This window comes from Delftia sp. NA_296.1 (genome assembly GCF_052692095.1).
Window position 1 is genome coordinate 447,963 of sequence record NZ_JBQZGF010000003.1, and the last position, 56,864, is coordinate 504,826.

General features: G+C 68.1%; 47 protein-coding genes and 1 pseudogene (2 of these 48 cut by a window edge). 23 read left to right on the plus strand and 25 right to left on the minus strand.

The features are described 5' to 3' along the window. Together ACUTR7_RS09940 and guaA are read left to right on the plus strand one after the other, a co-directional pair. Positions 1–350, plus strand: the 3' portion of a protein-coding gene (locus ACUTR7_RS09940; RefSeq protein ID WP_012204856.1) for a type II toxin-antitoxin system VapC family toxin. Its footprint begins 85 nt before the window's first position; the window shows 350 of its 435 coding nt (coding positions 86–435); its start codon lies beyond the left edge, outside the window; its stop codon occupies positions 348–350. Between the two features lie 31 nt (positions 351–381). Continuing rightward, positions 382–1,998 (plus strand): glutamine-hydrolyzing GMP synthase, encoded by a 1,617-nt coding sequence (gene guaA / locus ACUTR7_RS09945; RefSeq protein ID WP_034364424.1) that lies wholly within the window; start codon positions 382–384, stop codon positions 1,996–1,998. A gap of 165 nt (positions 1,999–2,163) precedes the next feature. Here the strand turns inward: guaA and ACUTR7_RS09950 are convergent, their stop codons facing one another. Then, positions 2,164–2,790 (minus strand): WapI family immunity protein, encoded by a 627-nt coding sequence (locus ACUTR7_RS09950; protein ID WP_445608725.1) that lies wholly within the window; start codon positions 2,788–2,790, stop codon positions 2,164–2,166. A gap of 26 nt (positions 2,791–2,816) precedes the next feature. On the opposite strand from ACUTR7_RS09950, the gene ACUTR7_RS09955 reads away from it, so the two are divergent. Beyond that, positions 2,817–4,151, plus strand: a complete 1,335-nt coding sequence (locus ACUTR7_RS09955; protein WP_313233591.1) for a M16 family metallopeptidase — start codon at positions 2,817–2,819, stop codon at positions 4,149–4,151. Positions 4,152–4,218: 67 nt separating this feature from the next. Here ACUTR7_RS09955 and ACUTR7_RS09960 read toward each other — a convergent pair whose 3' ends face one another. Together ACUTR7_RS09960 and ACUTR7_RS09965 are read right to left on the minus strand one after the other, a co-directional pair. Beyond that, positions 4,219–4,578 (minus strand): hypothetical protein, encoded by a 360-nt coding sequence (locus ACUTR7_RS09960; RefSeq protein ID WP_445608726.1) that lies wholly within the window; start codon positions 4,576–4,578, stop codon positions 4,219–4,221. A 45-nt stretch (positions 4,579–4,623) separates the two neighbouring features. Next, on the minus strand, positions 4,624–5,604 hold the full coding sequence (locus ACUTR7_RS09965) for a Bug family tripartite tricarboxylate transporter substrate binding protein (protein WP_445608727.1): 981 nt from the start codon (positions 5,602–5,604) through the stop codon (positions 4,624–4,626). A 105-nt stretch (positions 5,605–5,709) separates the two neighbouring features. On the opposite strand from ACUTR7_RS09965, the gene ACUTR7_RS09970 reads away from it, so the two are divergent. Beyond that, positions 5,710–6,654: a LysR family transcriptional regulator gene (locus ACUTR7_RS09970; protein ID WP_227468457.1), complete on the plus strand. Its 945-nt coding sequence runs from the start codon at positions 5,710–5,712 to the stop codon at positions 6,652–6,654. Positions 6,655–6,694: 40 nt separating this feature from the next. Here the strand turns inward: ACUTR7_RS09970 and ACUTR7_RS09975 are convergent, their stop codons facing one another. From ACUTR7_RS09975 to ACUTR7_RS09985, 3 genes are all read right to left on the minus strand, one after another. Continuing rightward, positions 6,695–6,994 (minus strand): putative quinol monooxygenase, encoded by a 300-nt coding sequence (locus ACUTR7_RS09975; RefSeq protein WP_043820762.1) that lies wholly within the window; start codon positions 6,992–6,994, stop codon positions 6,695–6,697. A 3-nt stretch (positions 6,995–6,997) separates the two neighbouring features. Then, positions 6,998–8,017: a zinc-binding alcohol dehydrogenase family protein gene (locus ACUTR7_RS09980; protein ID WP_047470751.1), complete on the minus strand. Its 1,020-nt coding sequence runs from the start codon at positions 8,015–8,017 to the stop codon at positions 6,998–7,000. Between the two features lie 72 nt (positions 8,018–8,089). Next, positions 8,090–9,196: an alkene reductase gene (locus ACUTR7_RS09985; protein ID WP_445608728.1), complete on the minus strand. Its 1,107-nt coding sequence runs from the start codon at positions 9,194–9,196 to the stop codon at positions 8,090–8,092. 220 nt (positions 9,197–9,416) lie between these two features. Here ACUTR7_RS09985 and ACUTR7_RS09990 point away from each other — a divergent pair. Further along, positions 9,417–9,975 (plus strand): annotated as a pseudogene (locus ACUTR7_RS09990) (dihydrofolate reductase family protein). A 29-nt stretch (positions 9,976–10,004) separates the two neighbouring features. Here ACUTR7_RS09990 and ACUTR7_RS09995 read toward each other — a convergent pair. The 3 genes from ACUTR7_RS09995 to ACUTR7_RS10005 all read right to left on the minus strand — a co-directional run bounded on the left by ACUTR7_RS09995 (position 10,005) and on the right by ACUTR7_RS10005 (position 13,751). Further along, positions 10,005–10,955 carry a LysR family transcriptional regulator gene (locus tag ACUTR7_RS09995; protein ID WP_016448205.1) on the minus strand — a complete coding sequence of 317 codons (951 nt, stop codon included), beginning with the start codon at positions 10,953–10,955 and terminating at the stop codon, positions 10,005–10,007. Between the two features lie 133 nt (positions 10,956–11,088). Then, positions 11,089–12,603, minus strand: coding sequence for a 4-hydroxyphenylacetate 3-hydroxylase family protein (locus ACUTR7_RS10000; RefSeq protein WP_319073078.1), 1,515 nt, complete (start codon positions 12,601–12,603; stop codon positions 11,089–11,091). Continuing rightward, positions 12,603–13,751 (minus strand): branched-chain amino acid ABC transporter substrate-binding protein, encoded by a 1,149-nt coding sequence (locus ACUTR7_RS10005; protein ID WP_445608729.1) that lies wholly within the window; start codon positions 13,749–13,751, stop codon positions 12,603–12,605. The genes ACUTR7_RS10000 and ACUTR7_RS10005 overlap by 1 nt, the downstream gene beginning before the upstream one ends. A 286-nt stretch (positions 13,752–14,037) precedes the next feature. On the opposite strand from ACUTR7_RS10005, the gene ACUTR7_RS10010 reads away from it, so the two are divergent. From ACUTR7_RS10010 to ACUTR7_RS10040, 7 genes are all read left to right on the plus strand, one after another. Beyond that, entirely contained in the window at positions 14,038–14,955 is a 918-nt protein-coding gene (locus ACUTR7_RS10010; protein ID WP_063326506.1) for a branched-chain amino acid ABC transporter permease, read from the plus strand. After that, positions 14,955–16,136 (plus strand): branched-chain amino acid ABC transporter permease, encoded by a 1,182-nt coding sequence (locus tag ACUTR7_RS10015; RefSeq protein ID WP_445608730.1) that lies wholly within the window; start codon positions 14,955–14,957, stop codon positions 16,134–16,136. Before ACUTR7_RS10010 ends, ACUTR7_RS10015 begins: the two co-directional genes overlap by 1 nt. Continuing rightward, positions 16,126–16,953 carry an ABC transporter ATP-binding protein gene (locus ACUTR7_RS10020; RefSeq protein ID WP_088165169.1) on the plus strand — a complete coding sequence of 276 codons (828 nt, stop codon included), beginning with the start codon at positions 16,126–16,128 and terminating at the stop codon, positions 16,951–16,953. The genes ACUTR7_RS10015 and ACUTR7_RS10020 overlap by 11 nt, the downstream gene beginning before the upstream one ends. Beyond that, a complete protein-coding gene (locus ACUTR7_RS10025; protein ID WP_016448200.1) occupies positions 16,946–17,644 on the plus strand; it encodes an ABC transporter ATP-binding protein in 699 nt (232 codons plus the stop codon). The genes ACUTR7_RS10020 and ACUTR7_RS10025 overlap by 8 nt, the downstream gene beginning before the upstream one ends. Positions 17,645–17,759: 115 nt before the next feature. Further along, entirely contained in the window at positions 17,760–19,064 is a 1,305-nt protein-coding gene (locus ACUTR7_RS10030) for a flavin-containing monooxygenase (protein ID WP_445608731.1), read from the plus strand. 46 nt (positions 19,065–19,110) lie between these two features. Further along, positions 19,111–19,545 (plus strand): RidA family protein, encoded by a 435-nt coding sequence (locus ACUTR7_RS10035; protein WP_013802988.1) that lies wholly within the window; start codon positions 19,111–19,113, stop codon positions 19,543–19,545. A gap of 54 nt (positions 19,546–19,599) precedes the next feature. Then, a complete protein-coding gene (locus tag ACUTR7_RS10040) occupies positions 19,600–20,277 on the plus strand; it encodes a DUF1028 domain-containing protein (RefSeq protein ID WP_445608732.1) in 678 nt (225 codons plus the stop codon). A 67-nt stretch (positions 20,278–20,344) separates the two neighbouring features. Here the strand turns inward: ACUTR7_RS10040 and ACUTR7_RS10045 are convergent, their stop codons facing one another. Continuing rightward, a complete protein-coding gene (locus tag ACUTR7_RS10045) occupies positions 20,345–23,314 on the minus strand; it encodes a diguanylate cyclase (protein ID WP_445608733.1) in 2,970 nt (989 codons plus the stop codon). A gap of 317 nt (positions 23,315–23,631) precedes the next feature. Continuing rightward, positions 23,632–24,603, minus strand: a complete 972-nt coding sequence (locus ACUTR7_RS10050; RefSeq protein WP_445608734.1) for a LysR family transcriptional regulator — start codon at positions 24,601–24,603, stop codon at positions 23,632–23,634. A 118-nt stretch (positions 24,604–24,721) separates the two neighbouring features. On the opposite strand from ACUTR7_RS10050, the gene ACUTR7_RS10055 reads away from it, so the two are divergent. Next, positions 24,722–25,981: a serine hydrolase domain-containing protein gene (locus tag ACUTR7_RS10055; protein WP_445608735.1), complete on the plus strand. Its 1,260-nt coding sequence runs from the start codon at positions 24,722–24,724 to the stop codon at positions 25,979–25,981. Beyond that, the gene (locus tag ACUTR7_RS10060; RefSeq protein WP_445608736.1) at positions 25,978–27,150 is read left to right on the plus strand and encodes an MFS transporter; all 1,173 of its coding nucleotides are present in this window, start codon (positions 25,978–25,980) and stop codon (positions 27,148–27,150) included. Before ACUTR7_RS10055 ends, ACUTR7_RS10060 begins: the two co-directional genes overlap by 4 nt. 10 nt (positions 27,151–27,160) lie before the next feature. On the opposite strand, the gene aspA is transcribed toward ACUTR7_RS10060, so the two are convergent. From aspA to ACUTR7_RS10100, 8 genes are all read right to left on the minus strand, one after another. Then, on the minus strand, positions 27,161–28,579 hold the full coding sequence (gene aspA, locus ACUTR7_RS10065) for an aspartate ammonia-lyase (protein WP_445608737.1): 1,419 nt from the start codon (positions 28,577–28,579) through the stop codon (positions 27,161–27,163). Between the two features lie 14 nt (positions 28,580–28,593). After that, a complete protein-coding gene (locus ACUTR7_RS10070; RefSeq protein ID WP_445608738.1) occupies positions 28,594–30,024 on the minus strand; it encodes an amino acid permease in 1,431 nt (476 codons plus the stop codon). Between the two features lie 126 nt (positions 30,025–30,150). Then, on the minus strand, positions 30,151–31,182 hold the full coding sequence (locus ACUTR7_RS10075) for an amino acid ABC transporter substrate-binding protein (protein ID WP_445608739.1): 1,032 nt from the start codon (positions 31,180–31,182) through the stop codon (positions 30,151–30,153). A 22-nt stretch (positions 31,183–31,204) separates the two neighbouring features. Then, positions 31,205–32,521 (minus strand): dicarboxylate/amino acid:cation symporter, encoded by a 1,317-nt coding sequence (locus ACUTR7_RS10080; protein WP_445608740.1) that lies wholly within the window; start codon positions 32,519–32,521, stop codon positions 31,205–31,207. Between the two features lie 114 nt (positions 32,522–32,635). Then, complete coding sequence (locus ACUTR7_RS10085) at positions 32,636–33,637, minus strand: C45 family autoproteolytic acyltransferase/hydolase (RefSeq protein WP_063326496.1); 1,002 nt, start codon at positions 33,635–33,637, stop codon at positions 32,636–32,638. Between the two features lie 9 nt (positions 33,638–33,646). Beyond that, the gene (locus tag ACUTR7_RS10090; RefSeq protein ID WP_013802977.1) at positions 33,647–35,104 is read right to left on the minus strand and encodes a biotin carboxylase; all 1,458 of its coding nucleotides are present in this window, start codon (positions 35,102–35,104) and stop codon (positions 33,647–33,649) included. After that, positions 35,101–38,004, minus strand: coding sequence for an aminotransferase class I/II-fold pyridoxal phosphate-dependent enzyme (locus tag ACUTR7_RS10095; protein ID WP_013802976.1), 2,904 nt, complete (start codon positions 38,002–38,004; stop codon positions 35,101–35,103). Before ACUTR7_RS10095 ends, ACUTR7_RS10090 begins: the two co-directional genes overlap by 4 nt. Before the next feature lie 91 nt (positions 38,005–38,095). Beyond that, on the minus strand, positions 38,096–38,968 hold the full coding sequence (locus ACUTR7_RS10100; protein ID WP_445608741.1) for a carbon-nitrogen hydrolase family protein: 873 nt from the start codon (positions 38,966–38,968) through the stop codon (positions 38,096–38,098). A gap of 232 nt (positions 38,969–39,200) precedes the next feature. Between ACUTR7_RS10100 and pdxR the strand changes: the two genes are divergently transcribed. Continuing rightward, on the plus strand, positions 39,201–40,688 hold the full coding sequence (gene pdxR, locus ACUTR7_RS10105) for a MocR-like pyridoxine biosynthesis transcription factor PdxR (protein ID WP_445608742.1): 1,488 nt from the start codon (positions 39,201–39,203) through the stop codon (positions 40,686–40,688). 25 nt (positions 40,689–40,713) lie between these two features. Here pdxR and ACUTR7_RS10110 read toward each other — a convergent pair whose 3' ends face one another. The 5 genes from ACUTR7_RS10110 to ACUTR7_RS10130 form a co-directional block, all read right to left on the minus strand. After that, positions 40,714–42,951 (minus strand): putative bifunctional diguanylate cyclase/phosphodiesterase, encoded by a 2,238-nt coding sequence (locus ACUTR7_RS10110; protein WP_445608743.1) that lies wholly within the window; start codon positions 42,949–42,951, stop codon positions 40,714–40,716. Positions 42,952–42,979: 28 nt separating this feature from the next. Then, positions 42,980–43,720 carry a GGDEF domain-containing protein gene (locus tag ACUTR7_RS10115; RefSeq protein WP_012204881.1) on the minus strand — a complete coding sequence of 247 codons (741 nt, stop codon included), beginning with the start codon at positions 43,718–43,720 and terminating at the stop codon, positions 42,980–42,982. Beyond that, positions 43,720–44,121 carry a DUF1987 domain-containing protein gene (locus ACUTR7_RS10120; protein WP_012204882.1) on the minus strand — a complete coding sequence of 134 codons (402 nt, stop codon included), beginning with the start codon at positions 44,119–44,121 and terminating at the stop codon, positions 43,720–43,722. The genes ACUTR7_RS10115 and ACUTR7_RS10120 overlap by 1 nt, the downstream gene beginning before the upstream one ends. A gap of 68 nt (positions 44,122–44,189) precedes the next feature. Beyond that, positions 44,190–44,762: a SiaB family protein kinase gene (locus ACUTR7_RS10125; RefSeq protein WP_445608744.1), complete on the minus strand. Its 573-nt coding sequence runs from the start codon at positions 44,760–44,762 to the stop codon at positions 44,190–44,192. 9 nt (positions 44,763–44,771) lie between these two features. Further along, on the minus strand, positions 44,772–46,004 hold the full coding sequence (locus tag ACUTR7_RS10130; RefSeq protein ID WP_445608745.1) for a SpoIIE family protein phosphatase: 1,233 nt from the start codon (positions 46,002–46,004) through the stop codon (positions 44,772–44,774). A 184-nt stretch (positions 46,005–46,188) separates the two neighbouring features. Here ACUTR7_RS10130 and ACUTR7_RS10135 point away from each other — a divergent pair, with 184 nt between their 5' ends. Beyond that, on the plus strand, positions 46,189–47,151 hold the full coding sequence (locus ACUTR7_RS10135) for a TauD/TfdA dioxygenase family protein (RefSeq protein WP_445608746.1): 963 nt from the start codon (positions 46,189–46,191) through the stop codon (positions 47,149–47,151). Between the two features lie 9 nt (positions 47,152–47,160). On the opposite strand, the gene ACUTR7_RS10140 is transcribed toward ACUTR7_RS10135, so the two are convergent. Then, positions 47,161–47,418 carry a DUF2789 domain-containing protein gene (locus ACUTR7_RS10140; protein ID WP_012204886.1) on the minus strand — a complete coding sequence of 86 codons (258 nt, stop codon included), beginning with the start codon at positions 47,416–47,418 and terminating at the stop codon, positions 47,161–47,163. A gap of 211 nt (positions 47,419–47,629) precedes the next feature. Between ACUTR7_RS10140 and ACUTR7_RS10145 the strand changes: the two genes are divergently transcribed. From ACUTR7_RS10145 to ACUTR7_RS10175, 7 genes are all read left to right on the plus strand, one after another. Continuing rightward, positions 47,630–48,670 (plus strand): ligase-associated DNA damage response exonuclease, encoded by a 1,041-nt coding sequence (locus ACUTR7_RS10145; protein WP_445608747.1) that lies wholly within the window; start codon positions 47,630–47,632, stop codon positions 48,668–48,670. After that, positions 48,667–50,358: an ATP-dependent DNA ligase gene (locus ACUTR7_RS10150; RefSeq protein ID WP_445608748.1), complete on the plus strand. Its 1,692-nt coding sequence runs from the start codon at positions 48,667–48,669 to the stop codon at positions 50,356–50,358. Before ACUTR7_RS10145 ends, ACUTR7_RS10150 begins: the two co-directional genes overlap by 4 nt. A 44-nt stretch (positions 50,359–50,402) precedes the next feature. After that, positions 50,403–53,279, plus strand: coding sequence for a ligase-associated DNA damage response DEXH box helicase (locus ACUTR7_RS10155; protein WP_445608749.1), 2,877 nt, complete (start codon positions 50,403–50,405; stop codon positions 53,277–53,279). 16 nt (positions 53,280–53,295) lie between these two features. Next, positions 53,296–54,015 carry a ligase-associated DNA damage response endonuclease PdeM gene (gene pdeM / locus ACUTR7_RS10160; protein WP_445608750.1) on the plus strand — a complete coding sequence of 240 codons (720 nt, stop codon included), beginning with the start codon at positions 53,296–53,298 and terminating at the stop codon, positions 54,013–54,015. A gap of 108 nt (positions 54,016–54,123) precedes the next feature. Then, the gene (locus ACUTR7_RS10165; RefSeq protein ID WP_445608751.1) at positions 54,124–54,741 is read left to right on the plus strand and encodes a hypothetical protein; all 618 of its coding nucleotides are present in this window, start codon (positions 54,124–54,126) and stop codon (positions 54,739–54,741) included. 144 nt (positions 54,742–54,885) lie between these two features. Next, a complete protein-coding gene (locus ACUTR7_RS10170; RefSeq protein ID WP_012204892.1) occupies positions 54,886–55,929 on the plus strand; it encodes a transporter in 1,044 nt (347 codons plus the stop codon). 94 nt (positions 55,930–56,023) lie between these two features. Further along, positions 56,024–56,864, plus strand: partial view of a Fic family protein gene (locus ACUTR7_RS10175; protein ID WP_445608752.1) — the 5' portion only. The gene runs 377 nt beyond the window's last position; the window shows 841 of its 1,218 coding nt (coding positions 1–841); its start codon is at positions 56,024–56,026; the stop codon falls past the right edge of the window.

The following is a 56,864-nucleotide window of genomic DNA, read 5'->3' on the forward strand; positions in this document are numbered from 1 at the left end:
CCCGCATCCGCCGCCATGAAGTGGACCCGCAGGCGCCCAACCTCTGGCAGTGGGAGTGTGGCAACCTGATCGCCTCGGGCGTGCACGGCGGCCGCATTCCGCACAGCTCGGTCGAAGGCCTGTGGGGCGTGCTCGAGGCCATCCGCCACCGCGTGGAGCTGCACGAGCTGGCGCCCGCCCAGCACAAGGCCGTGCTCGACGTGGCGCTGGACACCCGCCTGCCGGTCTATGACGCGGCCTACCTGTGGCTGGCGCAGTCGCTGCGCCTGCCGCTGGCCACCTTTGACGCGGCCCAGGCCGCCGCCGCCCGCAAGCGCGGCTTGGCGCTGCTGGCCCCTGAAGATTTCTGACCCCCTCCCATCACCTTTGCCTGAGATGACCATGCAACACGACAAGATCCTCATTCTTGACTTCGGCTCCCAAGTCACCCAGCTGATCGCCCGCCGCGTGCGCGAAGCCCATGTCTACTGCGAAGTCCACCCCTGCGACGTGAGCAGCGACTGGGTGCGCGAATTCGCCGCCGACGGCCGCCTCAAGGGCGTGATCCTGTCGGGCAGCCACGCCAGCGTCTACGAAGTGGACGACCGCGCCCCCGACGCCGTGTTCGAGCTGGGCATTCCCGTGCTGGGCATCTGCTACGGCATGCAGACCATGGCCACCCAACTGGGCGGCAAGGTCGAAGGCTCGCACACCCGCGAATTCGGCTACGCCGAAGTGCGCGCCCATGGCCACACCGAACTGCTCAAGGGCATCGAGGACTTCGCCACGGCCGAAGGCCACGGCATGCTCAAGGTCTGGATGAGCCACGGCGACAAGGTCACCGAGCTGCCTCCGGGCTTCAAGGTCATGGCCTCCACGCCGTCCTGCCCCATCGCCGGCATGGCCGACGAGGCGCGCCGCTTCTACGCCGTCCAGTTCCACCCCGAAGTCACGCACACCGTGCAGGGCGCGGCCCTGCTCAACCGCTTCGTGCGCGAGATCTGCGCGGCGAATGCCGACTGGATCATGGGCGACTACATCGAGGAAGCCGTCGCCAAGATCCGCGAGCAGGTGGGTGACGAGGAAGTCATCCTCGGCCTGTCGGGTGGCGTGGACTCCTCCGTGGCCGCAGCCCTGATCCACCGCGCCATCGGCGACCAGCTGACCTGCGTCTTCGTGGACCACGGCCTGCTGCGCCTGAACGAAGGCGACATGGTCATGGAAATGTTCGAAGGCAAGCTGCACGCCAAGGTCATCCGCGTGGACGCCAGCGACCTGTTCCTGGGCAAGCTGGCCGGCGTCAGCGAACCCGAGGCCAAGCGCAAGATCATCGGCGGCCTGTTCGTGGACGTGTTCAAGGCCGAGGCCGCCAAGCTCAAGGCGGGCGACGGTGGCCACAAGGGCGCCACCTTCCTGGCCCAGGGCACCATCTACCCCGACGTCATCGAGTCGGGCGGCGCCAAGAGCAAGAAGGCCGTCACCATCAAGAGCCACCACAACGTCGGCGGCCTGCCCGAGCAGCTCGGCCTGAAGCTGCTCGAACCCCTGCGCGACCTGTTCAAGGACGAAGTGCGCGAACTCGGCGTGGCCCTGGGCCTGCCGCGTGAAATGGTCTACCGCCACCCCTTCCCGGGCCCGGGCCTGGGCGTGCGCATCCTGGGTGAAGTCAAGAAGGAATACGCCGACCTGCTGCGCCGCGCCGACGCCATCTTCATCGAGGAACTGCGCAACTGGACCGACGAAGCCACCGGCAAGAACTGGTACGACCTCACCAGCCAGGCCTTTACCGTCTTCCTGCCCGTCAAGAGCGTGGGCGTCATGGGCGACGGCCGCACCTACGACTACGTCGTGGCCCTGCGCGCCGTGCAGACCAGCGACTTCATGACCGCCGACTGGGCCGAGCTGCCCTACGGCCTGCTCAAGAAGGTGTCTGGCCGGATCATCAATGAAGTGCGCGGCATCAACCGCGTGACCTACGACGTTTCGACGAAGCCGCCGGCGACGATTGAGTGGGAGTGATTGCGCAATAGGAAACTGCTGGAACTGTCTGGCAGTGTTTCCACCTCAAGCCCGCATCAATGCGGGCTTTTTTGTTTCTGACTTTGGCAAGGCTGGAATTATCTGGGCCCAATGCATTAAATTTTGTGATTGTGCTGAGCTCTGGGCAAATTGTGCTATCGACTATTAAAGGCTGCGGAATTCCAGCAATTCATCCAGATCACGAATCCATTCGGGAAGGAAGCTCTGATCCAATCCGAACGAGCCTTTGAGCTCGGGGCCGTCCGGGGAGTCCTTCATGGTGTATTGCACGAACAGGTGGCCCCATGCGTTCGCCACCCCGATGGCAAGCAGAAATTGAGGCTCGATCCCCGAGAGTTGGACAGGGTCAATATCAAAATTGCCCGCTATCAATGATTCATAGGCCTGTGAAAGGTCTTGCTGGAATTTTTTGATTTCGGCTGGCATTGTCAACCACTGAACACTGCCCGAAAAATTGCCGTCCGTGATTTTTACATTGAGAGTCAACCAGTCCCGATAAGGGACGCCATCTTCCTCGATGGAACGAGAAGTCGGCACGATATCGAATTTGAAGTCATCGAAATCAATGGTCAGCATGTTTGTTTGTATGGAAATGAGAAATGGTTCCATCGTGCCTGGCGACAGAGATCCAGCTAGTTTGAGGGGTAACGCGCAGGGTCCCAGACCTTGTCCGCCATGCTGTCTGCTGGTGGCGCATGGGCTGCGGCCGAGCTCCCCGCAGCTTTGATCACAGGCACATGAAAGAGGGCTGAAGAGGGCTGCCCTGCGCATCCTCTGGAGCGCGACGACAATAGCCCATGATTCAAGAAAAGCCCCTGGCGGCAACCGAACTGGAGCGGCCTGCTGTGGCCCTGCGCACTCTTGCGAACGGAGTGCGGCTGCTGGCGCTGCCCATGCCGCATTTGCAGAGCGTCAGCGTGGGTGTGTTCCTGCGCGTGGGCTCCCGCGACGAGACCTCCACCAGCAACGGCATCAGCCATGTGCTGGAACACATGGCGTTCAAGGGCACGCACACGCGTTCCGTGCAGGAGATCAACCTGGATGCGGAGCGGCTGGGCGCGGAGGTCAACGCCTTCACCGGGAAGGACATCACCGGCTATTTCATGACCGGCCTGGGCTGGCATGCGCAGGCCTTGCTGGGAATGATTGCGGACATCGTGCTGAACAGCGTGTTTCCCGAGCATGAGCTGCAAAGGGAGCTGCAGGTGATCCGGCAGGAGGCCATCGAGTACGAAGAGGACCCGGAGGACAGCGCCGGCGACCTGCTGGACCGCGCCATCTGGGGCGACGACCCCATGGGCATGCCTGTGATCGGCACGGTGGCCAATATCGAAGGCTTCACCCGGCAGGATCTGGTGCGCCATGTGCAAACCCATTACGTGGGAGAAAAGACCGTCGTCGTCGCGGCCGGAAACTTCGATGTGCCGGCCTGGCTGGAGCAGGCGGCGCAGCTGTTCGCCGGCATGCCTGCGTCGGCCGATCCCGCTGTGGCGTTGCCCCCTCAGCCCGCAAAGTATGTGGGGCAGGCCCTGGCGCAACGTTTCACGCAGGTGTCCCAGGTGTTCGTGAACCTGGCCTATCCCCTGGTGTTCGAGCAGTTGCAGGGCGAGCACCCGCAGCGTGCGCGTCTCGTGGCCTCGCTGGCGGCCCATCTGCTGGGCGAGGGGATGTCGTCGCCCCTGGTCGATACCGTGCGCGAACGGCTCGGACTGGCCTATACGGCCTATGCGGCGATGGAGGGCGGTGACGTCTGGGCCAACTTCATCGTGCATGCCGTCACGACGCCGGACAAGCTCGAAGCGCTGGTGGCCGCGACAGGCGGCCTGCTGCGCGCCCAGGCGGCCGGCATCGACCCCGTGCATCTGGAACGGGCCAAGAACCAGCTGGCGGTCTCGCGGGTGCGCGCCGGCGAGCGGACCTACGCCACCATGGAGCGGGCTGTCGAGGACCTCTTTGCCCATGGCAGCGTGACTTCCGTGGCCGAAACGCTGGCGATGATCGATGGCATCGGGGCCGAGGAAGTGCGCAAGGTCTTCGAGCGCATGCTGGCCCACCCTCCGGCGGTGGCCATCACCGGCAAGGGCGCCAGTGCCCGGACCGTGCGGCAGCTGGCCGCAGGCCTGGCGGCCTGAGCCGGCAGCGCGCGATCAGCGGCCAGCGGCCAGCGGCCAGTCGCAACACATGGCGCTTTTCCCGTTGTCATGGAGTTGAGGGAGGGGGCGGCGGCGCGTTCCATTGCCGCTTGAGGTAGTGCGACTTCGGGTGCTCCTGCAGGAACACGCAGCACTGCACCCACGCCGCTGACTCCAGGGGCGCACCGATCGCGCGCGAGAGATGCTCGAACACGACCTCGGCCATGGCCGAGCACATCTGCGGCGGGCGCGGGTTGGTCAGCGTCAGGGTGGCGATGAGTTGCTGCGCGTGGGTGTCCTCGCCGCACAGTCCGACGGCGATGGGGGCCACGCGCGACTTCAGGTCCGCGAGCCGTGCCCATCCGCGCTCGGCCAGTGCAAGGTGCATGGCGTGCAGGACCGGCTTCCACTGGATCGACGGGAGCAAGGATGGCGATACCTCGATGGCGATGTGCGGCATGGGGCTGCACCTTCAGTCGAGCTTGATGCCGACTTCGCGGATCAGCGTCTGCCAGCGTGCCCGCTCGCTGTCCAGCAGGCGTGCGAATGCCTGGGGCGAGTTGTCGATGGGCACCGAGCCGAGTTCGGCCAGCCTGTCCTGTGTGGCCTTGGCCGCCAGCGCCGCGCCCATGTGCTTGATCAGCCAGGCCTTGCGGTCGGCCGGGGTCGCCGCGGGCGCGAGGAAGCCGTACCAGCCGCTGATCTCGGCGTCCACGCCCGATTCCTTGAGCGTGGGCACGCCGGGCAGCGCGGGAATGCGCCTGGCGGACGTCACCGCCAGCGCCTTCAGGCGCCCGCTTTGCACATGCTGCAGGATGGCCGGCGTGGCTTCGAACACCATCTGCACCGTGCCGCCCAGCACGTCGTTGAGTGCAGGCGCGGAGCCCCGGTAGGGAATGTGCAGGATCGAGGTGCCGGTCTGGCGCTTGACGAGCTCTCCCGCCAGGTGCTGCGGCGTGCCGTTGCCGGCGGAAGCGTAGGAGAACTTGCCCGGGTTCTTGCGCAGCCATTCGAGCGCCTCCTTGGCCGTGGCCGCCGAGAAGGAGGGATGCACGGCCCAGATCAAGGGCACCGAGGCGGCCAATGCCAGCGGTGTGAAGTCCTTGGCTGGATCGAAGTTGAGCCTGGAGTACAGCGCCGGGTTCGCGGCCATGGGGCCGAGTGCGCCCAGCAGCAGCGTGTAGCCGTCGGCCTCGGCGCGTGCTGCCGCCTCCGTGCCGATGTTGCCGCCCGCACCGCTGCGGTTGTCGACGATCACCGTGCTGCCGCTGTCCGACTGCAAGGCGTTCGCCATCAGGCGGGAGACGGCATCGGTGGTCGCACCTGCCGGATAGGGGCAGATGATGCGGATGGGCTTGGAAGGGAATGCCTGCGCGCGTGCCAAGGGGCTTGCGCCCAAGGCTGGAATGGCCGTCGCCGTGCTGGCGTACTGAAGGAAGTTGCGTCGTTTCATCGGTGCTCTCGTGACCAGAGTTGTCTCGTGGCCGTAGTGTCGGCAGGCCCTTGTTTCTTCGCAATTCGCATTTTCTGGCCGCGCCTATCGGATAATCCGATGGCCATGTCCGCACGCAGCCGCGACCCCCTTGATCTCGTCTCATTGCGCCAGTTGCGCTACTTCGTGTCGGCGATGCGGGCGCACAGCTTCAGTGCGGCATCGCGCGATGCCTCGATCTCGCAGGCGGCGCTGTCGGAGCAGATCGCCTTGCTGGAATCGACCCTGGACGTGCAGCTGTTCGACCGTGCGAGCGGGCGCGCCGTTGCCACGGCCTCCGGCCATGAGCTCGACCGCCGGGTGTCGGCCTGCCTCAGTGAGCTGCAGGCGGCGCTGCGCGACGTGCAGGCGCGTGCGAGCACCGTGGCGGGCCTGGTGCGCATCGGCCTGGTGCAGTCTTACGCGGGATGCTGGGTACTGCCCGTCGTGCGCAGGGCCCAGGCGCAGTGGCCGCAGCTGGCGATCGCACTGCGCAGGCGCACCGCACAGGCCTTGGTGGAGGGCGTGTTGCGTGGCGATTTCGATCTCGCCGTCAGCTTCGATCCGGAGCCGCATGCCGATCTGGAGATCCTGGCCTGCTTCGACGAGCCCGTGGTGGCCGTGGGATTGAAGCCCCGCCGGCGGCGACGCCTGCTGGAGCTCAGCGAGGTCGCGAACCACCCCCTGGCCTTGCTGCCAAGCGAATACGCAATGCGGCGCCAGCTCGACAACGCCTTTGCGGCGCAGGGGCTGAAGCCGGGCGTGCATCTGGAGTCCGATACGCTGGAGGACCTGGTGCATGCCGCCCGTGAAAACGGCATGGTCGCGCTGCTCAACGGTGCCGCGGCAATGAGTCTGGACGTGCAGGACGCAGTCCCGTTGGCCGAAAGAAATCTGGGCCGGCAAGCCTGCCTGGTGCGCTCACGCAGCCGTCACCACGGCTTTGCCGCCCAGTACGTATGGGACGAGCTGTCGGCGGCAACCCCCACGCTGCCGCCAGCGTGGGGGCGGCGCGTTGCAGCCGCGCGCTAGTCGTCGACCGGGTCCGTACCGCCCGGATCCGTACCGCCAGTCAGGGCACTTCCTTCAGGCCCACCAGCTGCAAGGGGCGTGCCAGCAGTTCGTCGAAGCGTTTCTCGAACGCCTTGAAGTACGGCATGCGGAAGTGCGCATCCAGCGCTGCCTGGTCCCTGAATGACTCCCGCATGTAGAAGGTGCCGGGTTTGTCCGCCAGCTCGAACAGCGTGTAGTCCAGGCATCCGGCCTCTTGCCGGGTGAATGGCACCAGAGCGCGCAGGGCGTCGCGCAGCTGGTCTTGCTGGCCGGCCTTCGCTTCAAGGATGGCCAGGTTGAAAATGGTCTCTGTCTTCATGGCTCAGCCCCAGTTCTCCAGCACCACCTTGCCGCGCGCCTTGCCCGACTCGATCAGGGCATGGGCGCGCTTGAGGTTGTCGGCGTTGATGCTGCCGAAGCGCTCGGCCAGCGTGGTGCGGATCAGGCCGGCATCGACCAGTGCGGCAACCTCGTTGAGCAGGCGGTGCTGGCCGATCATGTCGTCGGTGCCGAACAGGGCGCGGGTGAACATCAATTCCCAGTGCACCGACACCGACTTGCGCTTGAGCTTGGTGATGTCCAGCGACGCGGGATCGTCGATCAGGCCGAATTTTCCCTGGGGCGCGATCGCCTCGACGATCTGTGCGAAGTGCAGGTCGGTCTGCGTGAGGCTCACGATGTGGTCCACCGTGGGAAAGCCGATGCGCTTGAGTTCGTCGGCAATCGGCTGGCTGTGATCGATCACGTGGTGGGCGCCGAGCTCCTTGACCCAGGCCTGCGTCTCGGGCCGCGATGCGGTGCCGATGACGGTAAGGCTGGTCAGCCGCGTGGCCAGCTGCGTGAGGATGGAGCCCACGCCGCCGGAGGCGCCGATGATGAGCAGCGTCTTGTGGCTGGGGTGCTTGCCCGGCGCGATGCCCAGGCGGTCGAACAGCATCTCCCACGCGGTGATGGCGGTCAGGGGCAGGGCCGCCGCCTGTGCGAAGTCCAGCGACCTGGGCGCGTGGCCCACGATGCGCTCGTCCACCAAGTGCAGTTCGCTGTTCGTGCCAGGGCGCGCAATGGAGCCGGCGTACCAGACGCGGTCGCCCGGCTTGAACAGCGTGACTTCGGGGCCCACGGCCTTGACGATGCCGCTGGCATCCCAGCCCAGCACCTTGTGCGTCTGCCCCTCGGCGGGCGCGCCGCTGGCGCGTACCTTGGTGTCCACCGGATTGACGGACACGGCCCTGACTTCGACCAGCAGGTCGCGGCCGGTGGCCACGGGATCGGGCAGGGTGATGTCGATCAGCGATTCGGGTTGGCTGATGGCCTGGGGTTTCTGGTATCCAACGGCTTTCATGGTCGTGCTTTCAAAGGTTGAGGAAGAGGGGAGAGCAAGGAGGGAGAGCAGGGAGGGCGAGCAAGGAGGGTTTCAGGCAGTGGCGAGCGCTGCGTAGTCCGAGTAGCCGCGCGCGTCGCCGCCAAACAGGGCCTTCGGATCGAATGCGGCCAGCGGCGCCTGGGCGGCGTAGCGCGCCGGCAGGTCCGGGTTGGCGATGAAGGGGCGGCCGAAGGCGACGAGGTCTGCCAGGCCCTCGTGCAGGATGGCTTGGGCGCGCTCCGCGTCGTACTTGCCCGCAACGATCACCTTGCCCTGGTAGGCGCGGCGCAGCGCGTGGCGGAAGTCCTGCGGAATCTCGGGCGCATCGTCCCAATCGGCTTCCGACAGGTGGATGTAGGCCAGGCCGATCTCGTCGAGCCTGCTGGCCAGATGCAGGATGGTCTCAATGATCTGCGGGCAGTTCATGTTGCGCTGCGTGATGAAGGGCGCCAGGCGGATGCCGGTGCGCTCGGCCCCGACCTCGCCCGCCACGGCGGCCGCGACCTCTTCGGCGAAGCGCGTGCGCTGGGCGATGCCGCCGCCGTAGGCGTCGGTGCGGTGGTTGGAGGTGGTGCGCAGGAACTGATCGATCAGGTAGCCGTTGCCGCCGTGGATTTCCACGCCATCGAAACCGGCACGCATCGCATTGGCCGCGCCCCTGCGGAAGTCGCCGATCACGTCCTGGATGTCCTGTGCGCTCAGTGCGCGCGGCACGGGGCAGTCGACCATGCGGCCGACATCGTCGTTGCCGACCACCCAGACCTGCGCTTCGGGCGACAGCGCCGAAGGCGCGACCGGCAGGCCATCGGCGTGAAAGCTGGCATGCGACATGCGGCCAACGTGCCACAGCTGCAGCACCATGCGCCCGCCGGCGGCGTGCACCGCGTCCGTGACGCGGCGCCAACCGTCCACCTGCGCCTCTGAATAGATGCCGGGGGTGAAGCTGTAGCCTTGGCCCTGGCGGGAGATCTGGGTGGCTTCCGAGACGATCAGGCCGGCGCTGGCGCGTTGTGCGTAGTAGGTGGCCATCAGTGCATTGGGCACGTCGCCTGGCTGGCTGGTGCGGCTGCGCGTCATGGGGGCCATCACCATGCGGTTGGGCAGGCTGAGCGGGCCGAGCTGCAGGGGGCGAAACAGGGGCGTGGAGGCGGTGGTCATGCGGTTCCTTGGCGGAGCTGTAGAGGTGTTGGGGCGGTGGTGGAAACCCGGTTCGCAAGTCGTCTGGGCATGGAGCGATGTTGACCTGGGTGTTTCAATTGAAAAAGACCCGCAAGACTGAAGGCGGCTTCAAAAGAAATTTGACGATGAGCTCAGGGCGCGGCCTGCACGACACCCCGGCGGATGGCCGTGCCGCGCCTGCCTGGCTACCATCTCCCCCATGAAGACCCAATACTTCGCCGCCACCTCACTCGACGGATTCCTGGCCACCGAGGACGACTCCCTGGACTGGCTGTTCCCGCTGGGCGACATGCAGGCCACGGGCTACCCGGAGTTCATTGCCGGCGTGGGCGCGCTGGCCATGGGGTCCGCCACCTACGAATGGATGCTGCGCCACGCGGAGACGGTGGCGCAGGAGACCGGGGCGGCGTGGCCCTATACGCAGCCAGCCTGGGTGTTTTCCAGCCGCACGCTGCCTGGTATCCCGGGTGCCGATATCCGGTTTGTCAGCGGTGATGTGCGTGCCGTGCATGCGCAGATGCAGGCTGCGGCCGGTGGGCGCAATCTCTGGATCATGGGAGGCGGGGACTAAGGGCCTGTTCTACGATGCGGACCTGCTGGACGAGATGATCCTGAGCGTGGGCTCGGCCACGCTGGGCCGGGGCAAGCCGCTGTTTCCGCGCCGGGTGCTGCATCCGGTGTTGCGTTTGTTATCCGTGCGGCAGATCGGCGAGGGCATGGCGGTGCTGCATTACGAGGTGCGCAAGAGCACTGGCTGACGGGCTCCCTGATTCGGTCTGCGCGCCGCTCAGTTCGCCTCTCCGCGCCCAGGCGCCGTCATCCCCGGAATGTATTCATTGGAGATGAAGCTGCGGCAGCGGTGCATGAAGGCTTCCACCACATGGCGGGGCTTTTGTTCGCGGGCCCAGGCCAGGCCCAGTTTCATGGGGCGGTGGTTTCCGTTCAGGTGCAGGTTGACGATCTTCTTGCCGTCCAGCGCGTGGGAGTTGCGCGGGCGCACGTTGACCAGGGAGTAGCCCACGTCGTTGGCGACCAGGGAGCGCACCACGTCGGGGCTGGCGCTGCGGGCCGCGATCAGGGGCGAGACGCCGGCTTCGCGGAACAGCGACATGAAGTATTCACGGCTCAGGGGCAGGTCCAGCAGGACCATGGGCAACTGGGCCAGCGCCTCCAGCGTGGTGGAGCGGTGGTTGGCCAGCGGATTGAGTTCGCTGACGATGACCATGGGCGGCAGCTGGGCCAGGGGCTCGAAGCAGATGTCCGATTCGGCCACCAGCAGGTCGTAGGTGATGGCGACATCGATCTGCGCGGTGCGCAGCTTGTGGATCAGGCCTTCCTGGTGGTCCTCGATCTGGGTGACCGTGGCCTTGGGGTGGGCGCGCGCGAATCCCTGGCACAGCTCGGGGGCGACCATGGCCGCCAGCGTGGTGAAGCAGCCCACACGCACGGGGCCGCGCACCTGGCTTTGCGCGCTGCTGGCCACGTCGTACAAGGCCATGGCCTGGTCGAGCAGGCTGCGGATTTCCCGCAGGACTTCGGCGCCTGCGGGCGTGACGGACAGGCCTTGCGCATGGTGGCGCACGAACAGCGGCACCTGCAGCTCTGCCTCCACCTGGGTGATGGCCGATGAGATGGACGAGGGCGAGACGTGGATGCGGTTGGCGGCCTCGGCAATGCTGCCGAATTCGCCCGCTGCCACGCAGTATTCCAATTGTCTGAAGGTCAGTCGTGTCAGCACGGTGTGCAAGAGGTGGAGAGGGGGAGGGCGGCCAGGGTGACCTGCCGCGTAGTTGACCAAGCGGCGGACCGCGCTGCAAGAGGCCCTTCCCGCAAGGCGCCTGCATTGTGCGGCGGTCGGGCCCCGGCAGCCTTCAGTCGCTGGCGTTGTGATTGCGAAACCATTGCGCCACCGCACCGTCGCCCTGGGCCGGCGCCTGCGTGGCCTTCACGCGGTCCGTCAGGCCGGCGGACTTGCCCACGAAGTCCAGCGGCGCATCCCAGTTGAAGTGCCGGTACACGGCCGCCGTCTGGGCGTAGGGCGGGCATTGTGCAAACAGCTGGAAGCTGAGCCGATGGCCGGCGTGGTCCGAGTCGAGCAGGTCGCGCGCATAGGCCAGCAGCCTGCGGCGGTCGTCGGCCTGCCATTGCGGGCCGAGGGTGTAGAACTTGCGCAGCCAGGGGCCGGTGTCCTCGTTCTCGAAGCTGGCGTGGTCCGGCGTCAGGCAGACCTGGCCGCCGCACAGCTCGCGCACGGTGTTCATCATGTGGTGCAACTGGCCGGTGGCCAGCGACCGTCCCGTGAAAAGCAGCGACTGGTTGGGCATCATCAGGCCGGCCGGGCTGCGCTCGGCCAGCGCGATGGCGGCCGTGAGGTGGGCGTTGATTCCTTCGCGGTAGCAGGCCAGGCCGGCCAGTCTGTCCTGCACGGCCTGCAGCTTCTCCACGCCGGTCTGGCGCGCGTTGTGCAGGGCCGTGCCTATCAGCATGTCGGCCAGCTTCAGGCTGCGCTGCAGGAAGGTGAAGGCCGAGTAGCGGTGCAGCGTCTCGCGCAGGAAATGGGCGGCCCGGGTGTGACGGTAGAACAGCACGTTCTCCCAGGGAACCAGCACGTCGTCGAAGACCACGATGGCGTCCACTTCGTCGAAGCGATGGCTCAACGGATGGTCCTGGGCCGATGCGCGGGCGGCCAGGCCCGGGCGGCAGATGAAGCGCAGGCCGGGCGCGCCCAGGTCGCAGATGAAGCCTATGGCGTATTCGGACTGCGCAGCGTCGCCCCAGTGCGCCAGCCCCGGCTTGGTGAAGGCCTGGTTGGCATAGGCGGCAGCGGTCTCGTACTTGGCGCCGCGCACGATGACGCCTGCATCAGTCTCCTTGACCACATGCAGCAGCACGTCGGGGTCCTGGTCCTGCGGCAGGCGCGAGCGGTCGCCCTTGGGGTCGGTGTTGGCCGATACGTGGAACAGGTCGCCACGCACCACGCGGCGGATGTGGGTGCGGATGTTGGCGGAAAAGCGCGGGTCCAGCTCGTTGAGCACGTCCTGGCCGTCGAACAGCGACCACATCTCGCCCACGCTCTCGTCGCCCACGCGCATGACCACGCCGCCCATGTCCTCCAGCAGCAGGTCGGTGGCGCGGCGCTTGTCCCACCAGTCCTGGCGCGTCAGCGGCAGCTTGTGGGCGATGGGGTGGCGCTCGCCGTCGCCTTCGTCGTAGGTGAGCGCGTCGCGCAGCGCGGCCTCGTGCTGCAGGTCGTACATGCGCGCGCGGATGTCCACCAGCGGCTTGAACATGGGGTGGGTGGTCACGTCGTTGACGCGCTCGCCGTTCATCCAGACCCGCCGGCCATCGCGGATGGAGTCGCGGTACTGGCTGCCTGTCCTGATCATCAGCGGCTGGCCCACTTGCCGTCTTTGACCTCGTGCAGCTGCAGCTCCACGGGCACCTGCGTCTGGCCGTTGGCGTCGAAGGTCACGGTACCGGTCACGCCGTCGTAGCGTATGGCGCGGATGGCCTTGGCCACGGCCTGCCGGTCCTTGGTGCCGGCCGTCTTGAGCGATTGCAAAAGGATGCCGGTGGCGTCGTAGGCGTACTTGGTGTACGGGCTCTCGGAGTCGGCATAGCCCTTGGCGGCATAGGCGCGGCTCATGGCGTCCAGCCGGGGGTTGGTCTGCGATTTGGGCGTGCCGACGATGGTGCCGTCCGCGGCCGGGCCGGCGATCTGGATGAGCTGCGGGTCGAAGATGCCGCTGATGCCCAGCATGGGCTGCTTCATGCCCAGCTCGGCCATCTGCTTGCGCACGATGCCGGCTTCGGTGATCACGCCGCCGAAGTAGACCGCGTCGGGGTTCAGGCTCTTGATCTTGGTGAGGATGGAGCGGAAATCCGTGGTGCCCACGGGGTAGCTTTCCTCGGCCACCACGCTGCCTTTTTCTGCCTTGTAGAAGCTGCCGAACGAGGCCAGGTTGGCGCGGCCGTAGTCGCTGGTGTCGGCAATGATGGCGATCTTTCTTGCGCCCAGGCCCGTGGCGGCCCAGGTGGCCAGGGGCTTGTTCTCGTTGACCAGGGTGGGCGTCACGCGCGTGGTGTTGGCGAAGTTCTGGTCGGTGATCTTGGGGCCGATGGCGCCCCAGACGATGAAGGGCATCTGCACGCGGTTGAACACCGGCAGCGTGGCCAGGGCCACGGGGCTGTTCCAGTGGCCGATGGCGCCCACCACGTCGCGGTCGTTGACCAGCTTGAGCGCGGCGGACACGCCGGTCTGCGGGTCGGAGGCATCGTCCAGCACCACGCCCTCCACCTTGAACGGCACGCCGGCCGTGGCATTCCACTGGTCGATGGCCAGCAGGAAGCCGTTCTTCGCGCCCAGGCCCTGCTGTGCGTTGCCGCCGCTGACGGGGCCGATGAAGCCCAGCTTCACGGTGGACTGGGACCAGGCCGCGCCGCAGGCCAGCGTGGCGGCGGCCAGCGCCAGGGCGGATGCGGCAAGGCGCCGGCGCGATGGCAGGAGGGCGGTGGTTGTCGTAGGGGCTTGCATGGTCGGTCGGTCCTGTTCAGGTGAAGACGAGGGGCAGCCATGGCGGCCCGGGGGGCCGGGGCGGCGGGGCGCCACGGTGCATGGCGGGCTGGCCGGCGCTGTCTGGCAACGCCGCCGGATCAATGTATCGCCGCACCTGCCCGGGACTGGATCGCGTTTTCCGAAGCAGCGCCTCGGCAAAAGCGACGCAGGTTTTGCGCGGTTTCTTGCTTCAATGGCTGCGTGACATGGAGACAAGCGAAGCCCCGCCAACCCGGCCGAACCCGACACAAGAGGAACCCTATCGATGCATGACGCGCTGTTCCAGCAACTCATCAACTGGCTGACCCTGGGCTGCATCTACAGCCTGCTTGCCCTGGGTTTCAGCCTGTTGTTTGGCGTGCTGCAGGTGATTCATTTTTCCCATGGCGACGTGGCCATGGTCGCCCCCTTCATCGCCCTGGCGGCCGTGCAGGCCCTGGCTGCCGCGCTGGGCGGCTCGGCCCCCTGGCTGGTGCTGGGCCTGGCCTGCCTGGTGGCCATTGCGGCGGTGGGAGGGCTGGGCGTTGCCCTGGACCGGCTGGTGATCAGCCGCTTTCGCAATGCGCCGGCCATGATGCCGCTGGTGGCCACGGTGGCGCTGGGCATCGTGATCCGCGAGCTGATCCGCCACCTGTACCCGCAGGGCAGCAATCCGCACGCGTTCCCGGCGATTGCGCAGGGGGCCGTTCCCACCCCGTTCGGGCCGCTGCCCCTGATCAGCGTGGTCTCGGTGCTGGTGGCGGTGGCGCTGGTGGGCGTGCTGCTCTATGTGCTGCACCACACGCCCATGGGCATGCGCATACGCGCCGTGTCGCAGGACCGCGAAACCGCGCGGCTGTTCTCCATTGCGCCGGGGCCGGTGTTTCGCAACACCTTCTTCATTGCCTCGGCCACCGGCGCGGTGGGCGGCATCTTCCTGGCCAGCTATGCGGGCGTGGTGCGCTTTGACTTCGGCGTGCAGGCGGGGCTGATCGGCTTTTCCGCCGCGGTGGTCGGTGGGCTGGGGCGGCTGGGGGGCGCCATTGTCGGCAGCCTGCTGATTGCGGCCATCGAGACCATCGTGCAGGGCTATGTGCCCAACGGCACCTCGTACCGCCTGGTGTTCGTGTTCGCCCTGGTGATCCTGGTGCTGATCTTTCGCCCCGCCGGCCTGTTCGGCGTTCAGAAAATGGAGAAGGTGTGATGCAGACAACGACGATACAGGCGCCGCCGCAGGCGGCTCCACGGAGTGCGGGCTCTGCCGCCATCGTGCTGGGCGTGGCCCTGGCGGGCGCCGTGCTGCTGCGCCAGTTCCTGCTGGCCGAAAGCTGGATCACGGTGCTGGCGCTGCTGGCCTGCTTTGCCGTGGCCCTGGTCGCGGTGCAGAAACGCCCGCTGGTGGAGGACCGCATCGTGGCCGCCTTCGGCCAGTGCAGGTCGCTGGCCGTGGGCACGGGCGTGGTGCTGGCGCTGGTGTTTCCGTGGGTGCTGGGCGGTGACAGCTACGCCATGCACCTGATGATCATCGCCTGCCTGTACGCGGTGCTGGCGCTGGCGCTGAACTTCCAGCTGGGCAGCGCCAACATACCGAACTTCGCCACCGGCGCGTCCTACGGCATCGGCGCCTATGCGTCGGCCCTGCTGGCCATCCACTTCGGCGTGAGCTTCTGGATCTGCCTGCTGGTGGCCGCCGCCGTGGCCACGGTCTTCGGCTTTTTGCTGGGCCTGCCGTCCATGCGCACCCGCGACAGCTACCAGGCGCTGGTGACGATTGCCTTCGGCATCGTCGTGCACCAGCTGCTGATGAACCTGGAGTGGACGGGCGGCGCCAACGGCCTGGTGGGCATTCCTTCGCCCACATTGTTCGGCCATTCGTTCAACGACCCCATCACGCTGTGGGGCCACAGCCTGCCGGGCCAGGCCAACTTCTACTACGTGGCTGTCGCCCTGCTGGGGCTGGCCATCGTCTCGGCGCAGCGCCTGCACAGCTCTCGCGTGGGACTGGCCTGGAATGCCCTGCGCGACGACGAGATCGCCGCGCGCGCCTGCGGCATCAACGTCACCTGGTTCAAGGTCAAGGCCTTTGCGGTGGACGCCTTCCTGGCGGGCTTCGCGGGCACGGTGTATGCGTTCTATGTGAGCTTCATCTCGCCGGACAACTTCACCTTCCTGGTGTCCGTGACCATCATGACGCTGGTGATCGCAGGCGGCATGGACAACACGCTGGGCGTGATCGTCGGCGCCTTCCTGCTGACCATGCTGCCGGAGAAGCTGCGGGCGTTTTCCGACTACCGCATCCTGTTCTACGGCCTGGTGGTGATCGCCTTCCTCATCATCCGCCCGCGCGGCATCTTCCCCCAACGGGTGCGCAACCATGAGCATTGATTCCCATCCCACCCACCATGCCGCGCCCGCAGGCCCGCGGGTTTTGGAGGGGCGTGGCCTGACCATGCGCTTCGGCGGCCTGACGGCGGTGCAGGGCGTGGACATCCACCTGGCGGCGGGCGAGGTGCTGGGCATCATCGGGCCCAACGGCGCGGGCAAGTCCACCTTGCTGAACCTGCTGACCGGCATCTACCAGCCCACCGAGGGCGAGGTGCTGCTGCAAGGCCGCTCGCTCAAGGGCATGGCCGCGCACGACATCGCGGGCGCCGGCATTGCGCGCACCTTCCAGACCAGCCGGCTGTTCGGCTCGCTGAGCGTGCTGGACAACGTGATCATCGGCATGCACGCGCGCACCCGCTGCGGCGTGCTCACCGCGCTGCTGCGCCCGGCCGTCTCGCGCGCCGAGATGAAGCGCTGCGCCGAGCGCGCCTGCGCGCTGCTGCAAAGCGTGTCCAGCGACCTGCACCAGCGCCGCAACGTGCTGGCCAGCAGCCTGCCGCAGGCCGACCGCCGCCGCCTGGAGATTGCGCGCGCCCTGGCCGCCGAGCCCCGCATCGTGCTGCTGGACGAGCCCTCCAGCGGCATGGACGACCGCGACACCGATGCGCTGATCGCCGACATCCAGCGCCTGCGCGAAGGCAATCCGGCGCTGGGCTTCATCATCATCGAGCACGACATGCGGCTCATCGCCACCTTGCCGCACCGCGTGATGGTGCTGGACTACGGACGCAAGATCGGCGACGACAGCTTCGAGGCGGTGCGCCGGCTGCCGCGCGTGCAGGAAGCCTATCTGGGCAGAAAGGCCAGCCATGCTTGAACTGGACTCCATCAGCACGCGCTATGGCGTGGTGAACATGCTCAACCAGGTCTCGCTGCAGGTGCCCGAGCACAGCATCGTCTGCCTGCTGGGCCCCAACGGCGCGGGCAAGACCACCACCTTCAAGGCGATTGCGGGCCTGCTGCCCGTGCACCACGGCGCCATCCGCGTCATGGGCCAGCCGCTGGCGCGCATGCGCACCGAGGACCTGGCCGGCCTGGGCGTGGGCTTCGTGCCCGAAGGGCGGCGCCTGTTTGCCGAGCTGACCGTGCAGGAGAACCTGAAGATCGGCCACGACGCGCTGCGCCCGCAGCAGGGCTTTGCCCAGGCGCTGGAGCGCGTGGTGGCCCTGTTCCCCCGGGTGGGCGAGCGCCTGTCGCAGGCGGCCGGAACCCTGTCCGGCGGCGAGCAGGCCATGGTGGCGCTGGGCCGCGTGCTCATGGGCGAGCCGCGCCTGGTGGTGATGGACGAGCCCACGCTGGGCCTGTCGCCCAAGCTCATCGAGGAGTACTTCGAGACGGTGCAGCGCATCCACAGCCAAGGCATCACCGTGCTGCTCATCGAGCAGAACGCCGAGGCGGCGCTATCCATCGCCCACACCGGCTATCTGCTGCTCAAGGGCCAGCTGGTGGCCTCGGGCACGGCCAGCGAGCTGCTGGCCAACGACGTGGTGAAGCACCTGTACCTGTAGCGCCGCACGGGCGACCTTCACCTCCTTCCCTTTTTTGTTGCGGACCACACCAAGGCAGTCGGCACCGCGCCGATGCGGGACGGCCTGCGCCTTTTTTTCCTGAGAGACCCACACCATGACAGCTGACATCCAAACCATCAACACGCTCGTGGTCGGCGCCGGGCAGGCCGGCATTGCGGCCAGCGAACACTTGAGCCAGCTTGGCGTAGAGCACCTGGTGCTGGAGCGCCAGCGCATCGCCCAGGCCTGGCGCACGGGGCGCTGGGACTCGCTGGTGGCCAACGGGCCGGCCTGGCATGACCGCTTTCCGGGCCTGGAGTTCAAGGGCGACCGCGACGGCTTTCCCGGCAAGGACGAGGTGGCCGACTACTTCGAGGACTATGTCCGCCAGATCAAGGCGCCCGTGCGCACCGGCGTGGAGGTCAGGCGGGTCACGCGCAACCAGGGCCGGCCGGGCTTCACGGTGGAAACGTCCGAGGGCGTGATCGAGGCCCGCAACGTGATCGCGGCCACGGGGCCGTTCCAGGTGCCGGTGATCCCGCCGATAGCGCCGGCTGCGCCGGCTGCGCCCGCCGATGGCAGCCTGCTGCAGATCCATTCCGCGCACTACCACCGCCCCGCGCAGCTGCCCGAAGGCGCCGTGCTGGTGGTGGGCGCAGGCTCCTCGGGCGTGCAGATCGCCGATGAACTGCAGCGCGCGGGCCGCAAGGTGTTTCTCTCGGTAGGCGCCCATGACCGGCCGCCGCGTGCCTATCGCGGCCGTGATTTCTGCTGGTGGCTGGGCGTGCTGGGCGAATGGGATGCGGCCATTGCCAAGCCCGGCCGCGAGCATGTGACCATTGCCGTCAGCGGCGCGCGCGGGGGCCACACCGTGGACTTTCGCGCGCTGGGACACCAGGGCATCACCCTGGTGGGGCTGACCGAGTCCTTCGCCGATGGCCGGGTGCGCTTCCGGGACGACCTGGCCGAGAACATCGCCAACGGCGACGCCAACTACCTGGCCATGCTGGATGCGGCCGACGACTACATCCGCCGCAACGGCCTGGACCTGCCCGAGGAGCCCGAGGCGCGCAGGCGCCTGCCCGATCCGGAGTGCGTGACCCAGCCCCTGCGCGAACTCGACCTGGCCGGCGCAGGCATCACTTCCATCATCTGGGCCACGGGCTACAGGGTGGACTTCAGCTGGCTGCAGGTGGACAGCTTCGAGCCCGGCGGCAAGCCGCGCCACCACCGCGGCGTGGGCCATGAGCCCGGCATCTACTTCCTGGGCCTGCCCTGGCTGTCGCGCCGTGGCTCGTCCTTCATCTGGGGCGTGTGGCATGACGCCAAGTTCGTGGCCGACCACATCGCCAAGCAGCGCCGCTACAGCGACTACGACGCCGCTGCCCGCTGCCCGCAGCCCGCAGCCGGTAGCAGGTAGCGCGCTCTGAGACACCTTCCCATCCACCCCCTGCAGGAGCCAGACCATGCCCACCCATACCCGCATCCGCATGTTCAACACCAAGGACACCTATCCCAACCAGTCGCTGGACAACGACCTGTGCCAGGCCGTGCGCGCCGGAAACACCGTCTATGTGCGCGGCCAGATCGGCACCGATTTCGAGGGCAACCTGGTCGGCCTGGGCGATCCGCAAAAGCAGGCCGAGCAGGCGATGAAGAACGTCAAGCAGCTGCTGGAGGAAGCGGGCAGCGACCTGTCGCACATCGTCAAGACCACCACCTACATCATCGACCCGCGCTACCGCGAGCCCGTCTACCAGGAAGTGGGCAAGTGGCTCAAGGGCGTGTTTCCCATCTCCACGGGGCTGTGCATATCGGCCCTGGGGCAGCCGCAGTGGCTGATGGAGATCGACGTGATCGCGGTCATCCCCGATGACTGGCAGCCGCCGGCCAGCGCCTGAACGTCGACCACAGCAAGCACCCTGGTACAGCCGCATCGGCAGGAGGAAGAAACCATGACTTTTTCGATTGTGGGGCGCTGCGAGCGCACCGGGCAGCTGGGCGTGGCCATCAGCTCGTCCAGCATTGCGGTGGGCGCGCGCTGCCCCTGGGTGCGCGCGGGCGTGGGCGTGGTGTCCACGCAGAACATCACGCTGCCCGCCCTGGGCCCGCGCGTGCTGGACCTGCTGGAGCAGGGCGCCGACCCCCAGGCCGCGCTGCGCCAGGCGCTGGACGACGGCAGCTGGCCCCAGTACCGCCAGGTCACCGTGGTGGACGCACAGGGCCGCACCGGCGTCTTCAGCGGCAGCCAGGCGCTGGGCATCTTCACCAGCGCCGTGGGGCGGCAGTGCGTGGCGGCCGGCAACCTGCTGGCCAGCGAACGCACCATCGAGGCCATGGTGCCGGCCTTCGAGCGCAGCGCCGACCTGCCGCTGGCCGAGCGCCTGCTGGCCGCCATGCAGGCCGCCATGGCCGCGGGCGGCGAGGCCGGGCCCGTGCATTCGGCCGCGCTCAAGGTGGCGGGAGAGCACAGCTGGCCCATGGCGGACCTGCGCGTGGACTGGTCGGAGCACGATCCCATCGGCGCGCTGCAAGGCCTCTGGGCCGCCTACGCGCCGCAAATGCAGGACTACCAGACGCGCGCCATCCATCCCACGGCCGCGCCCAGCTACGGAGTGCCGGGCGATGAGTGAGGCGGCCGGGTAGCCGGCACATCGCCTTGCCCGGGCGCACGGGCGTGTTGCGGCACTGGCATCGCGCTCACTTGGCGTCCGAAATCACGGGGGTATCGGGCGTCCAGCACGTGGTGCGATTGCGGCCATTGCGCTTGGAGAAGTACATGGCGGCGTCGGCCCGCTCCAGGCAGCGCTCGACCGATGCCTCACCCTCGTCCATGAGGCATACGCCCAGGCTCACGGTGAAGCGGATCGGGCTGTCCTGGCCCTGTACGGACACGGCCAGCGCCGCCACGGCCTCACGCAGGTTCTCCGCGCGCCGCAGTGCGGTGGGGGCGTCCACGTCCGTCAGCAAGACGGCGAATTCCTCGCCGCCCAGGCGGCCCAGCATGTCGCCCTGGCGCAGCTCCTTGGACACCGCGATCACCAGATGCCTGAGCACCTCGTCGCCCACGCCATGGCCGAAGCTGTCGTTGACGCGCTTGAAATGGTCGATATCCAGCATGATCAGTGCCGACGGATGGCTCAGTCCCAGGCGCAGGTGCTCCAGCTCCGACTCCATGCGCGTGATGAAGGCCCGCCGATTGCTGGCACCCGTGAGCGCATCGGTCAATGCCAGGGCTTCGAGCTGCGTTTCGCGCCTCTTGTAGTCCGTCACGTCGTGGAATACCCAGCAGTAGCCAAGCAGCCGCTCCTGCCTGCGAAGCGGCAGCAGCTCCGTTTCTATATGGCGGCCGTTGGACAGGGCAAAGATCGTTCGTTGCGACAGGGCACCTGCCCCCGGTTGCGGCGCAGACTGCAAGGCCCTTGCCATGGCCGGGGGCAAATAGGACAGCAATGTCTGCAGGCTTTTCCCCACAAGGCACGCGGCGGACAGCGGCAGCTCGAACAGGTCCACCAGCATTGCGTTGCTTGCCCTGATGCATTGCCCCGCATCGTCGGTCACCAGGATGCCCGCCGGAAATTTCTCGATGATGGCCTCCAGCCGCTGCTGTACCTCGTGCAATGCGCTCTCTGCCTGATGGCGGGCATCTACGTCGAACAGTGTCCAGATCACATTGCCCTGGGGATCTTCGGGGTCCAGCAGTGCGCCCTGCATGTCGAACCAGCGCATGTGCCCGCCCTTGACCTTCAGTGCCCACTCGGTACGCACCGTGCCCTTCAGGCTCAGGCGCTCATACAGCGATGCGAAGCTGTGGAAGCTGTCGCTGGACGGATGCAGCTGCTGGAATGAGCACTGCGGCTCCAGTGCGCCCGCCGCAAGGCCGAAGCACTCGGCTGCCCGGGCATTGGCGTAGACGATGCTGCGGCGATGGCTGGCGACAAGCACCAGGGCGCTTCCGCGCTCCAGCAGGGCGCTCACCATATGGGTCTGCTCCACCCGTTCCTGGATATCGGTGTGCATTCCCAGCATGCGCAGTGCCTTGTTGTCGGCATCGCGCAGGGTGACCTCCCCGCGCGATTCGATCCATCGCCAGGAGCCATCGGCCTGCCTTATGCGCATCTCGACACGGAATGGGTCGCCGTGTTCGAGGTGGCGCCTGAGCCGTTCCTGGACGCGAGGCTGGTCCAGTGGGTGCAGCAGATGCATGAAGCCGGCCACGGTGAACGAACCGAGTGCCTGATCCGGCATGCCCAGCATCTGGTAGCAGCGGGCATCCCACAGCACCTGGTCCTGTTCGCGGTCCCACTGCCAAAGTCCGTCACGCACGGCGCCGATGGTCAGCCGCAGACGCTCCTCGCTCTCGTGAAGCGCCTTGCGCAGGCTTTCGTCCTGGGTGACATCGAGGATGTAGCCATGCCAGAGCACGGTTGCGTCTTCGGTGCGTTGCGGGCGTGCATGGCCCTGCAGCCAGCGCACGGAGCCATCGGCGGACTGCACGCGGTACTTGCAGGCCCAGTCCCCATGGCTGCGCATCGCTTCGTCGATGGACCGCCGGAGCGCGGAGATATCTTCCGGATGAACCCGCTGTGCCAGGTCCTGCAAGGCAGTGCCTGCCGTATCCGCATCGATGCAGTGCATTGCATAAAAGCCGGGGTTGGCAAACGACAGGGCGTAGTGGCCGGCAGGGTCCCAGCTGTACTGGAACAGGCCGCCCGGGACTTCCTCGGACAGGAGATGAAAGCGCTCTTCGGACTGGACCCGCTGGTCCTCCTCCCGCCAGCGCTGGAACGCCAGCCAGGCCGTCAGCATCCCGCCCAGAAAAATCAGCAGCGTGCCTATCCCGTTGCGCCACAGGCTCTGCCGTATGGTCTCGTTGAGCGGGCCGAACACGGCCTCGTGGTCCAGCCCCGTGCTCACCAGGATCGGAAAGCCGCTCACGCGGCTCCAGGCATACATGCGCTGTATGCCGTCGGTGCTCGCCAGCGCCTCGTAGGTGCCATGCGTGGCGTCGGGGGCAAACAGCGCCACCCGCTTCGCGGGCAGCTGGCGCCCGAGCACCCGATCCTGGTTCTGCGAGCGTGCAAGATAGGTGCCGTCCTCGCGCAGCAGCAAGATCACGTCGCGCGGGCTGTCGAAGATGGCCTGCAGCTGCCGCGACAGGTACTGCGGCGACAGCGACACCACCAGCACGCCCGCAAACGCGCCACGGTGGTGCAGTGCGCGGCTCAGCTGGATACCCCATTGCCCGGAAACCCGTCCCTGCACCGGACGGCCAATGAAGGTTCCCTGCGTCAGGCCCTTCAGATGCGCCTGGAAATGTTCGCGGTCGAAAATGGACACGCCCTGCGCAGGCGGCTCCGAGGCTGCCAGGCTCGAATACACCACCTGGCCGTTCGCATCGGCCACGGCCACCTGGACGATGGTGCCGGGCGGATAGGCCTCCTGGACGCTGGCGACGGCCCGCCCGAACGCCTCGGAGTCACCCGACTCGTAGTCCTGGGCCAGGTCCCGCAGGGAATAGTTCAGGCCCGACAGCATGGTCCCGGCCTGCGCGGAAACCGCCTGGGACATCTGCGAGACGCGCAGCCATGCCTGATCCTGTGTGTAGCGCTGCATGTACTGGTGGCTGGCCAGCAACGCGGCCCAGTACAGCCCCGCTGCGAGCGCCATCAAGCAGACGCCTGCAATGACGGCCAACGATGTTCTTGCGTGCGAGCGCGAGGAAAGGGCGGGACGATGGATAGCGGTGGAACGAGAAGACATGCAACGCAGCGAGACAAGAAAAAAGATCTGCAACGCCAGCTGTCAACCGCAATGGCCCACCGATACAGCTCCCCGCACGCCACAGCGCTCGAGACGCAGGTCCTGCCTGCCGGTGGGCCAGAGCAACCGATATGACTCTGTGAATACGTCGCTCTATAAGCATGCTAACTCAGATAGGGGCCCGCGCGATAGCCAGCAAGTCAGGGCAGCAGCCGGCGCGCAGCCTATCTGCGCGTCCCGGATGTCTGGGGTGTCTTGGGTGTCTTGGGCGCCCCGGTCCTGGCAGCGTCCTGGGCCTGCCCGGGCTGCGCCTGTGGAAACACCCGCGCGCACAGGAAGTCCACCAGTGCCCGCAGCTTGGGCGAGGGGTGCTTGCTGGCGGGCCACAGCACGTGGAAGACATTGGTGTGCTCCATCCAGTCCGCCAGCACGGGTTGCAGCCGGCCGTCGGCCAGCGGCTCGCGGATGGAGAAGTCCGGCAGGTAGGCGATGCCCAGGCCCTGCAGCGCAAAGCACAGGCGGGTTTCGATGTTGTTGCAGATCATGGAGGTGGGCAGTTGCAGCTCGGGCTCATCGGGCGCCCGCCGCAGTGCCCAGGGCTCGAGCTTGCCGCTGTGGGGGTAGCGGTAGTGCAGGCAGCTGTGCTGCAGCAGATCTTCGGGCACCCGGGGCGTGCCGCGCTGCGCCAGGTAGCCGGGCGAGGCCACCAGCAGGTAGCCGAAGGCGCCCAGCCGGCGCGCGGACAGCCGGGAGTCGGCGGGCGCGCCCGTGCGCACCACGGCGTCGAAGCCGTCCTCGATCACATCCACCAGCTGGTCGGTGAAGTCCAGGTCCAGCTCGATCTCGGGATAGGCGCGCATGAACTCGCCCAGCACCGGCAGCACCAGCGAACTGACCAGGGGCAGGCTGACCCGCAGCCGGCCGCGCGGCGCGGTGCTGGCCTGCGACAGCTCCAGCTGCGCGGCCTCGATCTCGGCCAGGATGCGGCGGCTGCGCTCCAGGAACAGCGCGCCCTCGGCCGTCAGCGTGATGCTGCGCGTGCTGCGGTGGAACAGGCGCACGCCCAGCCGGTCCTCCAGCCTTGCCACGCTCTTGCCGATGGCCGATGCCGAGATGCCCAGCAGCCTGCCGGCCGCCACGAAGCTGCGGGTCTCGGCGACCTGCACGAACACCACGAAACCGTTCAGGCTGTCCAAACGCCGCTCCTTCATTGCGGACATCAAGTTCCGCGCAAACCGGAAATCTACCCCACTTTTTCTTTAATCGCGGTCTTTCTATCGTCGGAACCCTGTTCATTTGATCCCGGGAATTCCCATGACGATTGCCCTTTCTGCTGCGCCTTCAGCACCTGCTGCACCCGATGCACCCGCTGCGCTGCCTGCGACCCTGTCGTCCGCGCCGCTGTCCGACCGCATCCAGGCCGTGGTCCGGCAGGCGCTTGAGGCGCAGCGCCTGGTCGGCGCAGTGGTGCTGGTGGCGCGTGGCGGCGCGCTGGTCCACCGCCAGGCCGCAGGCTGGGCCGACCGCGAGCGCGGGCTGCCCATGGCCGTGGATGCGGTGTTCCGCCTGGCCTCGGCCAGCAAGCCCATCGTCTCGGCCGCCGCGCTGGTGCTGGTGGCGCGGGGACTGCTGGCGCTGGACGAGGGGGTGGAGCGCTGGCTGCCCCGGTTCCGCCCCCGGCTGGCCGATGGCCGGCCGGCGCGCATCACCGCGCGGCAGCTTCTCAGCCACACGGCGGGGCTGGGCTACCGCTTCTTCGAGGCCGATGCACAAGGCCCCTATGCGCGCGCTGGCGTATCGGACGGCATGGACCGCCAGGCCATCGGCCTGGCAGAGAACCTGGAGCGCATCGCCAGCGTGCCGCTGCTGTACGCGCCGGGCACGGCCTGGGGTTACTCGCTGGCCACCGATGTACTGGGCGCCCTCATTGAACAGGTGCACGGCAGGCCGCTGGACCAGGCCGTGCGCGAGCTGGTGACCGGGCCGCTGGGCATGACCGATACCGGCTTTGCCGTCACCGATGCGCTGGCCGCGCAGCGCGTGGCCACGGCCTATGTCAGCGATGTGCCGCAGCCCCATCCGCTGGCCGAGGGCGAGACCGTGTCGCCCTTCGAGGGGAGCATCGGCATTGCCTTCAGCCCTTCGCGCATCTTTGACACCCAGGCCTTTGCCTCCGGCGGCGCCGGCATGGCCGGGACGGCAGGCGATTTCCTGCGGCTGCTGGAAGCCCTGCGCCAGGGCGGCAACACCCTGCTGCCCGACGCCCTGGTCGCCGAGATGGCGCGGGACCAGACCGGCGGGCAGGCCCTGCCCAATGCGCCGGGCTTCGGCTTTGGCCTGGGCTTTTCCGTGCTGCGCGATGCGGCGCAGGCGGCATCGCCGGAGTCGGTGGGCACCTGGCGCTGGGGCGGGGCCTATGGGCATTCCTGGTTCGTGGACCCGGCGCAGGAGCTCAGTGTCGTGGCCTTCACCAACACCTTGTACGAGGGCATGTCGGGGCGCTTCGTCAACGATTTGCGCGACGCGGTCTACGGGGTTTGTGATGTCCACGGGGCTTCGGGAGAGCCGCAATGAACGGAACACGCCAGGACCGCCTTCCCGTTGCCTCCCTGCTGGCGCTGGCCATGGCAGCCTTCATCACCATATTGACCGAGGCGCTGCCGGCGGGCCTGCTGCCGCAGATGGCCCAGGGCCTGGCCGTGACCGAGGCCTGGGTGGGCCAGACCGTCACCCTCTACGCCATAGGTTCCCTGGTGGCCGCCATACCGCTGACGGCCGCCACGCAGGGCATGCGCCGCCGCCCCCTGCTGCTGGCGGCGATCGCGGGCTTTGTCGTCGCCAACACGGTCACGGCCTTGTCCACGCACTTTGCGCTGACCCTGGTGGCGCGCTTTCTGGCGGGGGTCTCGGCCGGGCTGCTTTGGGCGCTGCTGGCCGGCTACGCGGCACGCATGGTGCCCGGCCATCTCAAGGGCCGCGCCATCGCCATTGCCATGGTGGGCACGCCGCTGGCGCTGTCGCTGGGTGTGCCGGCCGGCACCGTGCTGGGCCAGTGGGTGGGCTGGCGGCTGTGCTTCGGCCTCATGAGCGTGCTGGCGCTGGCGCTCATGGTCTGGGTGCGCGCCCGCCTGCCCGACTTCGCGGGGCAGGCGGCAGGCCGCCACCTGCCGCTGCGGCGCGTGTTCACTCTGGCGGGCGTGCGCCCCGTGCTGTTCGTGGTGCTGGCCTTCGTGCTGGCGCACAACATTCTCTACACCTATATCGCGCCCTTCCTGGCGGTGGCGGGCATGGCCGCGCGCACGGACCTGGTGCTGCTGGTGTTCGGCGCCACCTCCGTGCTGGGCATCTGGATCGCCGGCGTGCTGATCGACCGGCACCTGCGTGCTCTCACGCTGGCCAGCATTGCGCTGTTTGCACTGTCCACGCTGATGCTGGGCGTGGCCGCAGATGCGCCGGCCCTGGTGTATGCGGCGGTGGCCGTCTGGGGCCTGGCCTTTGGCGGCGCCGCCACGCTGCTGCAGACCGCCATTGCCCACACGGCGGGCGAGGCCGCCGACGTGGCGCAGTCCATGCTGGTCACGGCCTGGAACATGGCGATTGCCGGCGGCGGCATCGTGGGCGGCCTGCTGCTGGCGCGCATGGGCGTGGGCGCCTTCACGCCCGTGCTGCTGGCGCTGCTGGGCGCATCGCTGGCCGTGGTGTGGGCGGCCAGGCGGCATGGCTTTCCTGCGGTGTGCAGGTAGGGCAGACCGGTCATCCGAGTTTCAGTGCCGAGGGCCGCGTGAGGATCTCGGGCTGCAGGATGGTGTCCAGCTGCGTTTTGCTCAGCAGGCCCCGGGCCAGCACGATGTCGTAGACGCTCCCGCCGCTGGCATGGGCTTGCTGGGCCACGGAAGTGGCGTTGGCGTAGCCGATGTAGGGGTTGAGCGCGGTCACGATGCCGATGGAGTTCTCCACCGCCGCGCGCAGGTGTTCGCGGTTGGCGGTGATGCCCTGCACGCAGCGCTCGGCCAGCGTCAGGCAGCCGTTGCGCAGGTGGCTCACGCTTTTGAAGATGCTGTGGGCGATGATGGGCTCGAAGGCATTGAGCTGCAGCTGCCCGGCCTCGGCCGCGAAGCTGACGGTGATGTCGTTGCCGATGACCTCGAAGGCGATCTGGTTCACCACCTCGGGGATCACGGGGTTGACCTTGCCCGGCATGATGCTCGATCCCGCCTGCATGGCCGGCAGGTTGATCTCGCCCAGGCCTGCCCGCGGGCCGCTGGACAGCAGCCGCAGGTCGTTGCAGGTCTTGGACAGCTTGACGGCCACGCGCTTGAGCACGCCCGACAGCTGCACGAAAGAGCCGCAGTCCTGGGTGGCCTCGATCAGGTTGGGCGCGGTCTGCAGCGCAATGCCGGTGATCTCCTGCAGGTGCCTGAGCACCAGGGGCGCGTAGTCGGGATGGGCGGTGATGCCGGTGCCTATGGCGGTGGCGCCCATGTTGATCTCGCAGATCAGCAGCACGGCCTCGCGCAGCCGCGCCTGGTCCTCTTCGATCATCACGGCATAGGTGCTGAATTCCTGGCCCAGCGTCATGGGCACGGCATCCTGCAGCTGGGTGCGGCCCATTTTCAGCACATCCCGGAACTCCTCGGCCTTTTGCGCGAAGGCCAGGCGCAGCGTGTCCATGGCGTCGATCAGCCCGTGGATGCCGAACCAGGTGGCGATCTTGAGCGCGGTGGGGTAGACATCGTTGGTGCTCTGGCCGATGTTCACCTGCTCGTTGGGATGCAGGTACCGGTACTCGCCCTTGTGGTGGCCCAGCAGCTCCAGCGCGCGGTTGGCGATGACCTCGTTGGCGTTCATGTTGGTCGAGGTGCCGGCGCCGCCCTGGATCACGTCCACCACGAACTGCTCGTGCAGCCGCCCGCTCTGCAGCTCCTGGCAGGCGCTCACGATGGCATCGCAGCGCCGCTGGTCCAGCAGGCCCAGCTCATGGTTGGTCAGGGCCGCCGCCTGCTTGATGCTGGCCAGGGCGCGGATCAGTTCGGGGTAGATGGAGATGGGCGTGCCGGTGATGCCGAAGTTCTCCCGGGCACGCAGGGTGTGCACGCCGTAGTAGGCGTCGGCGGGAACCTCGCGGTCCCCCAGCAGGTCGTGTTCGATGCGGACGGATGGATCGGTGCTCATGCTTGTGTCTCCATTTATTCGGGTTTGACGATCAACGGACCCAGGCCTTCCTGAGCGGCCTGCTCCTGCTCCACGCGGCCGGGTTTCGGGCGGCCCCAGTGGAGCTTTTGCGCCAGCATGCCCAGGGCGACCAATGCACCGCCCAGCACGCTGGTGTAGAGCACTTCCTTGCGGTAGGTGCCCTCGGCCACCATGACCACCATGGAGGCGACGATGAAGAAGATGGTGGCGTAGGTCAGCGCCGGGAAGCACCACATCTTCAGGCGGATGGGCGTGCCGCTGGCTTCGAGCTTGCGGCGCATGTGCAACTGCGACACGGCGATGCACAGGTACACCAGCAGCGCGATGGAGCCGGTCGCGGCCATGAGCACATCGAACACGTCCATCTGGCCGGTGGCGGTGAGGGCGACCGTCAGCAGGGCCAGGGCGCTGGAGGCGATGACGGCCATGTAGGGTGCGCTGGTGCTGCGGCCCAGGGTCGTGAACATTCGGGGGGCGTCGCCGCGGCGCGCCAGCGAGAACAGCATGCGGCTGGAGGTGTAGAGCGCCGAGTTGAAGCAACTGCACACGGAAGTCAGCACCACGAAGTTGACGATCTGGCCGGCGAAGGGAATGCCCAGGTGCTTGAGCGCGACGGCATAGGTGCCTTCGGTGGAGAGGATCAGGCCCGGGGTGTCGTACGGAATCAGGCAGACCACGATGAAGATGGAGCCCACGTAGAACAGCGAAATGCGCCAGACCACGGACCGGGTGGTCCGCACGATTTCCTTGCCCGGGTCCTGGGATTCGGCCGCCGCCACGGTGACGATCTCGGCCCCGATGAAGGCGAACATCGCGCCCAGCAGCGCCACCACCACGGCGCCGGGGCCGTTGGGCATGAAGCCCTTGCTGGTCAGGTGCGCCATGCCTGCGACATCGCCCGCAGGCCAGAGCCTGGCGATGGCCAGCGCTCCGATGGCGATGAACAGCACAATGGCCACGACCTTGATCAGAGCGAACCAGAACTCGAACTCGCCATAGTTGTGCACCGGCAGGAAGTTGACGGCCATCAGGCCGAAGACCACCACCAGCATGTAGCCCCAGATGGGAACGGCCGGCATCCAGGCGTTGAGGATGGCCCCGGCCACATAGGCCTCCCAGCCCATCAGCAGTGTCCAGAAGCACCAGTACAGCCAGCCGATCGTGAACCCGGCCCAGCGCCCGATGGCGCGGTCTGCGTAGGTGGAGAACGAGCCGCTGTCAGGCTGCGCCACGGCCATCTCGCCCAGCATGCGCATGACCAGCACCACCAGGATGCCCCCGCCCATGTACGCCAGGATGGCTGCGGGGCCGGCACTGGCAATCACCTTGCCGGAACCGACGAACAGCGCACCGCCGATCACCCCCGCAATGGATAGCATGGTGAGGTGCCGCGGCTTCAGCCCACCTTCGAGTTGCTGACTCATTTCCTGTCTCCTTGTATTTGCTGTTGCAAAGTGGGCGCGACCCGCGTGCTGAGTGCCTTGCGCAGAGCAAGGCCGGGCGAGGCGCCATCCGGCGCGCAATGGGTGCAGGTGCAGGAAGCAACCGCCTCAACGGGGTTGGGCGGCCATGGTCTCGATGAGGGTCTGCAACTGGGCGCTCATCGGCAGGTCCAGGCTGGTGCCCGAGGGCAGGCGGCGCAGGAACCAGCGCCTGTACTGGCGCTCGATCTCGCCGTCCTCGGCCAGCGCCTGGAAGCTGGTTCTCACCACCTGGGCCAGCTGGGGGTCGTCCTTGCGGAACATGATGGCGTAGGGGTCGTAGGAGAGGTAGTCGCCCACCACCTGGAACCTGGCGCCCGGGCTCGCGTCCGTGCTCGCGCCCGTGCCGCCGTTGCCATCCGCCTTGCCGGCGTTCTCCGCGATCAGGCCGTACAGCAGCACGTCGTCGGTGGCGAAGGCGTCGGACTGGCCACCGGCCACCTGGGCAAAGCCCTGGGAGTGGTCGGGCACCACCTGCAGCTGCATGCCCAGGTGAAATTTCCTGTCCAGGTCGCGCATGGCTTTTTCATTGGTGGTGCCGGCCGTCACCGCCACCTTCTTGCTGGCCAGGTCGCGCAAGGAGCGGATCTGCGCGTCCTGCCGGACCATGACCTTGGTGCCGGCTACGAACATGATGGGCGAGAAGGCCACGCGCTTTTGTCGCTCCAGGTTGCTGGTGGTGGAGCCGCATTCCAGGTCCACTTGGCCGCTGGCCACGGCATCCACGCGGTTGTCGGCCGTGACGGGCACCCAGCGGATGGCCAGGCTCCTGTTGACCGCATCCTCGATGCTGGTCACCAGTGCCTTGCACAGCTCGATGGAGTAGCCGATGGGCTCGTTGCGCGCGTTCAGGTAGGAAAACGGCACCGAGGCCTGGCGGTAGCCCAGCGCAATGGAGCCGCTGGCGCGCACCTTGGCCAGCGTGCCGCTGAGCGTGGCGGGCGCGCGGCTGGCGGCGGTGCGCTCTGGCGTGTCGGCTTCCTGGGCGCCGGCCGTGGCGGCCAGCAGCGCAAGGGCCGCCACGCCCGCTGCCGCTGCCGCCCGCGCCGGCCCCCGCAGCGCCCATGGCTGCCCGTGCCGTGATCTGGGTTCGGGTTTCATGGCGTGTTCCTTGTGCGGGTTGTCAGGAATGGGCCGGGGAGGTGGGATGGGCCAGCGTGGCCTTGACCTCCGAATCCAGCCGTGCGGCGTTGGCGGCGGCTTCGGTCTCGGGCAGCAGGTCGCCCTCCCACTTGGCGACGACGGCGGTGGCGATGGAGTTGCCCACGGCGTTGGTGGCCGAGCGGCCCATGTCCAGGAAGGTGTCCACGCCCAGGATGAGCAGCAGGCCGGCCTCGGGGATGTTGAACTGGTTGAGCGTGGCGGCGATCACCACCAGCGAGGCGCGCGGCACGCCGGCCATGCCCTTGGAGGTCAGCATCAGGATCAGCAGCATGGTGATCTGCGTGCCCAGCGACAGGTGGATGTCGTAGGCCTGGGCGATGAACAGCACGGCGAAGGTGCAGTACATCATGGAGCCGTCGAGGTTGAACGAGTAGCCCATGGGCATCACGAAGCTGGAGATCTTGCGCTTGACGCCGAAGCGGTCCAGCGCGTCCAGGATCTTGGGATAGGCGGCCTCGGAACTGGCGGTGGCGAACGACAGCATGAAGGCCTCCTTGATCAGCACCAGCAGCCTGAAGATGCGCGGGCCCAGGAACAGGAAACCGGCGATCACCAGCACGCCCCACAGCAGAAACAGGCCCAGGTAGAAGTCCCCCATGAAGACGGCGAACTTCAGCAGGATCTCCAGGCCGTTGACCGACACGGTGGCCGCCATGGCCGCCAGCACGGCCAGCGGCGCGAGCTTCATCACATAGCCGGTGATCTTGAGCATGACGTGGGACAGCTCGTCGATGGCGGCCACCAGCGTCCTGCCCTTTTCACCGAGAGCGGCCAGGGCCACGCCGAAGAACATGGAGAACACCACGATCTGCAGGATCTCGTTGTTGGCCATGGCCTCGGCAAAGGACTTGGGCACCAGGTGGCTGACGAAGTCCTTGAGCGTGAACTTGGCCGTGGCGAGGTTGGCCGAAGCCCCGATGTCCGGCAGCGGCAGCCCCAGGTTGTGGCCCGGCTGCAGCAGGTTGGCCAGGACCAGGCCCATGACCAGCGACACCAGCGAGGCGGTGACGAACCAGCCCATGGCCTTGAGGAACACCCGGCCCACCGAGGCCGCGTCGCCCATGTGCGCGATGCCCACCACCAGCGTGGAGAACACGAGCGGGCCGATCAGCATCTTGATCAGCCGCAGGAACACGTCCGACATGATGGAGATGTAGCCCGCGATCTGCGCGGCCGCCTTCTTGTCGGGGAAGTTGATGAACACCATGTAGCCGATCACGATGCCCAGCACCATGGCAACCAGAATCCAGATGGCGGGCGGAAGTCTTCTTGTCATTTCCATGTCTCCTTCGGAACCTGTGGGGAAGGCCGGGGCTGCCGTGTGTGGCACGTGGTCCCCGGGCGTCGGATGCAAGCGCTGAATGCAGGCGCGGGATGCAGTGCAGGGCGCTCAGGGGCCCTGGCTCAGGTAGGCGATCTCCCGGTGGCCCTCTTCGAAGGCCGCCAGGGTCTGCGGCCAGGCCTGGCCGGGCCAGGACAGTTCGAGCCGGCCCGACCGAGGGGCGTAGGCCGCCGTGTACAGCGTTCCGTAGCCGCGCCGCCAGGCGGGCTGGTACAGGGGCTCGCGCAGCAGCGCGGCCTGGGCGTCACGGGCCGGCATGCCGGCATCGATCTGCTGCTGCAGGGCGGCCAGCCGCTCGCAGGCGCTGGTGGCGCGTGCATGCTCGGGCCATTCCACCGTGTGCTGGAAGTTGGTCACGGCCCGGCGCCGGGTCACTTCCACGGGGCGGTCGGGGTTCAGGAACACCGTGGCCCATTCGCCCCGGGCGTCCAGCAGCGTGACGCTGTAGCACATGTGCACGGGCACGCGCTGCAGGATGGCCACGGCCGATGCGGTGTCCTGCGCGATCTCCAGCACATAGCGCAGCACCAGCGGAATGCCGAAGCCGTCGCCATGGGCCGTGCGGCCGCCAAAGGACAGCGAGGCGGCCAGGCCCGACTCGTTCATGCCGTCCAGCGCGCCCCACAGGCAGTCGCCCATGGCGGCCACGCGCTGCCCGCTCCAGCGCGTGGCCAGCCAGTGGCCCTCCAGCAGCGCGGGCGCGAAGTCGTAGTTGCGCAGCAGCATGGGTTCCTGCTGGCCGGCCGCATCGAGCCAGACGGCCTGGGAGCAGCCGGTGATGTAGGGCGGCGGGCACCACAACGACAGGAAGCGCGCCTCGATGTCGCCGCCGCCGGCCAGTTCCACCAGCCGCTCCCAGGTGGGCACCAGTTCCGGCATGTGCTGGCGCAGGGCGCGGCGGCACTCCAGGAAGCCGGCGCGCGCCACGGCGCCCTGGCGCAGGAACCAGGCGCGGTAGTAGGGCCAGGCCTGCTCGCACAGGGCCTGCCATTTCCGGCCGGGCAGGTCTTCGGCGATGGCCTGGAAGCGGATGCGGGTAGGCAGGGGCATGGGAGGCCTTCAGAGGATCTTGAACGAGCCCGGCGCCGGCGCTGCGCCGGGCTGGGTGGCCAGGATGGGCTTGCCCGCGTAGTAGTTCTTGATGCCGCGTATCCAGTCGCGCGCCCGGATGTTGAGCTTGAAGTTGTCGTCCATCGAGCGGCCGCGCGTGATCAGGATGCCCAGGTCGGCGCCCTCGTAGCGGTAGTCGCCGGGGCCGGTGATGCGCAGGAAGAAGGCCTCGCGCTCGGTGTCTATGGCCTTGCGGTTGTAGTCGAAGCGCTGGTAGGCGACGCTGCCGTCCTCGCCCATGCGGTAGATGCCGGTGGCCGGAGCATGCGTGACCTGGTCGATGCGGTCCTCGTTGAACTTGAGCACCACCTGAGACCAGGAGTCGATGAAATGCGGCTGGGCCCAGCGCTCGTTGATCTCCTTGACGTTCAGGTCGAACGGCACGCCCGAGAATTCGAGCAGGTGGAACAGGAACAGCGGCGCATCGGCGTAGGCGAAGGCGGCATGGTTGGTCATGGGGCTGGCGCCGCAGATGCGCGGGTTCAGCTCGCCCAGGTAGACCTCGCCGGTGTCGGTGTCGATCAGGAAGTCCAGGTCGAAGTAGCCGCGGTAGCCCTCGGCCAGCAGCTGGTTGCCGAAGCGCTCGGCCATGTCGCGCGCCCTGGCGCGCACCTCCTCGGAGAAGGCGCCCGGGAACACCTCGTTGCCGCACCAGCCGCCCTTGTAGGGCGTGAGTTCGCGCGCGCCCACCACCTCGGTCAGCAGCGGCCCGACCAGGGTGCCCGACTGGGTGGCGCAGGCCTCCAGCGTGGCGCCGCGGCAGTTGATGCGCTTCATGATCTTGACCTCGGGGTCGTTGACGATCTCGTCCTTGTGCTTGTCGAAGTCCTCGCGCGAGGCGATGAAGAAGGTGGTGTGGCCCGAGTCGCCGAAGGCCGACTGCACCACCAGGTCCTTGCCCAGGCCGTGGCGCTCGGCGATCTGCATCAGGTGCTCGTAGCTGTCCACCTTCTCCAGGGCGTTGGGCACCGAGTACACGCCGGCCTTGTTGCCTATGCGCACGGTCTCCATCTTGTTGTCGCAGCGCTGGCGCAGCGCGGCTGGCGGAAACCAGACCTCCATGCCCAGCTCCCGGGCCAGGGCCTCGGTCTTCTCGTCGAACATCAGGAAGGTGGCGACCGGCTTGCCGCCGCGCCGCTCGATCAGGTCCACCACGTCCTTGTGCTGCAGCAGGTAGTTGTTGATGTCCTCGATGGACTCGAAGGGCTCGTGCGGCAGCTCCTGCGGCACGAAGGCGTTGGGGTGGCGGCCGTCGAAGCAGTCGATGTAGTTGATGTAGCGGAAGCGGTTGACCCAGCGGTCCATGCCCAGCAGGTTGAAGTTGGTGGCGCTGATGAAGTAGATGGGCCGCTCGTTGCGGTGGAACATCAGCAGCAGGTCGGCAACGCTTTTGACTTTGTTGTTCACTTCTTGCTCCTCGTCGTGGTCTTCTTCGGGGTGGGGGAAAGCGTGATCAGTTCAGGTTCGGGCTCGGGTCGGACCAGGCCCAGGCCTTCGTCGCCCGCCTGCGGCTGCGCCGCGCGGCCCGACAGCGCCAGCGCGGCGCGCGCGGCCGTGGCCTGGGCGGCGCGGTCCAGCGCGGCCCGGCTGAAGATGCGAAAGCCCAGCTCGGGCCGGAAGCCGTGGATCTCGCGCACATCGAGCGCGGCCATGAACTGCAGGATCTCGGCGCTGATCACCTGCCCGGGCACGAGGATGGGAAAGCCCGGCGGGTAGGGGATGACGAAGAGCGCGGACACCAGCTCGCGCCCCTCGGCAATGGCGCGCGCGGCCTCTGCCATGTCGATGTATTCGCAGTTGGTGTCGTCGTACGAGAGGAAGAAGGCGCTGCGGATGTCGCCGTCGCGCGTGCCTGCGCGGCCTTCGACGCTGCGGCCCCGGAAGGCGAAGTGGAAGCTGGAGAAATTGGGCAGCGGCGGCTGCTCCAGCGTGAGCGAGCGCACGCGCCTTTCATGGATGCGCCGCTCGATGGCGCTCAGGTCGGCCACGCGGGCGTCCACGTCGCGGGCAATCTTGATCAGCACCTCGATCAGGTAGGCGATGGCCGAGCGCGTGCTGCCGATGTTGGTCATGAACAGCACGGTGTTGCGCGAGGTCTTGTTGATCTGGATGCCGTACCTGTCCATCAACTCCTTGTTCTTGAAGGTGTCGCCGTCCATGCCCGTGGTGCCGATGACCAGGGTGGCTCGGCTGGGGTCGAGCACGAACTCGTCGCTGCGCCATGCCACCTCCAGGTTGTCCCAGCCCGTCTCGTCGTTGTAGTAGTTGTCCACGCCCGACTCGCGGTAGGCCAGCGGCACCAGGTCGCCGATGCGCAGGAAGCGGAAGTAGCGCCTGAGCAGGGGGTGGTGCAGCACCTGCTCGCGCAGGCTCATGGCCAGCTCCAGCTGGCGCTGGATCAGCTCGTAGCCCTCCAGTTCCACCTGGCGGCGGCCCACGTCCAGCGAGGCGAGGATCTGGTAGTTGGGCGAGGTCGAGGTGTGCGTCATGTACGCCTCGTGGAAGGACTCCTCGGCCTTGTCCTTGAAGTCCTGGTCCCAGATATGGATCATCGAGCCCTGGCGCAGCGCCGTCAGCGTCTTGTGCGTGGAATGCGTGGCGTAGACCCGGATGCGGGCCTTGGCGGGGTCGGGGATCAGGCGGGTCTCCAGCAACTGCTGGTCGTCCTCCCAGTCGATGCTGGCGGCGAACTCGGCGTGGCGCCTGGCGTAGGCCGGGTCCTTGAAGGTCTCGCACAGCTTGGCGGCGCTGGCCATGGCCGTGCGCGGGCGGTAGATGGGATGGCAGCGCGCGAAGGCGAACCAGGCCTCGTCCCAGAGGAAGACCAGGTCGGGCTTGATGGCCAGGCATTCCGTCATCACGCGCTCCACGTCGTAGACGATGCCGTCGAAGGTGCAGTTGGTCAGCAGCACCATGCGCACGCGCTCCAGCGTGCCCGCGCGCCGAAAACCCAGCAGGGTCTCCTTGATGTGGCGCAGCGGCACGGCGCCGTACATGGAGTACTGGTCCAGCGGATAGGAGTCCAGGTAGGCCACCTGGGCGCCGGCCAGCACCAGGCCATAGTGGTGGGACTTGTGGCAGTTGCGGTCCACCAGCACGATGTCGTCGGGCCGCACCAGGGCCTGCACCACGATCTTGTTGCAGGTGGAGGTGCCGTTGGTGGCGAAGTAGGTGCGCCTGGCGCCGAAGGCGCGGGCCGCGTACTCCTGGGCCAGCTTGAGCGGGCCCACGGGGTCCAGCAGCGAGTCCAGCCCGCCCGAGGTGGCCGAGGTCTCGGCCATGAACAGGTTCATGCCGTAGAACTGGGCCAGGTCGCCGATCCAGTTGCTGTTCATGATGGACTTGCCGCGCGCCAGCGGCAGCGCATGGAACACGCCCGTGGGCTGCTTGGCGTAGTCGCGCAGCGCGTGGAAGAAGGGCGTCCTGTGGCGCTCGCCCACGCCTTTCATGATGGCGCTGTACAGCTCGATGTGGTCTTCCTCGCCGAAGAAGATGCGCTTGAAGACCTCGCCCACGCGCGCGGCGATCTCCTCGACGCTGACATCGGTGACCAGGTACAGGTCCAGCTCGGGGCGCAGCTGCGCGATCTGGCGGCCCAGCAGCGGGCCGCGCTCGAACTCGGGCATGGCCTCGCTGTTGTCGTCCATGCCTTCCAGGAAGCGGCGCAGCATGCCGTTCCTGTTGACCGAGCGGAATGGAAAGCCATGGCGTATCACCACGGCCTGCAGGTTGAAGTTGACCAGGGTGGCGATCAGCGCGTCCTCGAAGCTGGGCACCACCACGATGTCGAACACGAAATCGTCGTCGGCGCTGCGCTTGCGCTGCACGCGGCGGCGCAGCGCGTCTTCCTCGCTGGCCGACATCTCGTCGACGATCAGCACCTCGAAGTAAGGCCGCGTCAGCTGTGCCTGGCGCTCGCTGTCGGTCTCTATCTGCGAGGGCAGTTCGTTGTCGTTGTCCAGCGTGTTGGCGTCATGGCGGTAGGTGCGCGCGGCCAGCACGCGATGGATGCGCCGCGCCGCCTGGTGGGCGCGCGCCAGCTCCTCGCGCTCTATCCACTGGCACAGCTCACCGAAGACCCGGCCCCCGGGAAAGGCCCAGTAGCTTTCGACCGGAGCCAGCGCGTCGATGATGGTCTGCACATGGGCCAGGCGGCTGGCACGCTCGGGGTGCTCGGGCGCCAGGATGGCCAGCCGGCTGAGATCGTCCACCAGGCTGATCCAGCCATCGGCACGCATTTCCCAGACGCTGCGGTGGCGGCTGAGGGAGGCACGGGCGCGCGTTTCGGTCGGGGGGCGGGATGTCATCGTTGTCTCCTGGTTTTTTGCCGCATCGCCCGGTGGCTTGCGGCTTTGTGGTGCTCTTGATGTCGATCGCTGGGAAAAGGGGCGTGTCAGGTCATTGGGGCTTGTCCAGTGCTCCCAGGCTGTGCAGGTAGGGGAAGTCGGTGCCGTCCTTGCGGTAGATGGTGAAATCGCAGTCGCGGTCGCGGAAGCTCTTGAGCGGCTGGCCCAGGTTGCTGCGCAGGCCGTGTTCGCGCTCGTGCCGCAGCCGGGCGAAGTCGACCTCGATGGGCATGATCTGGGCGCCGCTGTCGGCCTGGTGGAGCACGTAGCCCGAGGGGTCCACGATGATGGAGCGGCCCACGCCGCCGTCGCCCACGCCGTTCACATCGAAGAAATAGACCTGGTTGGTGACGGCCGAGGCGCGCGCGATGCACAGCTCCACATCGCGGTCGATGGTGTCCGTCATGGTGGGGTGCAGGATCACCTCGGCGCCCATGGCCACCAGCGTGCGCGTGGTTTCCGGAAACCACATGTCGTAGCAGATGGACACGCCGAAACGGCCCGCGCCAGGCACGTCGAACACGCAAAAGCCGGTGCCGCCGGCCACATCGCGCTCATAGGGCCTGAAGGGGAAGAGCTTGCGAAAACGCGTGACGACCTCGCCCTGCGGGTTGATGACGGGCGTGGTGTTGTAGACCACCGTGCCATCGGGGCCGGCCACGCTCTCGAACAGCGAGCCGGGAATCAGCCACAGGCCGGTTTCCCGGGCCAGCCCGCACAGCCGGTCCTCGGTGGGGCCGGGCAGCGGCTCGGCCCTGTCGTGCTTGGGGCCCAGCGCCGCCAGCTCGGAGAACAGCACCATGCGGACCCAGGGAAAACGCGAGCGGATGTGGCGCAGGTAACCGGCCATGCGCTCCAGGTTGCTGTCGAAGGCGCAAACCTCCATCTGGACGCCGGCGATGCCGAAGGTGGTGGCCGTGCTCATGGCTGCACCTCCTGGCAGGCGGCTTGCCGGGCCGGCAGGGTGCCGCAACGAAAAGCTTTCAACTTCAAGGACATAGGCTGACTGAGGGGCGGAGAGAACCGGGCGGTAGGCACAGATCTTTGAAGTGTCTGGAGGCGGATCATTGAAAAAGTATTCGGCTTTCACGCCTTCGATAGCTATACATGGGGGCGAGTCTATGTTCACATTGATCCCAACAAAAGAACCAAATACCGTGAACAAAAGAGAACCAATTTCCCGCGTTGGAAGTGCCACGCTGCCGGACTTTGTCAATCGGCATTTCCAACGTAGCGATGCCGAGTACAACCACCGCCAGCTCTACCGCATCGTCAAGGAAGGCATCCTGCGCAAGGCCCTGCCGGCGGGCTCGCGGCTGCCCACCAGCCGCGAGCTGGCGCAGACGCTGGGCATTGCGCGCAACACCATCGTCCAGGTCTATGAGCAACTGGCGCTGGAGGGCCTGGTGCAGGCCGGCGTGGGGCGGGGCACCTATGTGGCCGAGGTGGCGCCGGCCTTCGTGAGCCAGCCGCCGTTGCCGCGCCGCCGGGGCACGCCGCTGTCGCGGCGCGGCAGCGCCATCGTGGGCGGGGCGCGGGCCAGCCATCTGCAGTGGGGCGCGTTCGCGCCGGGCGTGCCCGAGCTGCGCCAGTTTCCGGCCGCGCTATGGAGCCGCCTGCACGCCCAGGCCTGGCGCGATCACAACCCGCTGCAACTGAGCTATGCCACGGGTGCGGGCCATCCCGCGCTGCGCGAAGCCATTGCCGAGCACTTGCAGGGCACGCGCGGCGTGGCCTGCAGCGCGGACCAGATCCTGGTGACCAGCGGCGCCCAGCAGGCGCTGCACCTGATTTCCCAGCTGCTGGCCGATCCCGGCGACACCGTCTGGCTGGAGGACCCCGGCTACTGGGGCGCACGCAGCGTGTTCCGCATGGCCGGCCTGCAACTGCAGCCCATCGCGCTGGACGGCGAGGGCCTGGCGCCCACGCCGCAGCAACTGAAGACACCGCCGCGGCTGATGTTCATCTCGCCCTCGCACCAGTACCCCAGCGGCGTGCTCATGGGCCATGGCCGAAGGCGCCAGCTGCTGGACTACGCGGTGGCCCAGCGGGTCTGGATCGTCGAGGACGACTACGACAGCGAGTTCCGCTTCACCTCGCGCCCGCTGCCGGCGCTGCAGGGCCTGGACGAGCACGGCCGCGTGATCTACCTGGGCACCTTCTCCAAGACCATGTTCCCCTCGCTGCGGCTGGCCTACCTCGTGCTGCCCAGCGACCTGGCCGACAGCTTTGCCCGCGCGCTGAGCGAGCTGTTCCGGGAGGGGCAGATCATGCAGCAGATCGTGCTGGCGCAGTTCATGCGGCAGGGCCACTACGTCAACCACATCCGCCGCATGCGCCAGGTCTACGGCGAGCGCCGGCGCGTGCTCATCGACGAGATAGGCCAGCGCCTGGGCACGGCGGTGACCGTGCAGGGCGGAGACGCGGGGCTGCACCTGGTGCTGGGCCTGCCCTCCGGCGCGGACGATGACGCCATTGCGCGGCAGGCACGCAAGCTTGGCGTGCTCACGCGGCCGCTGTCCCTGTACTCGCTCAGGCCCGATCCGGCCCGGGGCCTGGTGCTGGGCTACGGTGCCGTGACGGAGCAGGAGATCCGCCACAGCTTCGGCCTGCTGGCCGAGGTGATAGCGCCCCATCTGCCCTGAACGGGCACCAGGAGCCTTCGCTGTTTCACTCCTTCAGGCCCGCACGCCGCGCAAGCCAGTCCAGCAACTGGCCATTGTCCATCGGCCGGGCAATGTGATAGCCCTGTCCCTCCTGGCAGCCCATGGCGCGCAGGGCCTGCCAGGCGCTGGCGTCCTCTATGCCTTCGGCCAGGACCTGCAGGCCGAGCTTGCGGCCCAGCTGGGCGATCATTTCGGCGATGCGCGCCTCCTGTGATTCGCCAAGCTGGCGCACGAAGCTGCGGTCGATCTTGATGCGGTCCAGCGGCAGGCGCTCCAGGTAGCTCAGCGAGGAGTAGCCGGTGCCGAAGTCGTCGATGGCAATGGTCACGCCCAGGGAGCGCAGGGCGCTGAGCGTGGCCTGCAGCAGCTGGGTGGGCAGCACGGCCACCGACTCGGTGATCTCCAGCTCCAGCTGCGCGCCTTGCAGGCCGTGCTCTGCCAGGGCGTTGCTCACGGTCTGCAGAAAGCCCGGGTCCTGCAGCTGCACGGTGGAGACATTGACGGCCATGCGCCTGGGGGCGCGGCCGGCGTCCAGCAGTTCGCGCATGGTGCGGCAGGCCGTGGCCAGCACCCATTGGCCCAGCGGCACGATAAGGCCCGAATGCTCGGCCACCGGGATGAAGCGGTCGGGCGGCACGAAGCTGCCGTCCTGCCGGCGCCAGCGCAGCAGGGCCTCCAGGCCGACCAAGGCATGGGTTTCCAGGTCCACCTGGGGCTGGTAGACCAGGAAAAGCTGGGCGCCGTCGATGGCGGCGCGCAGGTCGGACAGCAGCAGGGCGCGGTCGCGCGCCTCCATGCCCATCTGCTCGGAGTACTCCAGCAGCTGGCCGCGGTGATCGCGCTTGGCGCGCTTGAGGGCGATGGTGGCGTCCTTGACCAGGTCGGTGCCGGCCTGGCGCTCATGGGGCAGGTACACGTAGCCGCAGGTCAGCGAGACCTTGTGCGGCACGCCGTCCACGGCCAGCGGCTGGCGGGCGCAGTCCAGCAACTGGGCCAGGGCCACCTCGTCGGTGGGGCCCAGGATGCCGAAGGTGTCCGATCCCACGCGCGCCAGCAGCACGCCTGCGGGCAGGGCGCTGGCCAGGCGGCGGGCCATGGCTTCGAGCAGGCGGTCGCCGAAGCGGTGGCCCATCACGTCGTTGGTGGCGCTGAAGTCGTCGATGTCCACCAGGGCCAGCACATGGTCACGCGTGCCGCGCCACACGCATTCGTCCACTTTTTCCACGAAGTGGGCGCGGTTGGGCAGGCAGACCAGGGGGTCGAAGTAGGCGGACTGGTGCAGGCGCTCCAGCAGGCCGCGGTTGTGCAGCAGCGTGCGCAGGTTGGCGCAGAAGACTTCGAGCAGCTGGCGGTCCAGTGCGCTGTGCGAGGCCGGCGCGTCGATGAAGACGGCCATGTCCTGCTCGTCGCCCCGGCCGATGTACAGCGCCACGCCGCGCTGCACGCCGTAGATGTTGCGCCGCGCCTGCAGCGCCTGGCGCAGCAGGCGCAGCCCGCGTGAGGCCAGCACGGTGGCGATGGGCTGGTCGATGAGCCGTGCGAACGGTCCCGTGGCCGCGAGCACGCGGTAGGGCTCGGCCGGGTGCGTGCCCTCCGAGCAGACCAGGCCTTCGCTGGCCACGCCCAGCAAGGTGGCCAGCTGGGTGATCACGCCCCTCGCGAAGGCGTGCAGATTGGTTTCCTCCAGCAGCGAGGCGCTGGAGCGCACCATCAGCTCCAGGCTGCGGCGGTTGGCCTCGATGGCGCACAGCTGCTCGTAGGAGCGCACGGCGGTCACCACGATGGCCAGCAGCCGGTCGGGCGTGAGTTCGGTCTTGGTGCGGCAGTCGTTGATGTCGTAGCGCAGCAGGGTTTCCAGATCGGGCGCCTGGCCCGGACGGCCGGTGCGCAGCACGATGCGGCTGTTGCGCAGGCCGGCCGTGTAGCGGATGAAGTCCACCAGGTCCAGCCCGGCGCCCGTGCCATCGGTCACGGCGTCGAGCACCACCACGGCCAGGTCCTGCTCGCTGCGCAGCAGATTGCGCGCCTGTGTGCCGGAGCGGGCGTAGAGGAACACCAGCGGCCGGCCGAACAGGGTGTGGCCTTCCAGCGCCAGGCGGAAGGCGGCGTGTACGTCGGGGTCGCTGTCCACGATCAGCACCCGCCATTCAGGCCCGGGCACGGGCGATGGCGGGGGCGGCTGCAGGAGGGCGGAAGCAGGGGCGGGCGCCCTGGGCGCCCGTGCGCGCATCACGAAACTCATGCCTCAGCCCTGTCCGTGTCCGCGCCGCTCAGGCCGTGGCATGGTCTGCCGCGCGCACGACCTGGTTGCGCCCGCTGCGCTTGGCGGCGTACAGCGCCTCGTCGGCCAGGCTGTAGGCGTCGTCGAAGCGGCCGCCGCTCGGGCGCCAGCTCACGCCGAAGCTGGCCGTGATGCAGCTGGCGTCGGGCAGGCCGAAGGGATGGGCCTCGATGGCGGCGCGCACCTGCTCGGCCACGCACACGGCGCCGTCGCTGTCGTGCTGGGGCAGCAGCACGGTGAATTCCTCGCCGCCCACGCGGCCGATGTGGGCCGTGGCCGGCACGGCGGCCTTGAGGCAGCGCACCACGCCCAGGATCACGCTGTCGCCCACGGGGTGGCCGAAGCTGTCGTTCACGCGCTTGAAGTGGTCTATGTCCAGCACGATCAGGGCCAGCCCCTGCTGGGTGAAGTGGCGGTTCACGCGCTCGATGATGGCCGCGCGGTTGAGCACGCCGGTCAGCGGGTCGTGCGTGGCGCGGTATTCCAGCTCGCCGGCCAGCTCCTGCAGGCGCTGGTTGAGCTGGGTCATCTCCAGCTCGGCCCGGTCGCTGCGGCGCACCAGCCGGCGTGTTTCGCGCAGCAGGCGCTCATAGGCGGTCAGCAGCACGCCCAGGGCCTGGTGGCAGGCCTGGGCGCCGGCCTCTTCGCCCCGGTCGTGGGCGGCGCGGGCCGCCAAAAGGGCCTGGTGCTCGGCATCGAAGAGGTCCGCGGGAGCGGCCACGGTGTCCATCACGCCGCCTTCACGGGGTGGCCGGTGAAGGCGATGGCGGGAAAGTCGTCGCGCAGCTCCTCGCCAAATTCGCAGATGGTGTCGTCTTCCTCGTCGTGGTACCAGTGCAGGGCCACGGGGCGGCCTGCCTCGGCGGCGCCGCTCAGTGCCTCGATCAGGTTGAACAGCATCTTGGTGCTGGAGCTGTTGAAGTAGGCCAGCGCGATGTGCACCTCGATGCGCGCCTGCTGCTGCGCCGGCTGCGGCTGGGCCAGGTAGTCCTTGAGGCGGGCCAGGATGCCGCCGTAGAAGGCGGCGGCGTTCTCGGGATAGGACTCGCCACGCAGGTGCAGCGTGTGCGTGTCGAACTGGAAGTCCACTTCCGGGGAACTGGGAGTCGGTGCGATGTAGAGGTTGTCCATGCGTGATCTCGGTGCGTTGTCCGTGCCTGCGGGCCGGGCCTGTCCAGGCCTGGTGCCGGAGCGACGGCTCAGAGCGTGGCTTTCAGGTAGAAGACGGGCCGGCCGTCCACGGTCTGGGCGGGATCGAAGTCGAACTGCAGCGGCTCGCGCGCATCGCGGGCCAGGGTCAGGAAACCCATGCCCGCGCCCTTGCTGCCTTCGGGCGCGTCATCGCGCAGCGACTGGCGGCAGGCCTTCTTGATCTCGTCCAGCGTCATGCTGCGCAGGGCGTCGAGCTTGGCGCGCAGTGCCTCGCCCATGCCCGGCTCGATGGGGTTGGCGCACAGCAGCACGAAGCTGCCGTCGTCCTCGCGGCGGATGCAGACCGCGCCGTGGCGCAGCTCGCCATCGTCCTGGTGGGGCGGGGTCAGGGCATCGGCCGAGTAATGGATGATGTTCTGCGCCATCTCGACAAAGGACGAGAACAGCTTGCGCCGCGTGAGGCCGGGCACGCCGGCCACTTCCAGCTGCAGCCGCACGGCCTCGGCCATGGCCGCGACGATGTTCTGCGAGAAGTAGCCCACGTAGTAGAAGATCACCTGGTGCTGGCGCGCCAGGTGGAAGAAGCTGCCGTACTTGTCGGCGATCTGTGCGGAGGGCATGGGAGGCATTCAGGTTCTGAAGCAGAAAAAGGTCAGGTCGTCGCGGCGGTGGTGCTCGCCCTGCCAGGCCTGCAGGGCGGCCAGCAGGGCGCGGTTGATCTCGGCGGGCGTGCGGCCTGCCTGCTCCAGCAGCAGCTCGCGCACGCGCTTCTTGCCGAAGGTGATGCCGCGCGGGCCGCCGACCTGGTCGATCAGGCCGTCGGTGGTGATGAAGACCAGGGTGCCTGCGGGCAGCTCCAGGTCGATGTTGTTCCAGGCGAAGTCGAACTCGCTGTCCACATAGCCCACGCCCTTGCGCTGGCCATCGATCACCTCCACCGCCTCGGCGCCGGGGCGCAGCAGGAACAGCGCAAGGCGCGCGCCTGCAAAGCGCAGGCGCCGGTGCGCGGGCTCGAACCAGAAGCAGGCCGCGTCCAGCCCGTCGTCCGAGCCCGGCGTGCCGTCCTTGCCATCGAGCTGGCCCAGCATCTGCTTGACGCTGCGGTTCACATGGCCCAGCAGCGCGGCCGGGTCGCGCGGGCCGTGCTCCTTGATGGCCTGGCTCAGGCTGCTGGTGGCGATCAGCGTCATGAAGGCGCCGGGCACGCCGTGGCCCGTGCAATCGGCCACGGTGGCAAACCAGCCATCACCGTCCTGGCTGAACTGGTAGAAGTCGCCGCCGACCACATCGCGCGGCTCCCAGACCAGGTCGGCCCCGGGGCAGGCGCGGGCCAGGGCCTCGCGCGAGCTGCGCAGCAGCGACTGCTGGATCACGCTGGCGTATTCGATGCTGTGCATGATCTGGCGGTTGCGCGCCACCTGCATGTCCGCCACCGCGCGCATCAGCTGCAGACCGTTGCCCACGCCCGCGAACAGGCCGTCGCGCGTGATGATGAAGCCATCGGTCAGCGCCTTTTCGCCGTACTCCACGGTCTTCACGGTCAGGGTGTCGATGTCGGTGGAGGCATCGACCACCAGCGGCTCCTTGTCCATGAAGGCGATGCAGCTCTTCTTGCCGTACAGCTCCATGCGAAACGGCTTGCTGAACTGGGACAGGAAGATGCTGCGGTTGATCAGGCCGATGGGGCGGTTGCCCTCCACCACGGGCAGGCTGATCAGGTCCCGATGGCGCGTGAAGACCTCGAGCACCTTCTCGTTGGTCTCGTCGGCGGTCATGCAGGGAACGGGGGTACACAGGTCCGCAGCGCTGGGTGGGCGGAAACGTGGCCTGGAATCGCTCAGGTAGGCGCGGGACTCATCCATGGAAGACACATCGCAAAATTGTTAAGGAATGTTACGTTTTCCTTGTTGCAGTTTTGTGACGCGCACGGCCCTGGTTGGCATGCACTTGTCTTGCGCATAACCATGCGCCAAAAGCTTCGTTGTGGCGTGGCAGGGCGGTTCCTAGCATGGGGGCTTCCACCCATGCAAGCACTGAGGAGAGGCCGTGAACGCTGTCACCGAAGCCAGCCACCTGAGCACCGTGGCCCAAGACCTGGAGCAGGACCGGCAACAGCCGCTGCAGATCCAGCCCCTGTCCGGCCGCATAGGCGCCGTGCTCCACGGCGCCAGGCTGTCGGGCGAGCTGGCGGCCGAACAGTTCACGCAGATCCATGCGGCCCTGCTGCGCCACCGCGTGCTGTTCTTCCGGGGCCAGCACCATCTGACGGATGCATCGCACCAGGCCTTCGGGCGGCTGTTCGGCGAGATCGAATCGCACCCCACCGTGCCTGCCCCGGACGGCACGGCCTTTCTGGAGCTCAATTCCCAGCATGGCGGCCGCGCCGATTCCTGGCATACCGACGTCACCTTCAAGGCGGCCTTTCCCAAGGTCTGCGTGCTGCGCGCCGTCACGCTGCCCGGCCATGGCGGCGACACCGTCTGGGCCAATACCGTGGCCGCCTATGAGGGCCTGCCCGAGCCGCTCAGGCAACTGGCCGAGCAACTGTGGGCCGTGCATGGCAACGACTACGACTATGCCGAGAACTTCCGCCAGAACGCGGCCAGCCAGACCGAGACCGCAGGCCGCGCCAGCTACCGCAAGGTGTTCACGCGCAAGACCATCGAGTCGGAGCAGCCGCTGGTGCATGTGCACCCCGAGACTGGAGAGAAGGCGCTGCTGCTGGGCCACTTCGCCAAGCGCATCAAGGGCCTGCGCGCCAATGAATCGACGGCGCTGCTGCAGCTGTTCAACGAACGCATCATCCGGCTGGAGAACACCGTGCGCTGGCAGTGGGCGCAGGGCGACGTGGCCATCTGGGACAACCGCGCCACGCAGCACTACGCCATCAACGACTACGGCGATGCCCACCGCGTGGTGCGCCGCGTCACCGTGACCGGCACCGTGGCCACCAGCGTGGACGGCCGCCACAGCGTGGACATCACGGTGCCCGAGCCGCTGGCGGCCTGACTGCCCGTGCTATCGGGCAGCGCGCTGCCTGACCGCGTCTTCGTGCAGCGACTCGCTGAGCTGGTCCACGACGATGGACCACGACGCATCGGCCTTGAGCTGCTCGGCCAGGAACTGGCGCTGCGCATCGCTCCAGTAGGGCGCATCCACCACATCCACATCGGCGGCCAGCTGGTGCGCGCGGATGAAATCGGCAATGGCCTGGTCACTGGCATCCAGGCCCAGCTGCAGGAAGAGATTGGACATGCGTACGACGGAGTTGTTCATGAAGGCGTGTGGATGTGTGTGGGATGAGAGGGCGCTATCTTCCTCGATTTGACCGGCCCTGCGGACCGGTTGTGCCGGGGTTGCGGCCCGGTTGCGGTCGTTTGTTGAGCGGGTAGGTGCAGGCTGACAGCCTGCCGCGCTCCGGGCCAGCGTGCGCGCGGCGACCGCCCCACTAGCATGGGGCCATGAGCATTCCCGCCCCTGATCCCGCATGGCCGCCGACCTGATCGTGGCCCGCCCCGAAGGCCTGTACTGCGCGGCCGGCGACTTCTACATCGACCCCTGGCGGCCCGTGGACCGGGCCGTGATCACGCATGGCCACTCCGACCACGCGCGCGCCGGCCACGCCCATTACCTGGCCCATGACGACAGCGAGGGCGTGCTGCGCGCACGGCTGGGGGCGGACATCACGCTGCAGACCCTGCCGTATGGCGAAGCCATCGATCACCACGGCGTGCGCATCTCCCTGCACCCGGCCGGCCATGTGCTCGGATCGGCCCAGGTGCGGCTGGAGCATGGCGGCCAGGTCTGGGTGGCCTCGGGCGACTACAAGACCGAGGCCGACGGCACCTGCACCCCCTTCGAGCCCGTGCGCTGCGACACCTTCATCACCGAATCCACCTTCGGCCTGCCCATCTACCGCTGGCCCCGTCAGCCCGAGCTCATGGCCGACATCAACGCCTGGTGGCAGGCCAACGCCGCCCAGGGCCGGCCCTCGGTGCTGCTGTGCTATGCATTCGGCAAGGCCCAGCGCATCCTGCATGGGGTAGACCGCCGCATCGGCCCCATCGTCGTGCACGGCGCGGTGGAGCCGCTCAATGCCGTGTACCGCGCAGCGGGCTTGGACCTGCCGCCCACGCTGCGCGTGACCGACCCCGGCGTGGATGCACAACTGCTCAAGACCGCCCTGGTGCTGGCGCCGCCGTCGGCGCAGGGCACGCCGTGGATGCGCCGGTTTCCCGGCCATGCCGATGCCTTTGCCAGCGGCTGGATGCAGCTGCGCGGCACGCGCCGTCGCCGTGGCGTGGACCGGGGCTTTGTCATGTCCGACCATGCCGACTGGCCCGGCCTGCAATACGCCATAGGCGCCACGGGCGCCGAGCGTGTCTTCGTCACGCATGGCAGCGTGGCGGTGCTGGTGCGCTGGCTGCGCGAGCAGGGCCTGGATGCGCAAGCCTTCCAGACCGAATACGGCGATGAGGACGAGGCTGCCGCCGCCCAGGCTGCACCGGATGAGGCGCCCGCGCCATGAAGGATTTCGCCGCCCTCTACCGCGCGCTGGACGCCAGCACCGCCAGCCGCGACAAGCAGGCCGCGCTGCAGGCCTATCTGCGCGCCGCCGCGCCTGCCGATGCGGCCTGGGCCGTCTACTTCCTGGCCGGCGGCAAGCCGCGCCAGCTGGTGCCCACCAAGGTCTTGAAGGAGCTGGCGCGCGAGGCTGCCGGCCTGCCCGAATGGCTGTTCGACGAAAGCTACGAGGCCGTGGGCGACCTGGCCGAAACCATTGCGCTGCTGCTGCCGCCACCCGGTGACGCGCACGACCTGGGCCTGGCCGCCTGGGTCACGGACCACTTGCTGCCGCTGCGCGGCATGGCGCCCGAGGCGCTGGCGGACACGCTGCGCATGCAATGGGCACGGCTGGCGGCCGATGAGCGGCTGGTCTACTTCAAGCTGATCACCGGCGCCTTCCGGGTCGGCGTGTCGCGGCTGCAGGTCACGCAGGCGCTGGCGGCCGTCAGCGGGGTGGATGCCAAGCGCATCGCCCAGCGGCTCATGGGCTACACCCACATCGGCGCGCGGCCCGGGGCAGCCGACTACCTGCGGCTGGTGGCAGGTGAGGAAGAGGGCGATGACGCGCATTCGGGCGAAGCCCGTGGCCACCCCTATCCCTTCTTCCTGGCCCATCCGCTGCAGTTGCCGCTGGAGCAGTTCGACGCCGTGCTCGGCCCGCCGTCCCAATGGGTGGTGGAGTGGAAATGGGACGGCATACGCGCCCAGATCGTGCGGCGCGGCAGCGGTGACGCGCTGGGCACCTGGATCTGGTCGCGCGGCGAGGAACTGGTGAGCGAGCGCTTCCCCGAGCTGCAGGCCATGGGCGATGCCTTGCCTGCGGGCACCGTGATCGACGGCGAGATCGTCGTCTGGGCCGCGCAGCAGGGCGAGGCGCCCGCCCATGTGCGCCCCTTTGCCGACCTGCAAAAGCGCATAGGCCGCAAGACCCTGGGCCCCAAGCTGCTGCGCGAGCTGCCCGTGGTGCTGCTGGCCTATGACCTGCTGGAGGAGGGCGGCCAGGACCTGCGCGCGCTGCCCCAGCATGAACGGCGCGCAAGGCTGGAGCAGCTGGTGGCCACCGTGGCGCACCCGGCGCTGCTGCCCAGCCCCGTGCTGGCAGGCGACAGCTGGCAGGCCCTGGCCGAACTTCGCGAGCAGGCCCGTTCCCTGGGTGTGGAGGGCATGATGCTCAAGGCCCGCGATGCCGCCTACGGCGTGGGCCGCACCAAGGACAGCGGCGTGTGGTGGAAGTGGAAGATCGATCCGCTGAGCGTGGACGCCGTGCTCATCTACGCACAGCGCGGCCATGGCCGTCGCGCCAGCCTCTACAGCGACTACACCTTTGCCGTCTGGAACGCGCCGCCCGGCACCGAGGGCCGTGCCCTCGTGCCCTTCGCCAAGGCCTATTCGGGCCTGACCGATGCAGAAATGGCGCGCGTGGACGCCGTCATCCGCAAGACCACGGTGGAGAGCTTCGGCCCCGTGCGCAGCGTGCGGCCCACCCTGGTGTTCGAGCTGGGCTTCGAGGGCATTGCGCGCAGCGCACGCCACAAGAGCGGCATTGCCGTGCGCTTTCCGCGCATGCTGCGCTGGCGCGAGGACAAGCCTGTGCAGGAGGCCGACTCCATCGACACGCTGGCCGCCCTGCTGCCGCACTCCGACCCTTGATCAACCCTTGACCGACCTGTGACCCACCCTTGACGCACCGCGCCATGGCCACCCGTGCCGCCCACCCCCTCGCCACCGCCTGGCTTGCCGCACGGGGCTGGAAGCCCTTTGCCTTCCAGCGCGCCGTGTGGAAGGCGCTGGCCCAGGGCCACAGCGGCCTGCTGCACGCCACCACGGGCGCAGGCAAGACCTATGCGGTCTGGCTGGGCGCCTTGCAGGCCTTTGCGCAGGCCTCCAAGGCGCCTGCCCAGGCCCCATCCAGCAGGAGAAAACCCGCCGCCGCGCCCCTGACCGTGCTGTGGATCACGCCCATGCGTGCCCTGGCGGCCGACACGCTCAAGGCGCTGCAGACGCCCTTGCAGGCGCTGGCCCAGGACCATCCCGCGCTGGCGCGCTGGACCGTGGGCGCACGCACGGGCGATACGGGAAGCGCCGAGCGCAGCGCGCAGTCGCGCCAGCTGCCCACCGTGCTGGTCACCACGCCCGAGAGCCTGTCCCTCCTGCTGGCGCGGGCCGATGCGCGCGAGCTGCTGGGCTCCGTGCGCCTGGTGGTGGCCGATGAATGGCACGAGCTGCTGGGCAACAAGCGCGGCGTGCAACTGCAGCTGGCCCTGGCGCGGCTGCGCGGCTGGAGCCCGCAACTGAGCGTCTGGGGCATGTCGGCCACGCTGGGCAATCTGGACGAAGCCATGCAGACCCTGCTGGGCCTGGAGGACCATGGCCAGCCGCGGCCCGGCGTGCTGGTCCAGGGCCAGGTGGACAAGCGCCTGGTGGTGGACACCTTGCTGCCCGACCGGCCCGAGCGCTTTTCCTGGGCCGGCCACCTGGGCCTGGCCATGCTGCCGGCCGTGGTGCGCGAGCTGGAGGCCACGGCCGGCTCCACCCTGGTCTTTGTGAACGTGCGCTCGCAGGCGGAGCTCTGGTACAAGGCGCTGCTGGAGGCCCGGCCCGACTGGGCCGGCCTGCTGGCCATACACCATGGCTCTCTGGACCGGGGTGTGCGCGAATGGGTGGAGGCCGGGCTCAAGGCCGGCACGCTCAAGGCCGTGGTCTGCACCAGCAGCCTGGACCTGGGCGTGGACTTCCTGCCCGTGGAGCGCGTGCTGCAGATCGGCTCGGCCAAGGGCATTGCGCGGCTGCTGCAGCGCGCGGGCCGCTCGGGCCATGCGCCGGGCCGGCCCTCGCGCATCACCCTGGTGCCCACGCACAGCCTGGAGCTGGTGGAGGCCGCCGCCGCCCGCGCCGCCGTGCGCGCGCAGCAGGTGGAAATGCGCGCCAGCCCCCGCCAGCCCGTGGACGTGCTGGTGCAGCACTTGGCCACCGTGGCCCTGGGCGGCGGCTTCGTGCCCGATGAGCTGTATGCCGAAGTGCGCCGCACCGTCGCCTACGCCGGGCTGGCGCCTGCGGTCTGGCAGTGGTGCTTGGACTTCGTGCACCGGGGCGGCCCCTCGCTGGCCGCCTATCCCGACTACCAGCGCGTGCGGCCCGACGGGGAGGGCATCTGGCGCATGCCCGACGCGCGGCTGGCGCGCAGGCACCGCGCCAACATCGGCACCATCGTCAGCGACGCCAGCATGAGCGTGCAGATCCTGCACGGCGCGCGGCTGGGCAGCATGGAAGAGAGCTTTCTGTCGCGCCTGTCGCCCGGCGATGCCTTCGTCTTCGCGGGCCAGGTGCTGGAGCTGGTGCGCATCGAGGACATGACCGCCTACGTGCGCCGCGCCTCCAGAACGCGGCCCACCGTGCCGCGCTGGGCGGGCGCGCGCATGCCGCTGTCCACCGTGCTGGCCGACTTCGTGGTGCAGCAATTGGCGCTGGCGGCAGCGGGCGACTACCACTCGCCCGAGCTGCGCTGCGTGCGCCCCCTGCTGGAGGTGCAGCAGCGCTGGTCGGCCCTGCCCACGCCCGGAACGCTGCTGGCCGAAACCCTGCGCACGCGCGAAGGCTGGCATCTCTTCCTCTACCCATTTGCGGGCCGCCATGCCCATACGGGGCTGGCCAGCCTGCTGGCCTGGCGTGCCGCGCAGGGCGAGACGGGCACCTTCTCCATCGCCGTCAACGACTACGGGCTGGAGCTGCTGAGCGCCACCGAGCGTGACTGGGCCGCCATGCTGCCCGAACTGCTGCGCGCCGAGCCGGTGCAGGCCGTGGCGGCGCCCGGACGTGTCTCTGCCACGGAGGCGGGCGCCATGCGCAATACCGCCAATGCCGACCGCCACTGGGACCAGGCCGCCGACGACGCCCACCTGGCGGGCGATGACGCGCGCCACGCCCTGCTGCACGAAGTGCTGGCCAGCCTCAACGCCACCGAGATGGCAAGGCGGCGCTTCCGCGAGATCGCCCGCGTCTCGGGCCTGATCTTCCAGAGCCACCCGGGCGAGCGCCGCAGCGCGCGCCAGCTGCAGGCCTCGGCCCAGCTGTTCTTCGAGGTGTTTCGCAAATACGACGACAGCAACCTGCTGCTGCGCCAGGCCGACGAGGAAGTGCTGAGCCAGGAACTCGATGTCGCCCAGCTGCTGGCCGCGCTGCGCCGCATGCAGGCCCAGCAGCTGGTGGTGAGCGCGCTGCGCCGGCCCAGCCCGTTTGCCTTTCCGCTGATGGTGGAGCGCTTTCGCGAAAAGCTCACCAACGAGCACCTGGCCGACCGCATCGCGCGCATGCTGGCCCAGCTGCACGAGGCGGCAGACGCCGGCGGTGCAGCCAGCGAGCCGCGCACGCAGGACCTGGTCCCGCCCGATCCACCGCTGCGTCCACGGAAAAAGCCCAAGGCAGACCAGCACCCCGCCGTGGACGAGGATACGGCCGCCGTGCGCCGCACGCTGGATTTCTCGCTGCAGGCCACCGATGGCCCCGAGGCCGATGCCGCCAGCCGCCGCCCGCGCCGCGTGCGCAAGCCCTCGCGGCCCTTGCCGCTGCTGTAGAACCATTGCACCGCTGATGAAAGGCCACGCACCGTTGCCAAGTCCTTTTTCCCCCGACGCCCTGGCCGGCAGCCTGGGCCTCCTCCTGGCGGGCGAGCCCGTCCACCTGCTGGCCCAGCACGCCCTGTGGTGGCCCGCCCAGGGCACGCTGTTCATTGCCGACCTGCACCTGGGCAAGGCCGCCACCTTCCGCGCGCGCGGCATTCCCGTGCCGGCCGGCACCACCCAGGGCAACCTGGACAGGCTGTCGGCGCTGCTGCAGGGCCTGCCGGTGCGCCGGCTGGTCGTTCTGGGCGACTTCCTGCATGCCGCGCAGGCCCGCACGCCGTCCGTGCTGGCCGCCCTGGCCGACTGGCGACTCCGCCACGCGGCGCTGGAGGTGGTCCTGGTGCGTGGCAACCACGACAGCCATGCGGGCGACCCGCCGTCCGCGCTGGGCATCGGCGTGGTGGACGAGCCCTGGCGCCTGGGGCCATTCGCGGGCTGCCATTACCCGCAGGAGGCTCCTGCCTGCCATGTGCTGGCCGGCCATGTCCACCCCGCCGTCGTGCTGCGCGGCCCCGGGCGAGATGCCCTGCGCCTGCCGTGCTTTGCCGTGCACCCGGGCTTCACCCTGCTGCCGGCCTTCGGCCTGTTCACCGGCATGGCCAGCCTGCCGCCAGGTCCTGGCCTCCAGTGCTTTGCCGTAGGCGGCGGGCGGGTCTGGGCCGTTCCCGGTGGAGGGGGCGGGATGTAATCAGGCGTAATTTTCTGAAGGATCGTTGTTCCCTACAGTGCGCTTGCGCCCGCACGGCGGGGCAGCAGAAAGCGCCGCAGCGCTTTTTTGATCCATCAGGAGAGATGCATGGGCGTTCAACTCAACTTCGTCAATCAATCGAACGACGCAAACAACTCGCAGATCGTCATCTTCCAGAAAAACGTGGCCAGCGATTTCGAGGAACTGGCCGTGGCGTGGCGGGTCATCAAGTACTGCGGCCAAGGTGATAACCACCCGTTCACCTTCCCGCTGGGCCTGCAGGTCGGTGCCAGCGACAGCTATGGCAACCACACGCCCCAGCTGGAGGCGCAGTTCGGCCAGCAGTTCCAGCTGTCCCTGAGCAGCAGCGGCGATCGCCTGGCGCCCGCAGGCTATGGCGCAAGCTCCAACGAAGTGCAGGTGCTCAACTCGCTGCCCCGGGGCGCCATCAATGCCAGTTGCTACAAGGACGGCCGGCTGCTGGCCGTCAAGACCGCGATTGCCCCCCAGCAAAAGGCCGTCTTCGAATTCAAGCCCTCCATCTGGATCGGGGTGGTCTCGCAGATCGAACAGGGCCAGGTCATGAGCTCGGCCATCCTGGGCGACATCAACACCGAGATCTCCCTGCTGGGCATCTCGCGCGCCGACATCGTGATGCGAGGCGGCGGTGCGGGCCCCGGGTCCACGCCGTTCTCGTTCACGCTGGAGAACGTCGTGATGTGCTGAGGCCTGCCCCGCACCCCCGACTGAGGGGCAGACCCCCGGATGACGACTCCGTGACAGTTGTCACACCTCTGTCATGGAGGCGGCCAAGAATCCCGCACTTGTCCGGCCCGCGCAGGCCACTCCCCGCAGGTGCCCCACCCATTCATGACTGACGCAGCCTCCCCCCTGGCCCAGGCCAATGAAGACGCAGGCCTGATCTGCGGCTGGCGGTTTTTCTGCGACACGCAGCGGCGTGTGGAGGCCATGACGGCGCAGTCGGCCGCGCAGTGGCTGGGCGCAGAGCGTCCGCTCACCGAGCCCGGCCGGCGCGACTTCCTGTGGCTGCACTTCAACCTGGCCAATACCCAGTCCCTGCGCTGGCTGCAGCGCCACGCCGCGCTGCCCGAAGTCTTCTACACCACGCTGCGCGAGGGCCTGGCCTCCACGCGCATCGAGCGCTCCGATGACTCCCTGGTCGCCGTGCTCAACGATGTGAATTTCGAGTTCAACTTCGAGTCGGCCGACATCGCCACGCTGTGGATCTGCCTGGACGAGCGCCTGGTCGTCACCGCGCGCACCCAGCCGCTGCGCTCGGTCGATGCGCTGCGTGCCGGCGTGCGCCAGGGCGACAGCCCCGCCAGCACGGCCGAGCTGCTGGAACACCTGATGCGCACCCAGGCCGACGTGCTGGTCAAGGTGGTGCGCGAGACCACGGCGCGCGTGGACGACATCGAAGACGCCATCATCGCTCAGCGCTACCACCATCCGCGCGCCCACCTGGGCCGGCTGCGCCGGCTGCTGGTGCGCCTGCAGCGCCTGCTGGCGCCCGAGCCGGCCGCTCTGTTCCGCCTGCTGCAGCAGCCCCCCGCCTGGATGGGCGAGGACGACCGCCGCGGCCTGGCCGCCGCCAGCGAGGAGTTCTCGCTCATGCTGCGCGACATGCAGACCCTGCAGGACCGCATCAAGCTGCTGCAGGAAGAAGTGGCTGCCGCCGTGAACGAGGACAACAGCAACAGCCTCTTCGTGCTGACCGTGGTCACCGTGCTGGCCCTGCCCATCAACATCCTGGCCGGCCTGTTCGGCATGAACGTGGGCGGCATACCGCTGGCAGAGCACGAGCACGGCTTCTGGATCGTGGTGTCCATCGTGATCGCCTTCACCGTCATCGCCGCTTGGCTGGCGTTTCGCAAGAAGCGGTACAGGGACTAGGGGACGTGTCAGGGAATCTTGCAGAAGAACTCGCAAAATATCTCGCACCAAACGGATTTCATCTATATAAATCAGCTGCTTATATAGGTGATCAATGTCGCAAGAATTCCTGCTATACGACCATCCTGCCCAGATGGAGCCGCTGCTGCCGGGGGAACACAAGCTGGGCCCTTTGCTGGAGCTCTCCCATGACCTGATCAGGTTGGGTGAGCGGCTGGCCGGCCGCTACCGACCAGACACATTGCCAGGCCTGCGCCGGCTGCTTCGGGCCATGAACTCGTATTACTCGAACAGGATCGAGGGGCAGCACACCTTTCCGCTGGATATCGAGCGCGCCCTGCACAACGACTATGCGCAGGACGAAGACCAGGCCCGCCGTCAGCGATTGGCGCTGGCGCACATGGCCACTGAAGAGCAACTGGAGTACAGGTCCACGCAATGGACGAATGCGCAGGTCTGGACCCCCCAGATGCTGGCCGATATCCACCAGGATCTCTTCGCCCGTCTGCCCCAGGCCGATCTGGAGGCCGGCGCCCTTGGCGACGATGCCATCGAGCCGGGTCGATGGCGCACGCGGGAGGTTAGCGTGGGCAGGCATGCGGCGCCTGCAGCGGGGCAGTTGCCATTTTTTCTTGACCGCTGGTCGAGCTTCTACTCCGGCGTGCGCCGTGGCGAGTTGCAGTTGGTGGCCATGGCCGCTGCGCACCAGCGCCTGGCGTGGATCCATCCGTTCCGGGACGGCAACGGGCGTGTGGCCCGGCTGCATTCACATCTCGTACTAACCCACATGGGCCTGAGCAATGGTCTGTGGTCCCCCCTGAGGGGGTTCGCACGGTCGCAGGAGCGCTATTACGCCTTGCTTGCCGCCGCAGACGAGCCGCGCCGTGGTGACCTTGATGGCCGTGGCAATCTGACCGAACTGGGGTTGATCGACT

Bases quoted from the DNA above. Each gene is read 5' to 3' on its own strand.
- guaA (WP_034364424.1), top strand. From the start codon at position 382: ATGCAACACGACAAGATCCTCATTCTTGACTTCGGCTCCCAAGTCACC.
- ACUTR7_RS09950 (WP_445608725.1), bottom strand. From the start codon at position 2,790: ATGCGCAGGGCAGCCCTCTTCAGCCCTCTTTCATGTGCCTGTGATCAA.
- ACUTR7_RS09955 (WP_313233591.1), top strand. From the start codon at position 2,817: ATGATTCAAGAAAAGCCCCTGGCGGCAACCGAACTGGAGCGGCCTGCT.
- ACUTR7_RS09965 (WP_445608727.1), bottom strand. From the start codon at position 5,604: ATGAAACGACGCAACTTCCTTCAGTACGCCAGCACGGCGACGGCCATT.
- ACUTR7_RS09970 (WP_227468457.1), top strand. From the start codon at position 5,710: ATGTCCGCACGCAGCCGCGACCCCCTTGATCTCGTCTCATTGCGCCAG.
- ACUTR7_RS09975 (WP_043820762.1), bottom strand. From the start codon at position 6,994: ATGAAGACAGAGACCATTTTCAACCTGGCCATCCTTGAAGCGAAGGCC.
- ACUTR7_RS09980 (WP_047470751.1), bottom strand. From the start codon at position 8,017: ATGAAAGCCGTTGGATACCAGAAACCCCAGGCCATCAGCCAACCCGAA.
- ACUTR7_RS09985 (WP_445608728.1), bottom strand. From the start codon at position 9,196: ATGACCACCGCCTCCACGCCCCTGTTTCGCCCCCTGCAGCTCGGCCCG.
- ACUTR7_RS10000 (WP_319073078.1), bottom strand. From the start codon at position 12,603: ATGATCAGGACAGGCAGCCAGTACCGCGACTCCATCCGCGATGGCCGG.
- ACUTR7_RS10005 (WP_445608729.1), bottom strand. From the start codon at position 13,751: ATGCAAGCCCCTACGACAACCACCGCCCTCCTGCCATCGCGCCGGCGC.
- ACUTR7_RS10010 (WP_063326506.1), top strand. From the start codon at position 14,038: ATGCATGACGCGCTGTTCCAGCAACTCATCAACTGGCTGACCCTGGGC.
- ACUTR7_RS10015 (WP_445608730.1), top strand. From the start codon at position 14,955: ATGCAGACAACGACGATACAGGCGCCGCCGCAGGCGGCTCCACGGAGT.
- ACUTR7_RS10020 (WP_088165169.1), top strand. From the start codon at position 16,126: ATGAGCATTGATTCCCATCCCACCCACCATGCCGCGCCCGCAGGCCCG.
- ACUTR7_RS10025 (WP_016448200.1), top strand. From the start codon at position 16,946: ATGCTTGAACTGGACTCCATCAGCACGCGCTATGGCGTGGTGAACATG.
- ACUTR7_RS10030 (WP_445608731.1), top strand. From the start codon at position 17,760: ATGACAGCTGACATCCAAACCATCAACACGCTCGTGGTCGGCGCCGGG.
- ACUTR7_RS10035 (WP_013802988.1), top strand. From the start codon at position 19,111: ATGCCCACCCATACCCGCATCCGCATGTTCAACACCAAGGACACCTAT.
- ACUTR7_RS10040 (WP_445608732.1), top strand. From the start codon at position 19,600: ATGACTTTTTCGATTGTGGGGCGCTGCGAGCGCACCGGGCAGCTGGGC.
- ACUTR7_RS10045 (WP_445608733.1), bottom strand. From the start codon at position 23,314: ATGGCGCTCGCAGCGGGGCTGTACTGGGCCGCGTTGCTGGCCAGCCAC.
- ACUTR7_RS10055 (WP_445608735.1), top strand. From the start codon at position 24,722: ATGACGATTGCCCTTTCTGCTGCGCCTTCAGCACCTGCTGCACCCGAT.
- ACUTR7_RS10060 (WP_445608736.1), top strand. From the start codon at position 25,978: ATGAACGGAACACGCCAGGACCGCCTTCCCGTTGCCTCCCTGCTGGCG.
- aspA (WP_445608737.1), bottom strand. From the start codon at position 28,579: ATGAGCACCGATCCATCCGTCCGCATCGAACACGACCTGCTGGGGGAC.
- ACUTR7_RS10070 (WP_445608738.1), bottom strand. From the start codon at position 30,024: ATGAGTCAGCAACTCGAAGGTGGGCTGAAGCCGCGGCACCTCACCATG.
- ACUTR7_RS10075 (WP_445608739.1), bottom strand. From the start codon at position 31,182: ATGAAACCCGAACCCAGATCACGGCACGGGCAGCCATGGGCGCTGCGG.
- ACUTR7_RS10080 (WP_445608740.1), bottom strand. From the start codon at position 32,521: ATGACAAGAAGACTTCCGCCCGCCATCTGGATTCTGGTTGCCATGGTG.
- ACUTR7_RS10085 (WP_063326496.1), bottom strand. From the start codon at position 33,637: ATGCCCCTGCCTACCCGCATCCGCTTCCAGGCCATCGCCGAAGACCTG.
- ACUTR7_RS10095 (WP_013802976.1), bottom strand. From the start codon at position 38,004: ATGACATCCCGCCCCCCGACCGAAACGCGCGCCCGTGCCTCCCTCAGC.
- ACUTR7_RS10100 (WP_445608741.1), bottom strand. From the start codon at position 38,968: ATGAGCACGGCCACCACCTTCGGCATCGCCGGCGTCCAGATGGAGGTT.
- ACUTR7_RS10110 (WP_445608743.1), bottom strand. From the start codon at position 42,951: ATGAGTTTCGTGATGCGCGCACGGGCGCCCAGGGCGCCCGCCCCTGCT.
- ACUTR7_RS10115 (WP_012204881.1), bottom strand. From the start codon at position 43,720: ATGGACACCGTGGCCGCTCCCGCGGACCTCTTCGATGCCGAGCACCAG.
- ACUTR7_RS10120 (WP_012204882.1), bottom strand. From the start codon at position 44,121: ATGGACAACCTCTACATCGCACCGACTCCCAGTTCCCCGGAAGTGGAC.
- ACUTR7_RS10125 (WP_445608744.1), bottom strand. From the start codon at position 44,762: ATGCCCTCCGCACAGATCGCCGACAAGTACGGCAGCTTCTTCCACCTG.
- ACUTR7_RS10130 (WP_445608745.1), bottom strand. From the start codon at position 46,004: ATGGATGAGTCCCGCGCCTACCTGAGCGATTCCAGGCCACGTTTCCGC.
- ACUTR7_RS10140 (WP_012204886.1), bottom strand. From the start codon at position 47,418: ATGAACAACTCCGTCGTACGCATGTCCAATCTCTTCCTGCAGCTGGGC.
- ACUTR7_RS10145 (WP_445608747.1), top strand. From the start codon at position 47,630: ATGGCCGCCGACCTGATCGTGGCCCGCCCCGAAGGCCTGTACTGCGCG.
- ACUTR7_RS10150 (WP_445608748.1), top strand. From the start codon at position 48,667: ATGAAGGATTTCGCCGCCCTCTACCGCGCGCTGGACGCCAGCACCGCC.
- ACUTR7_RS10155 (WP_445608749.1), top strand. From the start codon at position 50,403: ATGGCCACCCGTGCCGCCCACCCCCTCGCCACCGCCTGGCTTGCCGCA.
- pdeM (WP_445608750.1), top strand. From the start codon at position 53,296: ATGAAAGGCCACGCACCGTTGCCAAGTCCTTTTTCCCCCGACGCCCTG.
- ACUTR7_RS10165 (WP_445608751.1), top strand. From the start codon at position 54,124: ATGGGCGTTCAACTCAACTTCGTCAATCAATCGAACGACGCAAACAAC.
- ACUTR7_RS10170 (WP_012204892.1), top strand. From the start codon at position 54,886: ATGACTGACGCAGCCTCCCCCCTGGCCCAGGCCAATGAAGACGCAGGC.